At 42.4% G+C, this 44,088-nt stretch carries 43 protein-coding genes, 1 riboswitch and 1 other annotated feature; of the genes, 17 read left to right on the forward strand and 26 right to left on the reverse strand.

Going from position 1 to position 44,088, the window contains the following annotated elements; genetic code table 11:
• Positions 1-87: 87 nt before the first annotated feature.
• The 7 genes from J2S23_RS08445 to J2S23_RS08475 form a co-directional block, all read right to left on the reverse strand.
• Complete coding sequence (locus J2S23_RS08445; protein ID WP_307122283.1) at positions 88-909, reverse strand: replication initiator protein A; 822 nt, start codon at positions 907-909, stop codon at positions 88-90.
• Positions 906-1,079, reverse strand: a complete 174-nt coding sequence (locus tag J2S23_RS08450; protein WP_307122284.1) for a hypothetical protein — start codon at positions 1,077-1,079, stop codon at positions 906-908. The genes J2S23_RS08445 and J2S23_RS08450 overlap by 4 nt, the downstream gene beginning before the upstream one ends.
• A gap of 259 nt (positions 1,080-1,338) precedes the next feature.
• Complete coding sequence (gene rplL, locus J2S23_RS08455) at positions 1,339-1,707, reverse strand: 50S ribosomal protein L7/L12 (RefSeq protein WP_307122285.1); 369 nt, start codon at positions 1,705-1,707, stop codon at positions 1,339-1,341.
• A 63-nt stretch (positions 1,708-1,770) separates the two neighbouring features.
• Positions 1,771-2,271, reverse strand: a complete 501-nt coding sequence (gene rplJ / locus J2S23_RS08460; RefSeq protein WP_307122286.1) for a 50S ribosomal protein L10 — start codon at positions 2,269-2,271, stop codon at positions 1,771-1,773.
• Positions 2,272-2,306: 35 nt separating this feature from the next.
• Positions 2,307-2,442: a sequence feature (ribosomal protein L10 leader region), on the reverse strand.
• A gap of 423 nt (positions 2,443-2,865) precedes the next feature.
• Entirely contained in the window at positions 2,866-4,212 is a 1,347-nt protein-coding gene (gene asnS, locus J2S23_RS08465) for an asparagine--tRNA ligase (RefSeq protein ID WP_307122287.1), read from the reverse strand.
• A 172-nt stretch (positions 4,213-4,384) separates the two neighbouring features.
• A complete protein-coding gene (locus tag J2S23_RS08470; RefSeq protein ID WP_307122288.1) occupies positions 4,385-5,563 on the reverse strand; it encodes a pyridoxal phosphate-dependent aminotransferase in 1,179 nt (392 codons plus the stop codon).
• On the reverse strand, positions 5,560-6,030 hold the full coding sequence (locus J2S23_RS08475) for a cell wall elongation regulator TseB-like domain-containing protein (RefSeq protein ID WP_307122289.1): 471 nt from the start codon (positions 6,028-6,030) through the stop codon (positions 5,560-5,562). Before J2S23_RS08475 ends, J2S23_RS08470 begins: the two co-directional genes overlap by 4 nt.
• Positions 6,031-6,181: 151 nt before the next feature.
• Here J2S23_RS08475 and J2S23_RS08480 point away from each other — a divergent pair, with 151 nt between their 5' ends.
• Together J2S23_RS08480 and J2S23_RS08485 are read left to right on the forward strand one after the other, a co-directional pair.
• Positions 6,182-6,634, forward strand: coding sequence for a MarR family winged helix-turn-helix transcriptional regulator (locus J2S23_RS08480; RefSeq protein ID WP_307122290.1), 453 nt, complete (start codon positions 6,182-6,184; stop codon positions 6,632-6,634).
• 77 nt (positions 6,635-6,711) lie between these two features.
• On the forward strand, positions 6,712-7,257 hold the full coding sequence (locus J2S23_RS08485; protein ID WP_307122291.1) for an NAD(P)H-dependent oxidoreductase: 546 nt from the start codon (positions 6,712-6,714) through the stop codon (positions 7,255-7,257).
• 71 nt (positions 7,258-7,328) lie between these two features.
• Here the strand turns inward: J2S23_RS08485 and yaaA are convergent, their stop codons facing one another.
• The gene (gene yaaA / locus J2S23_RS08490; protein ID WP_307122292.1) at positions 7,329-8,054 is read right to left on the reverse strand and encodes a peroxide stress protein YaaA; all 726 of its coding nucleotides are present in this window, start codon (positions 8,052-8,054) and stop codon (positions 7,329-7,331) included.
• A 12-nt stretch (positions 8,055-8,066) separates the two neighbouring features.
• Positions 8,067-9,902: a heavy metal translocating P-type ATPase gene (locus tag J2S23_RS08495; protein ID WP_307122293.1), complete on the reverse strand. Its 1,836-nt coding sequence runs from the start codon at positions 9,900-9,902 to the stop codon at positions 8,067-8,069.
• 63 nt (positions 9,903-9,965) lie between these two features.
• Positions 9,966-10,072: riboswitch (NiCo riboswitch) on the reverse strand.
• Positions 10,073-10,336: 264 nt separating this feature from the next.
• On the opposite strand from J2S23_RS08495, the gene J2S23_RS08500 reads away from it, so the two are divergent.
• From J2S23_RS08500 to J2S23_RS08535, 8 genes are all read left to right on the forward strand, one after another.
• Positions 10,337-10,795 carry a hypothetical protein gene (locus tag J2S23_RS08500; protein WP_307122294.1) on the forward strand — a complete coding sequence of 153 codons (459 nt, stop codon included), beginning with the start codon at positions 10,337-10,339 and terminating at the stop codon, positions 10,793-10,795.
• 15 nt (positions 10,796-10,810) lie between these two features.
• A complete protein-coding gene (locus tag J2S23_RS08505; protein WP_307122295.1) occupies positions 10,811-11,683 on the forward strand; it encodes an ABC transporter ATP-binding protein in 873 nt (290 codons plus the stop codon).
• Positions 11,684-11,696: 13 nt separating this feature from the next.
• Positions 11,697-12,404 carry a hypothetical protein gene (locus J2S23_RS08510; RefSeq protein ID WP_307122296.1) on the forward strand — a complete coding sequence of 236 codons (708 nt, stop codon included), beginning with the start codon at positions 11,697-11,699 and terminating at the stop codon, positions 12,402-12,404.
• Positions 12,405-12,419: 15 nt separating this feature from the next.
• Complete coding sequence (locus tag J2S23_RS08515; RefSeq protein ID WP_307122297.1) at positions 12,420-12,992, forward strand: hypothetical protein; 573 nt, start codon at positions 12,420-12,422, stop codon at positions 12,990-12,992.
• A gap of 18 nt (positions 12,993-13,010) precedes the next feature.
• A complete protein-coding gene (locus tag J2S23_RS08520) occupies positions 13,011-13,604 on the forward strand; it encodes a hypothetical protein (RefSeq protein ID WP_307122298.1) in 594 nt (197 codons plus the stop codon).
• Positions 13,605-13,709: 105 nt separating this feature from the next.
• Positions 13,710-14,342: a DUF2975 domain-containing protein gene (locus tag J2S23_RS08525; protein ID WP_307122299.1), complete on the forward strand. Its 633-nt coding sequence runs from the start codon at positions 13,710-13,712 to the stop codon at positions 14,340-14,342.
• Between the two features lie 12 nt (positions 14,343-14,354).
• Positions 14,355-14,561 (forward strand): helix-turn-helix domain-containing protein, encoded by a 207-nt coding sequence (locus J2S23_RS08530; RefSeq protein ID WP_307122300.1) that lies wholly within the window; start codon positions 14,355-14,357, stop codon positions 14,559-14,561.
• Between the two features lie 121 nt (positions 14,562-14,682).
• Positions 14,683-15,951 carry an aminotransferase-like domain-containing protein gene (locus tag J2S23_RS08535; protein ID WP_307122301.1) on the forward strand — a complete coding sequence of 423 codons (1,269 nt, stop codon included), beginning with the start codon at positions 14,683-14,685 and terminating at the stop codon, positions 15,949-15,951.
• Positions 15,952-15,976: 25 nt separating this feature from the next.
• Here J2S23_RS08535 and J2S23_RS08540 read toward each other — a convergent pair whose 3' ends face one another.
• From J2S23_RS08540 to pcrA, 6 genes are all read right to left on the reverse strand, one after another.
• Positions 15,977-17,728, reverse strand: coding sequence for an ABC transporter ATP-binding protein (locus J2S23_RS08540; protein WP_370868707.1), 1,752 nt, complete (start codon positions 17,726-17,728; stop codon positions 15,977-15,979).
• Complete coding sequence (locus J2S23_RS08545) at positions 17,718-19,469, reverse strand: ABC transporter ATP-binding protein (RefSeq protein ID WP_307122302.1); 1,752 nt, start codon at positions 19,467-19,469, stop codon at positions 17,718-17,720. Before J2S23_RS08545 ends, J2S23_RS08540 begins: the two co-directional genes overlap by 11 nt.
• Positions 19,470-19,665: 196 nt before the next feature.
• Positions 19,666-20,946, reverse strand: a complete 1,281-nt coding sequence (locus tag J2S23_RS08550; protein ID WP_307122303.1) for an O-acetylhomoserine aminocarboxypropyltransferase/cysteine synthase family protein — start codon at positions 20,944-20,946, stop codon at positions 19,666-19,668.
• A 527-nt stretch (positions 20,947-21,473) separates the two neighbouring features.
• Complete coding sequence (locus tag J2S23_RS08555) at positions 21,474-21,746, reverse strand: hypothetical protein (RefSeq protein WP_307122304.1); 273 nt, start codon at positions 21,744-21,746, stop codon at positions 21,474-21,476.
• Between the two features lie 4 nt (positions 21,747-21,750).
• A complete protein-coding gene (locus tag J2S23_RS08560; RefSeq protein ID WP_307122305.1) occupies positions 21,751-22,041 on the reverse strand; it encodes a DUF2089 family protein in 291 nt (96 codons plus the stop codon).
• 331 nt (positions 22,042-22,372) lie between these two features.
• Positions 22,373-24,646 carry a DNA helicase PcrA gene (gene pcrA / locus J2S23_RS08565; RefSeq protein WP_307122306.1) on the reverse strand — a complete coding sequence of 758 codons (2,274 nt, stop codon included), beginning with the start codon at positions 24,644-24,646 and terminating at the stop codon, positions 22,373-22,375.
• A 232-nt stretch (positions 24,647-24,878) separates the two neighbouring features.
• On the opposite strand from pcrA, the gene J2S23_RS08570 reads away from it, so the two are divergent.
• Positions 24,879-26,069 carry a cation diffusion facilitator family transporter gene (locus J2S23_RS08570; protein ID WP_307122307.1) on the forward strand — a complete coding sequence of 397 codons (1,191 nt, stop codon included), beginning with the start codon at positions 24,879-24,881 and terminating at the stop codon, positions 26,067-26,069.
• 48 nt (positions 26,070-26,117) lie between these two features.
• Here the strand turns inward: J2S23_RS08570 and spxB are convergent, their stop codons facing one another.
• From spxB to J2S23_RS08615, 9 genes are all read right to left on the reverse strand, one after another.
• A complete protein-coding gene (spxB, locus tag J2S23_RS08575) occupies positions 26,118-27,899 on the reverse strand; it encodes a pyruvate oxidase (RefSeq protein ID WP_307122308.1) in 1,782 nt (593 codons plus the stop codon).
• A 287-nt stretch (positions 27,900-28,186) separates the two neighbouring features.
• Positions 28,187-29,143, reverse strand: coding sequence for an ABC transporter permease (locus tag J2S23_RS08580; protein WP_307122309.1), 957 nt, complete (start codon positions 29,141-29,143; stop codon positions 28,187-28,189).
• 1 nt (position 29,144) lies between these two features.
• Entirely contained in the window at positions 29,145-30,212 is a 1,068-nt protein-coding gene (locus J2S23_RS08585; protein ID WP_307122310.1) for an ABC transporter permease, read from the reverse strand.
• On the reverse strand, positions 30,205-31,740 hold the full coding sequence (locus J2S23_RS08590) for an ABC transporter ATP-binding protein (protein ID WP_307122311.1): 1,536 nt from the start codon (positions 31,738-31,740) through the stop codon (positions 30,205-30,207). The genes J2S23_RS08585 and J2S23_RS08590 overlap by 8 nt, the downstream gene beginning before the upstream one ends.
• Before the next feature lie 133 nt (positions 31,741-31,873).
• Complete coding sequence (locus J2S23_RS08595; protein ID WP_307122312.1) at positions 31,874-32,944, reverse strand: BMP family lipoprotein; 1,071 nt, start codon at positions 32,942-32,944, stop codon at positions 31,874-31,876.
• Positions 32,945-33,156: 212 nt separating this feature from the next.
• On the reverse strand, positions 33,157-33,546 hold the full coding sequence (locus tag J2S23_RS08600; RefSeq protein ID WP_307122313.1) for a cytidine deaminase: 390 nt from the start codon (positions 33,544-33,546) through the stop codon (positions 33,157-33,159).
• Complete coding sequence (gene deoC / locus J2S23_RS08605) at positions 33,533-34,195, reverse strand: deoxyribose-phosphate aldolase (protein WP_307122314.1); 663 nt, start codon at positions 34,193-34,195, stop codon at positions 33,533-33,535. The genes J2S23_RS08600 and deoC overlap by 14 nt, the downstream gene beginning before the upstream one ends.
• An 11-nt stretch (positions 34,196-34,206) precedes the next feature.
• Complete coding sequence (locus tag J2S23_RS08610; protein WP_307122315.1) at positions 34,207-35,484, reverse strand: pyrimidine-nucleoside phosphorylase; 1,278 nt, start codon at positions 35,482-35,484, stop codon at positions 34,207-34,209.
• Positions 35,471-36,070 carry a class I SAM-dependent methyltransferase gene (locus J2S23_RS08615; protein ID WP_307122316.1) on the reverse strand — a complete coding sequence of 200 codons (600 nt, stop codon included), beginning with the start codon at positions 36,068-36,070 and terminating at the stop codon, positions 35,471-35,473. The genes J2S23_RS08610 and J2S23_RS08615 overlap by 14 nt, the downstream gene beginning before the upstream one ends.
• A 196-nt stretch (positions 36,071-36,266) precedes the next feature.
• Here J2S23_RS08615 and coaA point away from each other — a divergent pair, with 196 nt between their 5' ends.
• The 3 genes from coaA (at position 36,267) to J2S23_RS08630 (ending at position 38,061) form a co-directional block, all read left to right on the forward strand.
• Positions 36,267-37,187, forward strand: a complete 921-nt coding sequence (gene coaA, locus J2S23_RS08620; RefSeq protein ID WP_307122317.1) for a type I pantothenate kinase — start codon at positions 36,267-36,269, stop codon at positions 37,185-37,187.
• Between the two features lie 53 nt (positions 37,188-37,240).
• The gene (gene rpsT, locus J2S23_RS08625) at positions 37,241-37,489 is read left to right on the forward strand and encodes a 30S ribosomal protein S20 (RefSeq protein WP_307122318.1); all 249 of its coding nucleotides are present in this window, start codon (positions 37,241-37,243) and stop codon (positions 37,487-37,489) included.
• 62 nt (positions 37,490-37,551) lie between these two features.
• Positions 37,552-38,061: a DNA topology modulation protein gene (locus tag J2S23_RS08630; RefSeq protein WP_307122319.1), complete on the forward strand. Its 510-nt coding sequence runs from the start codon at positions 37,552-37,554 to the stop codon at positions 38,059-38,061.
• A gap of 195 nt (positions 38,062-38,256) precedes the next feature.
• Here J2S23_RS08630 and J2S23_RS08635 read toward each other — a convergent pair whose 3' ends face one another.
• Both J2S23_RS08635 and J2S23_RS08640 read right to left on the reverse strand, forming a co-directional pair.
• Positions 38,257-39,546: a sensor histidine kinase gene (locus J2S23_RS08635; protein ID WP_307122320.1), complete on the reverse strand. Its 1,290-nt coding sequence runs from the start codon at positions 39,544-39,546 to the stop codon at positions 38,257-38,259.
• Between the two features lie 79 nt (positions 39,547-39,625).
• Entirely contained in the window at positions 39,626-40,300 is a 675-nt protein-coding gene (locus J2S23_RS08640; RefSeq protein ID WP_307122321.1) for a response regulator transcription factor, read from the reverse strand.
• Positions 40,301-40,494: 194 nt separating this feature from the next.
• Between J2S23_RS08640 and J2S23_RS08645 the strand changes: the two genes are divergently transcribed.
• The 3 genes from J2S23_RS08645 to manA all read left to right on the forward strand — a co-directional run bounded on the left by J2S23_RS08645 (position 40,495) and on the right by manA (position 43,919).
• A complete protein-coding gene (locus tag J2S23_RS08645; RefSeq protein ID WP_307122322.1) occupies positions 40,495-41,361 on the forward strand; it encodes a helix-turn-helix domain-containing protein in 867 nt (288 codons plus the stop codon).
• Between the two features lie 110 nt (positions 41,362-41,471).
• A complete protein-coding gene (locus J2S23_RS08650) occupies positions 41,472-42,605 on the forward strand; it encodes an ABC transporter ATP-binding protein (RefSeq protein ID WP_307122323.1) in 1,134 nt (377 codons plus the stop codon).
• A 369-nt stretch (positions 42,606-42,974) separates the two neighbouring features.
• A complete protein-coding gene (gene manA, locus J2S23_RS08655) occupies positions 42,975-43,919 on the forward strand; it encodes a mannose-6-phosphate isomerase, class I (protein ID WP_307122324.1) in 945 nt (314 codons plus the stop codon).
• The last annotated feature ends 169 nt before the right edge of the window (positions 43,920-44,088 follow it).

Raw genomic sequence — 44,088 nt, forward strand, 5'->3', positions numbered from 1 at the left:
CCATTTCTGGGGCAGTTATAAGTTCAAAAATAAACCAAATCATTCCTAATCCCCAAATACTTAATAATATCCACCAAAACATCTTACTCACCCCCCTTTTAGGTCTTTTAAGCGTTGGACCTTAGTCCATTCGGATAAGACGCCATTAAAGACATATTCCGCTATCGTTTCTGTTCTGTCCGCAAACCTCATATTCTCTAAAGCGTACTGATACCGATGATCAAAATAAATCATGGCATAATCACTAGCAGCCTGTGATAGACCAACTTGTCTCAACTGATCATGTACCAAGCCCCAAATGTAATCTCTGTCGTATCTTGTGACTCTGTCTACTTTACGTTGAAAATTGTCATTGTCACATTTCATACTTGTTAGACTTTCTTTCTCCTCCTCGTTCTCAATGACTGACTCACTCTCTTTAGTTTCACTCATATCAGTCTCACTAACTTCAGTCTCACTAGTGGCTGAATTTAAGACTGGCCCCGGCTGATTTTGATACCCCCCTGGTATTTTTTGAACACTACCCCCGTCTGAATTTAAGACTGGGGTAGCTTCATGTTCCAACTCCCCTAAGTAAATCTTATTAGCCATTCGTCCTTTTTCACTGGAAGACTGTTGGACTTCATCAATCAAGCCATACTCTCGTAAGGTTTTCTTAATCGTCAGTAACTTTGACTTGGAACAGCCAAGTAGTGCCATGAGCTTGGAGTTGGAATAGACCAAATAGATAGCCCCATCTTCATCAATCCAACCTTTACTCAGAGATAATTCCAAGCGATCTTTGAGAACAGCATAAGCTACTTTAACTTCAAGTTTCATGTCCTTATATCGATCACTCTCAAACAAAAGTTTTGGGAGCTTATAGTAACGCTCTGACGTTTGATAGTGATTTGCGGTAATACGTTTCATGATTGTCCCTCCAACACTAATAAACCGACATTTCCTAACTCATCAAATTGAATTAGCCCTGACTCTTCCATTTCAGTAATTAACTGAGTTGCTTTCTCAATATTTATTCCCATGATAGCAATGAGATGACACATCACGATTTGACGTGATGACTGTTCTTCCTTCTGCATGTTTTTCCTCCTGAAAATAAAAAAAGCGAGAACACTTATTGAAATGTTCTCGCTCACATAAAAATATATTTCTACAAATACAAATGTTGAAGAATAGCAATTCTGCACAGTATATTTATATAAAAATAAAAATCCTGCCAAAGATTTTTTGGCAGGATTTTTGGCAGGAAACCAAATCAAATTATCAGTTTCTTTAAATCGCTATAAGCTCTAAAAGACTGGTAAATCGGGCTTCCGCTCTCAAATTGCTATGTGCTTCTTATTTAAGAGTTACGCTAGCGCCAGCTTCTTCAAGCTTAGCTTTAAGTTCTTCAGCTTCTGCAGCTGCAACGCCTTCTTTGATAACGCCTGGTGCGCCATCAACAAGTTCTTTAGCTTCTTTAAGTCCAAGACCTGTGATTTCACGAACAACTTTGATAACGCCAACTTTTTTGTCGCCAGCAGAAGTCAATTCAATATCGAATGAGTCTTTAGCTTCAGCAGCACCAGCATCGCCAGCTGCAGCAACTGCTACAGGAGCAGCCGCAGTTACACCAAATTCTTCTTCGATAGCTTTTACAAGCTCGCTCAATTCAAGGATTGAAGCTTCTTTAATGTCAGCAATAATGTTTTCAATGTTCAATGCCATTGTTATTTCCTCCAAATGTTTTATATAAAATAATAGTTGTGTAGCCTTAGGCTACTAACAGCATTAAGCTGCGTTTTCTTTGCTGTCTGCGACAGCTTTGACAGCGAGTGCCACGTTGCGGACAGGCGCTTGAAGTACAGAAAGGAGCATTGAAAGCAATCCTTCGCGGTTTGGCAATGTAGCAAGGGCTTTAACGTCTTCAACTGAAGCGACTGCGCCTTCGATTGCACCACCTTTAATTTCAAGTGCGTCAGCAGTTTTTGCAAAATCAAAGATGATTTTAGCTGGTGCAACAACGTCTTCGTTTGAGAAAGCTACGGCTGTAGGACCTACGAAAATATCGTTAATTCCTTCCAAACCAGCTTTTTCAGCTGCACGGCGCAAGATACCATTTTTGATAACTTTGTACTCGATCCCTTCGTTACGCAAGTTACGACGAAGAACAGTATCTTGTTCAACAGTCAAACCACGGGCGTCAACGACTACGATAGATGCTGCTGCTTTCATTTTTTCTGCAACAATATCAACGAGTTCTGCTTTTTTAGCAATACTTGCTTGGCTCATTAGTTTACCTCCGTTTTTATTTTGGCTGGGTGTTTTTTTCAAAAAGAAAAACGCGCCCAGACCTAGACACGAAAGTACAAATGTTAAAATTCTTAGTTAACGATTTGTGCCTCGGCAGGATGTTTATGGATTGAATCCCCCTGCTGTCTTAGGTCAGTTTTTTCAAACTTCTTATATTCTACCATACTTTTAGAATAAAACAAGTATTTTGCACGTTTTTTTAGATTTTTTTCATCTTGGAGACATGTGTGAGTACTTTTAATCACCATTAGAAAAAGCGCTTAGGACAAAAGTGTGTCTCAGCTTCTCTTTTTGAAAGGAGTAACACATTGACGCAGTGGTTGGGAGTAATGCCAGTTTTAATGTTAGCCCTGCACAGGTTATTAGGTGCTTTAGCACCAATGAGCCACTGCTGGTTGAAAGCCATAATCCCTAGCTACGCAATCGTTAGAGGCCATCCTAATCAACTGTGCGGAGGCGGGAGTGAGAAGGTCTGGAGTTAGACCTTCTCAGCCTGAACCTAAAAACTGAAATAGTGAGGGGAAGTCAATTTCTTTGAAATCATGACTTCTGTCCCACTCTCAAAATCCATTATTACGGTTTGATTCTGTGGAGCATCCGTGGGAATGGAATGGCTTCACGAATATGCTTAGTTCCTGCTACAAAAGTTACCATCCGCTCTAAACCGAGTCCAAAACCGCAGTGTGGGACTGAACCGTATTTACGAAGGTCAAGGTAGAACTCGTAATCCTCAGGATTTAAGCCTTCTTCTTCGATTTTGGCTAAGAGCTTGTCGTAGTCGGTTTCACGCTCAGACCCACCAATAATTTCACCATAGCCTTCTGGTGCCAAGAGGTCCGCACAGAGCACGCGCTCTGGGTTTCCTGGAACTGGTTTCATGTAAAATGCTTTAAAGCTAGCAGGGTAATTAACGACAAAGGTTGGAACACCGAAGTAATTCGAAATCCAAGTCTCATGTGGTGATCCAAAGTCATCGCCATGGGTGATTGGCTCGTAGTCTGCATCCTTGTCGTTAGCATGTTCTTGCAAGAGTGTAATGGCATCATCATAGGCAACGCGCTTGAACGGTTCTGCCACATAACGTTTCAAAGCATCGACATCGCGTTCTAAGGTTTCCAGTGCTTGAGGGACACGGTCAAGGACTCCTTGGATTAAAGCTTTAACATAGGCTTCTTGCAAATCAAGAGATTGGTCATGCGTCAAGAATGGGTACTCAGCATCCATCATCCAGAATTCTGTCAAGTGACGACGAGTTTTCGATTTTTCCGCACGGAAAACGGGGCCAAAGTCATACACACGGCCAAGCGCCATTGCTCCTGCCTCAAGGTATAACTGCCCTGATTGGCTAAGGAAAGCTGGAGTTCCAAAATAATCTGTTTCAAAAAGCTCGGTCGTATTTTCAGCAGCATTTCCTGACAAAATTGGGCTATCGAACTTGATAAAGCCGTTTTTGTCGAAGAACTCTGTTGAAGCCATCAAAATGGCATTACGGATTTGCATAATGGCCATTTGACGACGCGACCTTAGCCAGAGGTGACGATGGTCCATGAGAAAGTCTGTCCCATGCTCTTTTGGCGTAATCGGATAATCTACAGATTCCCCAATCACTTCTATATCAGTCACATCAAGCTCATATCCAAATTTAGACCGCTCATCTTCTTTCACAATACCTGTCACGTAAACAGATGTTTCTTGGCTAAGGCGTTTGATGGTATCAAACTTAGCAGTTCCTTCATCTTCACCAAATTTCTCTAAAAAGTTTGGTTTAAAAGCTACGGCTTGGAAAAAAGCAGTTCCATCTCGAAGTTGTAGAAAGGCAATTTTTCCTTTTCCTGATTTATTAGCAACCCATGCACCAATGATCACTTCTTGGCCAACATATTGCGGAATATCTTTAATGGTTATTAGTTCTGTAGACATTTCTCTCTGTAGTTCTCTTTCTCTATGGTTTAATCGTGTCGTCCAAGGAATTCTATCAGTCACCTGACAGCCATAATTGGACCTAACGAAGCAAATCCGAGTGGAAACGTCCTAGACCAAAGAATTTGGCCAAACGTCTTAGAACACTCGGTGCTCGTTTATTGTGAGTTTATTAAGCTTCCATGTAGGCCTTAATGCGACGGACGGCCTCTTTTAAGGTTTCTAAATCAGTAGCATAGCTCAGACGCAGATTATTGGGCGCACCAAATCCATCACCTGTGACGACAGCTACACCTGTTTCTTCTAGAATAGCATCCGTAAAATCAGTGACATTGGCATAGCCCTTCATCTTCATCGCCTCAGAGACATCTGGGAAGAAATAGAAGGCTCCTTGAGGCTTAAGACAGCTAAAGCCAGGGATTTCAGTTAAAAGAGGGTAAATCGTATTGAGTCGCTCTTCAAAGGCTTGACGCATTTCTTCGACCGAATCTTGTGGGCCTTCCAACGCTTCAATAGCCGCGTATTGAGCTGCTGCTGTTAGATTGGAAGTCGTTTGACTGATCATTTTTGCCATGCTAGAGATGATTTCTGAATCCCCTGTTGCGTAACCAACTCGCCATCCAGTCATCGAGTAAGATTTAGAAACACCATTAACGACAATCGTCTGCTTGCGAATTTCTTCTGACAAGGATGAAATAGGCGTAAATTGGTTTCCATTGTAAACTAGTCGACCATAAATATCATCCGCTAGAATCAAGATATCATGTTCCACAGCCCAATCACCGATGGCCTGTAACTCATCACGATCGTATATCATTCCCGTAGGGTTTGATGGCGAATTCAACAGAAGCACTTTTGTTTTATCCGTTCTGGCTGCTTCAAGTTGGTCTACTGTTGCTTTAAAAGCGTTTGTTTCTGTAGCCTCCACGAAAACAGGCACACCTTCAGCGAGTTTAACTTGATCAGCATAACTCACCCAATATGGCGTCGGTATAATCACTTCATCCTCAGGATCCAGTACTGCCATAAAGAAGGCATAGAGAATGAACTTAGCCCCTGTCCCAGCGACAATTTGATTCGGTGCTAGAGAATAGCCATAAAAGGTTTCAAAGTGCCTGCTGATTGCCTGTTTTAAAGCAGGTAAACCGCTGGCTACTGTATAAAAACTTGCTGTCCCGTCTTGGATAGAGGTAATTGCAGCATTCTGAATGTGAACAGGTGTTATGAAATCAGGTTCACCAACTGTTAAACTAAGAATATCACGTCCTTCTGCTTTTAATGCTTTCGCTTTAGCAGCAGCCTTTAAGGTGATGCTTTCTTCCATCTCTCTGATGCGCTTTGACAGTTTCATATATCCTCCTCGGAGAGTTGCTCTCCTGTTTTAAAATCAAAATAAAAGAATTGCCCATCGGAAAAAACTTCCCAAACAGGCTGATTAGCAATAATTCCTAAAGTCACCCGCTTAATTTGCTGAGCTCCTAGTTTCTGAACAGTTTCTTTCACTTCGTTAGCTGAAACACCTTCCTCAGCTGAAAAAGTAAGAATTTGTCCACCGTCTTGGGGGATGAGAACATGTATTTCTTGATTCTCTGTCCACCCAGACAAGCTATAGTAGCTTTCATCAAAATGAAACAGAGAGTAAGAGTCAACCGTCTCTAAGCCAGTGTACTGGTTCGCGATTTTGATGGCTTCTTCCTTGTCCTTACGGTAGGGCCTTATGATGACAAAAAGACTGATTGCTGATGTTACAAAGAGGGTTAATAGTAGCATCAGCCCTCCAATCATCAATTGCTTTTTAACAGTAAATGGCTTCAACACTGAATTCACCCCAAAATCTTTCTCCCCATTATACCAGAAATAGGAAGAATTTTCTAATATTTTAGAAAAAAAGGTTTCATTTGTGAAAGTTATTTTACTGGAATAGGCAAAATGGCTTGTTTGTTCATCTAAAACTTGCTACAATATAGGCATGAAAAAGAATGACATCGATACTATTATAGAAGCTAATCGCTCTGCACTAAACAGCGTGATTGCACTCAGACGAACTGTCCATACTATTACACTCCTCGAATCCCCCTTAATCAAACAGCATGGGATTACACTGACCCAATTTGGGGTGCTTGAAATCCTCTATAACAAAGGAGATCTTCGGATTCAGGATTTGATTGATAAAATGTTAACCACATCAGGGAATATGACGGTTGTCATTAAAAATATGATTCGTGATGGATTGATTACAAGACAACCGAATCCCCTTGATAAGCGCGCTTGCCTGATTAGTCTGACAGATAAGGGAAGAGCTTTTATCGAAACCATTTTACCAGATCATTACCAAAATGTTGGTCGCATTTTTAGTGTCTTGACCGATGAAGAACAAGACCTTTTAGTTAGCTTACTCAAAAAATTTAAAAACCTGAGCTAAATTATTGCTAATTAGTGATAAATAAGGTATACTACTTTCATGCTTAAAAAAGCGAATGATTTCAAAGGAGTTTTATCATGAAAAAAGTATTGTTTATCGTCGGATCGCTTCGCAAAGGATCTTTTAACCACCAACTCGCTGAGCTTGCGGAAAAAGCACTTGAAGGCAAGGCTGAAGTAAGTTATCTTGAGTATACTGACGTTCCCGTTTTCAACCAAGATTTTGAGACACCAGTTCTACCAGCAGTTGCAGCAGCCCGTGAAGCAGCTCAAGATGTCGATGCCATTTGGATTTTCTCTCCAGTTTACAACTTCTCTATTCCTGGCCCAGTGAAAAACCTGCTTGATTGGTTGAGCCGTGCGGTAGACCTTTCTGACCCAACAGGCCCTTCTGCTATCAATGGGAAACTGGTAACTGTTTCTTCAGTCGCTAACGGTGGTCAAGAAAAAATGTTTGACAGTTACACAGATCTCTTACCATTCATCCGAACAACTGCTGTTGAACCATTTACCGCTACTCGTGTTAACGATTCTGCCTGGGGTGATGGTCAATTGGTTCTTGAAGCCGATAAGTTAGCTGAACTTCAAGCACAGGCTGACGCTTTAGTCGCAGCTATTGGATAAGCTGACCGTGTCTTATTAAAAAAACCTACTTTAAAAGCCTTGAAGCAATTTGCTTCAGGGCTTTTTGATCGCTATTTTTTGACGAAAACAAGTTCTTTTTCCTTGGAGAGGTCTGCCTGATACCTGAACCCTTCGAAGACCAAGCTCTTGATGTCTGAGACAGTAGTCACTTGATTGTCTACCAATGCATTAAGGCACCTGCCACGCGCTTTTTTAGAAATGGTCGAGTGGGTTTTGAGCTGACCGTCCCTTTCTTCCATAAAAATCAGTTTGACCATCTTCTCCTGAGTAGTCTTTGAAAAAACAGTCTCAAACTCATTAGATAATAGGGAAATAAGCAGGTCGTCTTCAGCAACAGCTTGGTCATACTGCTCATGCCAATAGTTTTTCAGGCTTTGCCCATTGACCTTAAAGCCCATCAGAAAATCCAAACGATGAGGCGCAATAGGCTCAAAGACATTAATAACGCCATAGAGGGCTGACGTGATAAAGACATGCTCGTTAAGATAGCGGATTTGGCCATCGCTAAGATTTTCGCGCTTCATCTGTCGGTACATCAGCCCATCAAACAGCTGCCAAGCAGGATAGGATTGCGCCTGGCCTTTAGCTAAACGAGACCAGTGATCGGCTTCCTGTTCAACGGCTTCTGGTTTGATTTTGTAGTGCCTCTGTAAGTCTGTTGAAGACAAGAAAGACAGTGTTTGAACAATGGCCTCTGTCCGCTCATCAAGGGCTTCCATTTGGTAGCCTGGTAGATCTGTATTTAACTCTTTTGCCGTGGGTAATAAAATTTTCATAAGACTAGTATATCATAAATCCGACTGCCATTTCAAAAGACGCAGACCATTTAGGATAACCAGAATGGTCGACCCCTCATGAAAGATAACTCCTAGGGTCAAGTCAAGGATCCCTAAAACATTGAGAACAATTAAGATGATCATGACACCGACTGCAAATCCAACATTTTCAATAATAATGCGTTTCAGTTTACGGCTCATTTGGTAAACGTCATAGAACTTCGCCAAATTATTTTGAACCATGACGAGGTCCGCCGTTTCCATGGCAATGGCCGATCCAGACCCCATTGCGACCCCGAGATGGGCATGTGCCAGAGCCGGAGCGTCATTGATCCCATCTCCTATCATGGCGACGATTTCCGTTTGAACCGTCTCTTGAACCCGCGTTGCCTTATCCGTAGGAAGGCAGTTCGCTTCAAATTGATCGATACCAGCTTGGGCGGCAATTTGCTCAGCAACCCTTTCGTTGTCTCCTGTCAGCATTTCTACACGAATGCCTTCTTTTTGGAAGGCTTGGACAGCTCGAATCGCCTCCGGTCTTAATTGATCTTCAAGGGCTATAAACCCTAGAATTTCCTTCCCATCTGTCAAAAAGCTCGTTGTCAGAAATTGAGCTGCTTGGGTAAAAAAGTAACTGGGATCAGAGAGAGTAGCCACTGCTTTTCTATTTAGCAGCTGGTAAGGTCCCGCCTGTAACCCTTGACCTGGATGTTCTTCAATAGGGGCTGTCATTTTTTGAGGTACTACCCCTTTTTCCAAGAGATACTGGCTAATGGCTTGGGATATGGGGTGTTGGGAATGACTGGTCATCCCTAAAAGCAAGGGTTGGTTTTCTGTTGATATCGAAAGGTTGACAACCTTGAATTTTCCTTCTGTTAGGGTACCCGTCTTATCTGTATACAACACACTGATTTCAGCTAGATTCCCCATAGCCTGACCTCCCTTAACGAGGACACCTAGCTTGGCCGCACGACTGATAGCACTTAAGGTTGCGGGTGTCACAGAGGCCACCAGTGCACAAGGACTTGCGACAGTCAATAGAACCATCCCCCGGTAAAAGGCATCCTGCCAACCCAACTCCTGTATCACCATCAAAGCTATAATAAACAATGGTACGGTAACCAGTACAGCTATAACATACCACCCTTCGAAGTGATCGATCCACCTCGCTAGCTGGGATGGTTGTTCTTGAGCTTCTTGAACTAGACGAACAATATTAGAAAAGACAGTTTGGTCACTCCTTTTTCCTACTTCAACTTGCACCGGCTCGCCAAGATTGACCGTTCCTGCAAAGACCTCCTGACCCGATTGCTTTTCAACAGGTGAAGCCTCTCCGGTCAGAGCCATTTCACTGACTGTCGTTGCTTGCGACACGAAACCATCAATAGGAATCTGAGCCCCTTTACTGACTAAGACAAGATCTCCTAGCTGTAATTGATCGGTAGAAACGGTTTGGATGTGATTACCTTTACCTACCAGTTGTGCTGTTTTAGGGACAGCTTCCATCAAACTGGTAATAGCTGAACTGGACCTGTCAGTCACATAGCGCTCTAACACTTCAGCAGCCGCAAAGATAAAGAGCAAGACGGTTGCTTCCACTTCCTCTCCGATTGATAGAGCCCCAATGGCAGCTAATACCATTAAAAGGTCCACATTCACTTTGCGCTCTTTTAGCGACAAGTGAATGGCTTGCTTTGTTGCAAAATAGCCTAGACATACGACTGCTAAATAATAACTCCAACTACTAAGTTCACTCTCTTTAGCTCCCAAAACAAATCCTACGACCATCAAACACGTTCCTGCCAGAAGAAACTGGGATTGACGGTTATTTCTGATATAGGTCATCATATCATTTCCTCCTTCTCCACTTCTCATCCGTTCAAAAAAAGGACGCACCTGTGGACAGTTTTCTACTGTCTCACAGATACGTCCTCAGATTACTGACGGATTTTCTGCTGCCTTCAGACTCGAAGGCCCGGCTGCATGGCCTAAGCCACCGCTTGTTCATATCTTATTGCTACCTTTATTATACCTAACCAAGAAACCCTTTTCAAGTGTTTTTTGCCATCTTAAAAAAGTTGCACAATTTAATGTTTGTGTAAAAAAATAAAAAATTATCAAAAAACGATAAAAAAGTGTTGCAATTCAAAAATTATGTGATATACTAAATATATCGAAAGACGATAACAAAACATTTAAAAACAGCAATTCGTCATCGATAAAGGAAAAAGCAAGAGCTCAGCTTTTTCCAAAAAAATCTCAAAATAAAAGGAACATCTATCATGAAACTCATTAAATCATTCTTGCACATCACTCTCTCAGTTGCTACCGCTCTTCTGATTATCCAAAGCCTCTTGGCTCTACTGATCGTATTTCTCCCAATGACAGACCTCTCCTCTTTCAACACCCTCGGCATAACCATGAGCGGTCACATCAGCCTTGGAAACCTTGCTGTTCTCCTTATGCACAATGGCCTTTGGATTGTTGGCTTGCACATGCTCAAGCGACAAATCAAGCACTTCCAACTATCTGACCTGATGACAGAAGACTTCTCTAAAACGATCAAACGCTTGGGTGGCCTCATCTTTCTAGCAGAACTCTTCTCCAGTTACCTCACCACAATTCAAGCACCAGTTGGTACCTACATCATTGACATCAAATATAGTGTTTACCTTATCATTGCAGGTTTTGCTTGCGACTACGCCCGCCGCTACATGACAAAAGAAAATTTAACCATTTAAAAGAAGGGAAAACCTATGTCTACTCCATTACTCACAATCGAAACTATCAGCAAACACTACGGTTCACAAAAAGCCTTGGACCAGGTCAGTTTCTCCATTCAAAAGGGCGAAATCTTAGGACTTGTTGGCCAAAACGGCGCTGGAAAAACTACCCTTATCCGTATCCTATCTGGCCTGATTCCCCCGACAAGTGGGACCATCTCCAAGGCAGACAACTACAAAATTGGGGCCATTATCGAATCCCCTGTCCTCTACCCCAATATGTCTGCTAAGGAAAATCTGACCTATGCTGCTCTGCAAATTGGCATTGAACAGCCGAATCAGCGTATTGCAGAAGTCCTTGAATTAGTCGGATTAGCCCATGTTGACGACAAGAAAAAAGTGAAAGATTTTTCCTTGGGGATGCGGCAACGCATGGCTATCGCGCTCGCTATCCTTGATTTTCCGGATTTTCTGATTTTAGATGAACCTGTCAACGGCTTGGACCCTTCCGGTATCAAGGAAATGCGGGAAATCATCCACAATCTTCGTGACAACTACGGCATTACCGTTCTCATTTCCAGTCATATCCTATCGGAATTGGAATTAGTGGTTGATCGTTTTGTCATCCTGCACAAGGGACGTGTCATTCAAGACATCGACAAGTCAGACCTGCACCATCAGGTTGCCAATCAGATTGTCCTAGCAACAACCAACAACGACCAAGCTCAAGTCCTTCTAACGGAATGGGGTCTTGAGATGACACGGTCCGCTGATGCCATCCTCCTTACACCAGATAAGAGCGTTCAAGAAGTGATTAACTATCTTAACCAGCATGCCATCGAAATCACCGCCATCTACCCTTCTGGTAGCAGTTTTGAAGACTATTACTTAAGCCTATTAGATTAGAAAGAAGAAACCCATGTTGAACTACCTCAAAGCCGATGTATACCGTATGCAAAAAGAGCACCTGTCGCTCCTCTCTCTTGGCCTCTTGCTTGTCTTTGCCAGCCTCTTTGCCTACCTCTATCGTGAGGACACTTCGCAAACAGCTGCCCAAAACCTAGTCATGGTTTGGACGACCTTGCTCCCCCTCTTTTTTGTCACACCTGCCAAAATTTTCTTGGGAGAAGATTTGACCAATCGCACCATCAACAATGTCTTGATCAAAAGCCAAAACCGTCTCAAGGTCTTTGCCTACAAATGGGGCATGACCATCGCCCTAGCATGGAGCTATCTCGTAGTCGCTCTTGGAGTGACCAGCCTTGTCCACCATCTTTTGTCTGGTGTCGCTAGCTATTCACTGGTTTTCACTTATCTTTGGTACCAACTGCCACTCTACACGGTCATCATCAGTCTCTGTGCTCTTATATTTGCCTTTTTTGACCGTATCTACCAGTCTTACATGGTGTACATCATTATCGCCTTACTCTTTGATCAACTCTTTAGCCTCATGATGGGCATGATTTTTCAAACAGACAAGCTCACTCCTTACATGATGTTCAATCAGCTAGGACAAGTTGACATTACAGGTCACTACTTAACACCAACTAGCTTGGTCGCCATACTCTTTACCATTTTCTATGCCCTTGCTGGCTACCTCCTCTTTGCCAAACGCGAATTTAAATAGAAAGAAGCAGATACCATGAAAAAACAAATCTTACTAGGACTCTTAGGTCTCCTCATCATTGGATTAGCCGGTCTCGTCTGGAAAGGCGTTAAAAACGACGCTGCTGATACCGACTACGACAATACCTTTACCCTCACTGCTGAACCCATTAAAACCATCTATATTGACGGGCTTGAGCAGCCAGCAACAATCCTTGTCAAAGAAACAGAAGCTAGCCAAACTACTGTCCGTGTCCAAGGACAAATCGCCCAGTCCAACATCACCAACTTGGAAGAACAGTTTGGCATGGACAAAGACGGAGACCTCTTCATTAGCTTTTCCAAAGAGGGTCTCAGTATGACCGTCATGAGAGATAAGCCATCCGTTACCATCGAAATTGCACTTGCAAAAGGTACTTCATTTGAAGATTTTTCCCTCTTTACCTCAAACGGACAACTTGATGTGACTCTTCCTAGTAGCTTTGACGGCCATTTTACGGTTAAAAGCAAAAGTGGCCAAGTCAACCAGCCCAAAAATGGAGAAAATAGCGACCGTGAAGCCAAAATTGAATCCCAGAAAGGAGATGTGACCGTTACCTTAGAAGACTAACGATTTCACACCAAAACCATGAGAAAAACTCTCTTTATCAGCTTTTGTATCGCTATCCTAGGGCTCTTGGGAATTGGAGTCGTCGCTTTTGCCAGTCAAGAAGACACCACCGAATCCATTCATCATACCTGGAGCCTAGAGGCAACGATAATCGATGATATCTATATCGGTGGGCTCAATCAGCCTGTCCATCTCATTATAGAACAGGGAGATCAAACAGAAACAAGTGTTCTGGTATCTGGCAAAGTTCCCAAACGCAGTCTCGAAAGCCTAGCTGATCCTGACTACACGACCGTTAGCCCTAATGAGCTACTTCTTTCTTTTGAACGCTGGAATTCAGGAATTGGAACAAGTCATATTAACATCAATGAAGACAAGCGTGAGGCTGTCACCATCCATGTGATCTTAGACCACAAGAGCCTTTTAAAACAACTCCGACTAGATAATTCAGGCGGTGACATCACTGTTACCGTCTCAAAAGAGTTAGCCCTCACCTACAAACTCGATGCTCATGGTTATGGAACAGTTAGCAAAACAACTTCAGTCCGTGATGCTCCTTCCCTTCTCGAAGTCCATAACTACGGAGGCGACATAACAGTCAAAACCAGATAGACTAGCTTTCTATCTGGCTTTGTGGTACACTATTCTTATCGCTCTAGAATAAAAATTTTATCTTTATCAGTAATTAATACTACTACAAACCAAAGGAGACATACTATGCTATTTCCTGTCCTCATTCTCTTACCCCTAATTCTCATCGCCATGGGCATCTTCATCTGGGGATTCGTAAGTAACAAACAGAAACCTCTGATCAACCGGGAATTTGGCTACCTCCGTTGGGCAATCTACTTGATCAATCTCCTGATTGTTGGACTAGCTGTTGCACTGGTCGTTGGACTGATTTTTTGGCTCTTGATCTGGGGAGGTGCTACAGAATGGATCAAGCATATTTTTGAGAATTTCTCTCTAGAATTCAATAGCGACCCTGCTACCAGCACGCCAATCGGCTTATTGATTGAAGTAATTAACACTATTGCAACGCTCGGCATTCTTATCTGCATGCGGGCCTTTATGAAAAACATCATTGCTGAAGAGATTTTTGTCCCACAAAACGTCCGTTTGGCCAAGTTATCGACCTTTTTCTTGGTGCTTGGCTCCTTGATTCGTCAAGGAAATGATGCTGCCAGTCTTGTCATCCTTAGCTACTATTCCAATGGCGCCAATGAAGTGTCCTTCGAGTACGGCTTTTTCAACATGTACTACCTCCTAACAGCTGTTTTGGTTTGGACCTTGTCCATCATCTTGGAAAAAGCCACTGCCATCGCTGAAGAAAACGAATTTACCATCTAAGGAGGCCAGGAAATGATTATTGTTAATCTCGATGTAGAACTGGCCAAGAAAAAAATGCGGTCTGGTGAGTTAGCAGAGCGTATCGGCATCACACCGGCCAATCTCTCCATTTTAAAGACCGGAAAGGCCAAGGCCATCCGTTTTTCAACCTTAGAAGCCATTTGCAAAGAACTGGGTTGCCAACCAGGTGATATTTTAGAATATGTGCCAGACGAATAAGAGTTCCCAGACCCAACCATAGGGTCTGGGTTTTTGATTCTTTCTCCTGTACCCTTTCCCTTGTCTTTGGGCAATGGCTGCGCTATAATAAGGTTAAACCATCTGTACGGGGGACAGTTTGATGATCAGTAAGTACCAGACCATCGTCAATGACATTACCGAGCAAATCACAGCCGGTCAGCTCAAGGCCAGTGACAAACTGCCGTCTATACGGCAACTCAGTCAAGCCTATCAGTGCAATAAGGACACTGTCCAAAAGGCCTTGGCTGAACTTCGCCACCAGAACCTGATTTACCCCGTTCACAAATCAGGCTACTACGTCCTAGAATCTAAAGTTAAGCACGCCCCTCTACCCTTACCCCCATCTGACATTGCTAATCTGGCCTATGATGATTTCAGGCTTTGCCTCAATGAAAGCTTGGTCGGTCGGGAAAATTATCTTTTCAACTACTACCATAAACAAGAAGGCCTTGAAGACCTGCTTCAAGCTACTCAAAAATTACTGGTCTCTTCTGATGTCTATAGCAAGCAAGACCAGCTGGTCATTACAACAGGGACCCAGCAAGCCCTCTATATTTTGAGCCAGCTGGATTACCCAGACGGCCGCGATACCATTCTACTGGAAGAGCCGACCTACCCTCGGATGATTGAATTGGTCAAACAGTTGGGCCTAGCCTACCAGACAATCCCAAGGACTTGGGAGGGGCTCGATTTTGTAGCACTGGAGGAGCAGTTTCAAGCTGGTCGGATTCGGTACTTTTATACCATCCCGCGCCTACATAACCCTCTAGGAACGGCCTATACCGAAAAAGATAAACAAGAATTAGTTCGCTTAGCAGCCAAGTATAAGGTTTATATTGTCGAAGACGACTACATGGCAGACTTTGACCGAAAACACCAACCACCGCTACACTACTACGATACTAATCAGCAGGTCATCTACCTCAAGTCCTTTTCAAGTGCTATTTTCCCAGCCCTACGACTAGCGACTGTCGTGCTACCAAGTGCTCTTGTCAAACCCTTTTTAGCCTATAAGCAATTAATTGACTTTGATACCAACCTTATCATGCAAAAAGCCCTTTCGCTCTACATTCAAAACGGCATGTTTGCCAAAAACAAACAAGCTTTACAAGCTAGGCTCCAGCACAACGAGGCTTTAAACCAAGCCATCTTAGACAAGGCTAACTGTTCTTTGCCTTATCACCTCCTCAACCAGCAGGTTATCTTTCAAATCAATCCCAAGAACTTGTCCAAACAGCAACTAGCGCAACTCAAGCCCTTTGATCAACTGCATTCGCATTTTGCCGACCGCAATCCCTTGACCTATGTCCGCGTGACTGGGGCAGACCAGCTCAAGCAGTTTCTATCGCTAGACGTAAATACCCTCTGATGCCAAGACATCAGAGGGTATTTGATTAAGCTTTTTCCATCATACCAGCTTGAAGCTGATACATTTTGTGGTAGGTACCACCGAGCGCCAATAACTCCTCGTGAGTCCCTGACTCGATGATTTCTCCCTTATCAAGCACATAGATGCAGTTGGCATCTTGAATGGTTGATAGACGATGGGCAATCGCGATGGTCGTTCGACCTTGACGCATCTTGCGAAGAGACCCTTGGATGATTTCTTCGGTTTCAGAGTCAATGTTGGCTGTCGCTTCATCTAGAATCAAGATTTTAGGTTCCGTTGCCATGGTCCTTGCAAATGCCAAGAGTTGGCGCTGACCAGATGAGTACGAGGTTCCACGCTCTGAGACGGGGTTATCATAACCAGCTGGCAGGGCTGAGATGAAATCATGCGCATCGACAAAACGTGCCGCAACCTCCACCTCTTCGCGACTAATATCCTGGTACATCTGAATATTAGAGGCGATGGTCCCATGATAGAGGAAAGGATCCTGCAGGACCAGACCTGTCTGACGACGCAGGGCATCCTGCGAATAGTCCTTAATATCATGCCCATCAATGGTAATCTGCCCGCGCTCATACTCGTAAAAACGCATAAAGAGATTAATGATAGAGGACTTTCCTGATCCAGTCGATCCGACAAAGGCAATGGTTTCTCCTTGTTTGACCGTAAAGGAAATGTTTTTCAGGACGTCTTTTTTGCCATCGTAAGAGAAGCTGACCTTATCAAAGACAACATCGCCTCGCGTGATCTCAAAATCCTGTCCAGCCTGATGAGGCTCATAGTCATCGCGGTCAATCATCTCAAAGACCCGCTTGGCTGAAATCATCGATGTCTGTAAGGTCGCATAGTTTTGTGTCACCTCAATCAGTGGGTCAAAGAGCTGAGACACATATTGAATAAAGGCATAGATTAATCCTGCTGAGAAAGTCGAAGTTTGCCAATTTAGGCCAAAGTAGGTCAAAATCATGGCATAAGCCAAAATCTTCAGAAGGGACATGGCAGGACGCAGAAAGAAGGAATTGACATTAATCGTGCGGTTGGCATAGAGCATATGCTCCTCATTAATAGCCTCAAACTCATCTGTCAGACGCCCTTCCTGACGGAAGGCCTGGATAATCCGCATGCCCTCAATTGACTCCGACAACTTGACATTGATTTCAGACAGTTTTTGACGGGTCTGTGTGACCAATTCTTCTGAAAAATGGCGGTAAAGAGCTACTGATCCCCAAATGACTGGTAGAAATAGCAAGACAAAGAGGGTCAACTGCCAGGACAGGCTAAACATGGCCACTAAAGTCGCCACAAAAATAAAGCCTGATTTCAAGAAACTTTGGAAGACCGTTGCGAACATATCGGCAACTGCCTGCGTATCATTGGTCAAGCGAGAGACGATGGCTCCTGCTGGTGTCTGATCAAAGTAGGACATGCCTAACTGTTGAATGTTGGAGAAGGCAGCCAGGCGCAGATCACGCACCGTTGCATATGCTACCTTGGCAAAGAGAAATTCACTCAAGTAGGAGCTAACCGCCCGGATAATGACCATTCCAAAGTTAAAGAGCATAATCACCAAGGCAATCCGTGTCACTCCGTCTTCGATATGCTGATCAATGTAGTAACGAATGAGCAAGGTATTTCCTGTCGTCACCACTGTTGTCACTAGGACAAAGAAGAGACCCGATAGCATGCCCCACTTGTACTTAACAGCATAGCGTAAGAGACGGCTGAAAACACCAGGTTCTTTTGTTTTAGTTGTCATCCGTTTCTCCTTTCAAGGTCTGTTCCAATTGCTGAGACTGATAGGTTTCGTAATACCAGCCACGTTGTGCCATCAAGCTCTCATGGTTCCCGCGTTCTTTGATGGTTCCATTGTCCATAACAATAATGACATCCGCATGTACGATAGCTGACAAACGGTGGGCTGTGATGATCGTGGTTTTTCCTGAACGCTCTGCTTTCATATTTTCAAGGATGAAGTGCTCTGTTTTAGCATCGACTGCTGAGAGGGAATCATCCAGAATCAAGATATCAGGGTCCATGACCAGGGCACGGCTCATAGCAAGGCGTTGTTTCTGGCCACCTGAAAGGGAAACCCCACGTTCTCCAATAAGCGTGTTAAAGTCCTCAGGCATGTCCATGATGTCCTCATAGACACCGCAGAGTTGCGTCGCACGCGCTACGGCTTCGTCTGAGAGATTAGGATTCGCAAAACGGACATTTTCCCGAATCGTCGTCGCAAACAGCATTTGATCCTGAGGGACATAGCCAATCAAGCTTCTCAAATCTGAAAGGCGGTAATCACGGATATCGTGACCATTCAGACGGATGCTTCCTTTTTGAACATCGCATTCGCGCAGTAATAACTTCAAGAGGGTCGTTTTCCCAGAACCTGTAACACCAACGATCCCCAGAGTCTGTCCTTTTTCGACAGAGACCTGAACATTTTCAAGGCTCACCATGTCATCGTAGGCAAAATGCTGAATAGCATACTCTAAACGGCCGTTTTCAATCCCATCAAGTGGTGTTTCAGATTCTTGAATATCACTTTCTTGAGACAAGAGAGTATTGATTCGGTCATAAGAGACCGTTCCCCGTTGAATGACGTTGAAAAGAAAACCGATTGCCATCAGTGGCCAAACCAACATATCCAGATAAGTGATAAAGGTAATCAATTCTCCGATTGTTAACGCTTGACGCTGGATCAGGACTGTTCCGACGATCAAGGTTAAGAGGTAAGAAAGCCCAACGAAGATTAAGACCAGAGGACTAAAAAGAGAGTTATAACGTGCAGAGACCACATTTTTATCAAAAACAGTCTGGTTAGTCTCTTCGAAACTCTTAGTCTCGTCTTCTTGATAGCCAAAGGACTTGGTCACCTTGACTCCTGCTACTGACTCTTGCACCTTGTTGTTCAAATCAGAGAAGGCTTCTTGAGCAGCCTTAAACGTCGCATGGTTCTTCCGCCCCAATCGACTCGTTGCCATAGCCATAAAAGGAAGCGGCAATATAGCAATTAATGTTAAGCGCCAATCAATGACAAAAATCATGGTTAAGAGTGTCACCAAGGCGGTAATGGAAGCATCTACCGCAGACATCACACCCCCACCAGCTGTCTGGGTGACCGCGTTAATGTCATTAGTGGCATGGGCCATCAAATCCCCCGTACGGTACTTTTGATAAAAAGACGGCGACATTTTTGTGAAGTGCTCAAACAAACGGTATCTAAGAATTCGTGCCAAATGGTTGGCCGTCCCAAAGATGTATTTCCGCCATATGTACCGCAACAAATACATGGCTACGGCAGAACCTACCAGCAGAAAAATATTCCACCACAATTCGCCATCTGTCAATTCCCGACTATTAATCCTGTCGACAACATTCCCTAAAACCCGCGGTGGAATTAAGTTTAGAACTGCCACCAAGGCCAAGGAAAAAATCCCAATCGCATAGCGCCGTTTTTCGAGTTTGAAAAACCAGCCTAAATTTTTTATTAAGTGCATCCTATCCCCTTTGAACTAATGGTGAGATTTTTCTCACTTCTATATGAATGATAACCAATCTAATATTATACGCCTTTTTACCTTATTTTACAAAGAAAGATTATCAAAAAAAGGATTAAAAAAATGAGAGTTTTCTGATAATTGATCGAAACAGCAAACACCCCAAGACAAGTCTTGGGGTGACACATATCTTCAGTTAAATCGCATCCAGAGCAATGCGCAAGTCTTCAATCAGATCATCGGCGTTTTCAAGACCAACCGACAAGCGGATTTGGTTAGGCGTGATGCCACAGGCTAGCAGATCGGCTTCGCCTAGCTGACCGTGTGTTGTCGTGGCAGGATGCACCACCAAGGATTTGGCATCTGCGACATTGGCCAGATTTGAGAAGATTTCCAAATGATCGATAAGGTCATGGGCTTCTGCTTGCCCTCCCTTCACATGGAAGGTAAAGATAGAGCCTGCTCCTTTCGGGAAGTATTTTTGAGCCAAGTCATAGTAGGCATTGTCTGCCAAACCTGGATAGTTAACCTTTTCCACCTTTGGATGGTCTTTCAAGAAGGCCACGATTTTCTCCGTATTTTCAATATGACGCTCTAAGCGCAGAGACAAGGTTTCAAGCCCTTGCAAGAGGAGAAAGGCATTGAACGGCGAAATGGCTGCACCGGTATCGCGCAACAACTGGGTCCGAACAGCTGTGATAAAAGCAGCTGCCCCAATGTCGCGCGTGTAGCTGAGGTTGTGGTAGGTCGCATCTTCTTCCACAAATTGCGGGAACTTGCCAGATGCTTCCCAGTCAAATTTACCAGAATCGACAATGACCCCACCGATGGTTGTCCCGTGTCCACCGATAAATTTGGTCGCTGAATGAACAGAGATGTCAACACCGTGGTCAAATACATTGATCAAGTAAGGTGTGGCAAAGGTATTGTCCGACACCAATGGGATGTTATGACGATGCGCTATTTCAGCAACCTTTTCAAAGTCAGGCACATTGATGACAGGGTTTCCAAGGCTTTCAATCAAGACCAGTTTGGTATTGTCCTGGATGGCTGCTTCTACCTCATCGAGCTTATCGATGTCAACAAAACTTGTGGTAATCCCGTAGCGAGGCAGGGTTTCTTTGAGCAAATTAAAGGTGCCACCGTAAATCGTTGTCGCAGCGACTACATGGTCACCAGCGTGTGCAAGGGCCAAGACAGTATAGGTGATCGCCGCCATCCCTGACGCTGTCGCCAGAGCACCAACGCCACCTTCCAGTGCTGCCAAGCGTTCCTCAAGAACAGCTACTGTCGGATTGGTAATCCGTGTGTAGATATTGGCAGGTTGGCGAAGGGCAAAAATTTCTTCGGCATCATGGGCACTGTCAAAGACATAGGAAGTTGTCTGGTAGATTGGCACAGCCCGTGATTTGCTGGCAGGATCAACCGGTTGGCCAGCATGCAATTGCAAGGTTTCAAACTTAAAGTCACGTGTCATAAGGAACTCCTTTAAAAGCGTAATAGTATTGTATCTATTGTAATCCTTTTCAACTTCTTTGTCTAATACTTATTCATAAAGTGATGCTTAGTTTTAAACTATAACAGGGAAAGTAAAAAGCCAGACAAGCTGGCTCAGACTGAAGACAAAGTCTTTTAATGAAACTTTCCTTAAGTGATAACGGACGGTAGCGACTTCCTTCGGAATTCCAAACCTAAGTTTTAAGCCTAAGGTCTCAAAACTTCCGAGAGCCTGAAACTATTACGTTTCAGGCTCTTTTATCACAGCGAAAAGTTTTTTTTGCTCGCCACGCTCGCTAAAAATCTATTGATGTAAAATTATTAATCAAGCTTTTGAATATCATCACCCAGAAATCAGGGTTTGTCTACGATCTTAAGCTGGCTCTAAAGATAAAGTCCTTTACATTCGTTTCTCTTGACTCAAATAGTCTTCCAGACTGTTAAAGCAAACCTCAAAATAAGCTTTTTTGTTCTTGAGCAATAGCTTGATGTAAAAATTGTGATGTTTTATAAATCCTTAATTTTTGAACGTAGGAAATCAGAAGTAGATTGTTGTTTCCTTTCTTTTCTCATCTGATAACCTAAAGATTCAAAGATGATGACTAGTAAGATATAGATCAAAGGCAAAGCAATCAAGTGTCCACCCGAAGTCAATCCGACTGGAATGGCGAGAATAATAACAAATAGACGCAATAACCATTTGTTGATAGTTGTGTGGTAAGTAATGTACCACTCTATAAGGGCGAGCATAACAGTCGCTACAATGACAAGTAATTGCATAAGATTACTTCCTTTCTTCTCTGTATGATGTAATCAATTTTTTAGCAACCTCAAAGGAGAGTTCTCCGTCAAGTGCTAATTCTTTGATGAGGTTAACATAAGATTCTTCTGGTTGGTGTTGCTGGCTAACTTTTTCAATCAAGCGATCCAAGCGTAGGCGAATGGTTGGATAGGAAATCTCATAGTAGCTTGCCATTTCCTTTAGGGAACCAGAAGCCAAAATGAAACGACGGATAAATTCTATGTCTTCTGTCTCTAGTTCTGTCAGCCAAACTGGTAATTTCTCTTTTGCCACCCTTATATCACCTTCCTTCTAAAATCATTATATACCTAAATAAAATTAAAGTCAACTTAAACATTGTTAAAACCCGAATAATAATATAAAGAAAAGTCATTTCTAAAATAATAGGTTTTTCTATTTCTAATAAAAAAGTATGAACCAAATATCATTCGGTTCATATTTTTTTATAAGCCCTTCTTCTACGAAAAGATTTATCAAGAACAGTCAAGAAATGTCTCATCATCAGGAAAGGATAATTGACACCTCCAATAATCAGACAAGGCAGCTTTCGGAGATGGCTTCTACTTGATCCTGATTGGCAGTTATTCAGAAATGTCTATATTTCTCACTTCTTCTCAATCGGAGCGACACTGGCCAGGAGTTTTTTGAGGCCAATATCTGGGAAGTTGATCTTCAATTCTTGGGCGCTACCGCTTCCTGAGACTTCAAGGACAACACCATCACCCCATTTCTTGTGATGGGCAGTGTCGCCAATTTCCCAAGCAATCACAGGCTTGGCAGTTGCTGAAGACGATTGGCTACGGCTGGTTTGAGGCGCAGCCTGAGCTTTACGACTTTGCAGGGCTTGCGCCAAACTCATACCTTGTCCGAAGGATGGCGCAGCGCCATTGACATAAGATGCCTTAAAGCTGGTATTGGCTGGACGGGCATAGCCTTGATAGTCCAAAAGGTCGCTCGAAATTTCACTGAGGAAACGGGTCGGGCGGTTGTAATTGGTCCGACCATAAAGGAGGCGGGAATTGGCATTGGTTAGGTAAAGGCGTTGCTCAGCCCGGGTAATCCCAACATAAGCAAGACGTCGTTCTTCCTCCAGCTCATCCTCATCTTCCTTGGCACGGCTGAGTGGAAAGACATCCTCCTCCATCCCAATCACAAAGACAACCGGAAATTCTAGCCCTTTGGCGGCATGGAGGGTCATGAGGGTAATTTCATCACTCTCTGCCTCGCCATCGTCTGTATCAGCAATCAGGGCCAGGTCATTGAGGAATCGGCTGAGACGATCTAGGCCAGATTCTTCCTCAGAGGGTTCAGACTGGTTTTTCTCGTCAAAGTTTTTAGTCACCGAGAGGAATTCCTGGATGTTCTCTAGGCGGTTCTCACTTTCAGGCGTTCGCTGACTGGCAAGAGCTGCGCTATAGCCTGTATTGTCCAATACCTTTTCCACCACTTCTGTAACCGTTAGGCTATCAAGGCTGACGCGGAGGTAGTCAATCAAGTTAGCCAACTCAAAGACAGCGCCCGCTGCCTTGCCTTTAATGGGGGAGAGCAAGATGTTTTGACTGGCATCTAATAGGGAGGAGCCTTCTTGTGCAGCAAAACTCCGCAGTTTTTCAAGGGTTCCAGGTCCTACACCACGCTTCGGCTCATTGATAATACGCTCAAAGCTCAGATTATCCGCAGGGTTAGCAATGATATTCAGATAAGCAATGACGTCCCTGATTTCCTTACGGGAGTAGAACTTGGTGCCGCCGACCATGGTATAGGGAATATTGGACTTAAGCAAGGCTTCTTCGATCGTCCGTGACTGAGCATTAGTCCGGTATAAAACAGCAAAATCCCGGTAGCGGTAGTTATGTTCCTGAATGAGGTCATCGATGGTCCTCGCTACATAGACGGACTCATCCTGCTCATCTGTCGCCCGGTAGTAGACAATCGACTCCCCATCAGGATTCTGCGTCCAAAGCTTCTTCTCCCTGCGGTGACGGTTATTTTGAATCACGTCATTGGCCGCTTGAAGAATTGTCTTGGTTGAGCGGTAGTTTTCCTCAAGGAGGACAACCTTGGCTTCAGGGTAATCTTTTTCAAAGTCCAGGATATTTTGCATATCCGCACCACGCCAGCCATAAATGGACTGGTCGGCATCCCCAACCACACAGATGTTTTTAAAGCGTGATGCCAAGAGTTTGACCAATTGATACTGGGCGTGGTTGGTATCCTGGTACTCGTCCACATGGATGTACTGGTAGCGCTGCTGGTAGTAGGTCAAGACATCAGGGTTTTGATCAAAGAGACGCAAGGTCAACATAATCAAATCATCAAAGTCCACAGCTTCTGATTGACGCAATTCCTTTTGATAGGCACTATAACATTTAGCAACGATCTGGCTGTACATGTCCCCTGCCATCTTCTCATAGGCCACATCATCGATCAGGTCGTTTTTTGCATTGGAAATAGTGCCCAGAATAGCCCGCTCATTCCATTTTTTAGGATCTAGATTCAGGGTTTTTAGAATCCGTTTCATCAGCGTGCGCTGCTCACCAGGATCGACAATGGTAAAGTTGCGATTGTAGCCAATATGATCAGCATCTCTGCGCAAAATACGGACACACATGCTATGGAAGGTCGCAATCAAGCTATCCTGAGTCGCAGGATTAAGCTGGAAGGCCCGTTCACGCATTTCACGCGCCGCCTTATTGGTAAAGGTAATGGCCAAAATATTCCAGGGATTGACCATTTTTTCGTCAATTAAGTAGGCAATCCGGTGGGTTAAAACACGGGTTTTACCAGACCCTGCTCCTGCCATAATCAAGAGGGGACCTTCCGTCGTCTGCACCGCTTCTGCTTGGCGATCGTTCATGCCTTGCAATAAAGGATTCATGATTCTCTCACTTTCTATTACTATCTTTTTGGGTAAAAGGGTGTGTTGTCAGTCAACCCACACCTTTTTATCAACTCGTTCAAGACTATTAACCTATCCATTATAACAAAATTTCAGGCCCCTTGCGCCTTCTAACACTAGGATATCTCAATAAGCTAGATTTGAAAATTCAAGGCCAAATCGCTATAATAGACTATAACCTGAATCCTCAGCATTAGAAAGAAGGTACTTGATGAGCCAACAAGCCAACAATTTAAAAATAGCAGAGCGAGGTGCCCTCATCGGCATAGCAGCCTACATCCTGCTCTCTATCGCCAAACTAACAGCCGGAAACCTCTTCCACTCTTCTGCCCTAACAGCCGATGGTTTCAATAACATGAGTGACATCCTAGCCAACTTGGCGGTTCTCATCGGGCTTCGACTGGCAAGACGACCAGCAGACACGGACCACAAATTTGGCCATTGGAAAATTGAAGATCTGGCCAGTTTAATCACGTCATTTTTAATGTTTGCGGTTGGCTTTGATATTCTCTGGGATACTGTTCAAAAAATCGTTCATCAAGAAACATCCCCTGTTGATCCCATCGGTGCGGTGGTTGGTATTTTTTCAGCCATCGTCATGTTTGGTGTATACTACTACAATAGTCGCCTAGCTGATAGGGTTCATTCGAAAGCTTTAAAGGCTGCAGCTAAAGACAATCTCACAGATGCCCTCATTTCGACCGGTACAGCCATCGCTATTTTAGCATCAAGCTTCAATTTCCCTATAGTCGATAAAATAGCAGCTATTGCCATTACCATCTTAATTTTGAAAACAGCTTATGGGATTTTTATGGAGTCCTATTTTACCCTGTCAGATGGGTTTGATGAGCAATTGTTAGAAAAATATAGCGAGGACATCCTTAAACTTCCAAAAATCAGTGCCGTCAAAGCGATTCGTGGCCGGACCTATGGAAGTAATATCTACTTAGATGTCGTTCTTGAAATGCATCCAGATCTCTCTGTCTACGAAAGTCACGATGTGACTGAACAAGTCGAAAACCTCCTCAAAATTAAGTATCAGGTCTTCGATGTTGATATCCATGTTGAGCCTGCACTTGTTGACGACGATGAAGTCTTTGAGAATATTTTTAACAAGCTCTATCGCATGGAAAACTTGGTGCTAACGCGTCAAGATCATTACCAGGACCTTGTGGCCGATAGTTTCAAGGGAATCAATGCTCAGGGAGAACACCTCACGAAGGAAAAATTCTTAACAAGACTAGCTGCCAGTGAGCACATGACTCACTTTTCTGTAACACCTATCAGCCAAAAGAGCATGCTGGTCCAGTACCATCTCGGCCAGAACCATCACACCTCCCTCTGGCGCCGCCATGAAACCTGGCAATTACTCTTTCACCAAGTGACAAAAATAAGCCATTAAAAATAACCCTCTCGATTGAGAGGGTTATTTGCTATGATATCTTCCGTCTTACTTGTAGTTACGAGAGTCAAGTCCTTCTTCAGCAAGGTATTGGCTAAATGGCACCAATTCTTCTGCTTCGTATTTTTCACGGAAAGCAGCAATCTCTTCAGCAGAGTAAGCTTTTGGATCCAAACGAAGTTCAGGAGCTTCAACTGGAATTGGACGGTGTTGAGTGATGCGCGCATCAATCACGATTGTCTTACCAGCTTTGTTGAGTTCAACCGCTTCTTTAACAACAGCATCGATATCTTCAATACGGTTAACAGTGAAACCAACAGCACCTTGTGCTTCAGCAATCATCTTGTAATCAGGGTTAGTAAAGTCTACACCAAACAAGTGTTTGTTGGTATCTTCATACTTGTTCTTGATGAAGGCATATTCAGCGTTTGAGAAGACAACGTTGATAACTGGCAAGTTGTATTGAACGTTTGTAATCACGTCTGGGTAGCACATACCAAATGCGCCATCACCCATGATGTTCCATACTTGACGGTCTGGGTTGTCTTTTTTCGCAGCGATACCACCAGGAAGGGCAATACCCATTGTCGCAAACAATGGAGACGTACGCCACATGTTCTTAGGTGTCATGTGCAAGTGACGTGTAGAGGTTTGTGTAGAGTTACCAACGTCGATAGAGTAGATAGCGTTGTCGTCAGCGTATTTGTTAATAGCATTGTATACTTGGTACAATTGCAATTCGCCTTCTGTTTTGCCTTCAAGCTTGTTCATGTAATCGCGCCAGTTTTGGTTGTTCTTAACAGTTGCTCTCCACCATGGTGTTGATTCAACAGCATTGACTTTAGCCGTAATCGCTTTTGTTGCTTCAGCTACATCACCAAGGATAGATGCATCAAGGGCGTGACGTTTACCAAGTTTGTAAGGATCGATGTCCACTTGGATGAATTTTTCAACGTTTTTGAAGGTATTGTATACTTCTGAGAATGGGAAGTTACAACCCATGAAGAGAACAGTGTCTGCTTCAAAGATCACTTCGTTGGCTGGTTTCCAACCAACACGGTAAGCTGAACCAGTCAAGCCTTCGTAGTTCCATTCAAATGCTTCAAAGTTTTTACCAGTTGTAATGATTGGTGCTTTGATTTTACGAGACAATTCTGTCACCAATTCACCAGCGCCAACACCACCAAAACCAGAGTAGATTACTGGACGTTTGGCGTTGTTCAAGATTTCAACGGCTTTATCGATTTCAACTTCGTTCAAACCTGGTGCAACGAAAGTACGGTCGTATTGACCTGAACCGTAATATGAATCAGCATCGATTTCTTGGAAACCAAAGTTAACAGGGATTTCAACAACTGCAGGACCTTTTTTAGCGATCGCTGCACGACAAGCATCATCAATCACTTTTGGCAATTGCTCAGCGTATGCCACACGTTTGTTGAAGACAGCAACGCTTTGGTACATTGGGTTTTGGTTCAATTCTTGGAAAGCATCCATGTTCAATTCGTTAACTGGACGTGAACCCAAGATAGCAAGCATTGGAATACCATCCATTGCTGCGTCATAGATACCGTTAATCAAGTGAGTTGCACCTGGTCCACCTGAACCGACACAGACACCAATTGATCCACCGAATTTACGTTGCATAAGGGCTGCTAGAGCACCTGTTTCTTCGTGGCGTACTTGCAAGAAGTTAATATCCTTGTCTTCGGCTAAAGCATCCATCAATGAACTCAATGTTCCTGAAGGAATACCATAAATTGTATCGACGTCCCACGTTTTTAGGACGTTAAGCATTGCTACTGATGCAGAAATTTTGCCTTGACTCATGTAAATGAAGTCCCCCTTTTCAATTTTTTTACGGTTTTTATTTTAACACTGCCAATCGGCAAGTGCCAATAATTTGATTATTTTTTCAGTCTAATCCAAAAAGCAAAATTAAATGGTGAAGACTTGCTTTGATACCTTTATTAATGCACTCCCTGCCATCTTCGACCGTTCAGTTCATCGATATAAACCAGTTAGAATACCCAAAAAGGAAGTGGCACCAGGCCAACTCCCTTTATGTTTTATTTATCTTCCCAAAAGGAAGGCAAGTGACTACAACTACTTCATTATTATTTTGATTTGATGTAGTTAACACCGTCAGCTTTTGGTGCCACTGCTTTACCAAAGAAGGCTGCAAGGGCGACCACAGTAATCACATAAGGTGCAACCTGTAGATAAACCGCAGGAACCTTTGATAGGAATGGAATCTGGGTTCCAATAACCGCTAAACTCTGAGACAAGCCAAAGAAGAGAGAAGCCAGCATGGCCCCGATAGGATTCCACTTCCCAAATATCACTGCTGCCAGGGCGATAAACCCTGACCCAACAATAGTGGATGCTGAGAAGTTAATGTTGACCGATTGAGCACTAACTGCTCCGCCAACCCCACCAAGGAAACCTGCAATCAAAACACCTGCATAACGCATGGCATATACATTAATTCCAAGGGTGTCAGCAGCTTGAGGATGCTCACCAACTGAACGCAAACGTAGCCCAAATTTTGTTTTATAAAGTATAAACCAAGCAACAAAGGCTGTCAAGATGGCAACATAGCCCATCAAACTCGTATTTTTAAAGAAGATTGGACCAATAACAGGGATATCAGCTAAAAGCGGGAAAGAAAATCGACCAAAGGATTGACCAATAGAATCGGTTTGACCTTTACCGTAGATAACCTTAACCAAAAAGACCGACAGGGCTGGGGCCAACAAGTTCAGAACAGTCCCTGAAACGACATGATCCGCTCGGAAAGTAATGGTTGCCACAGCATGTATAATAGCAAATAACAGACCAGCTAAACCACCTACTAAAGTGGCAACTAAGGGTGTTGATTTCCCAAATGCGTCAACAAATTCAATGTTAAAGACAACTCCTGCAAAGGCACCAATCACCATGATTCCTTCCAGTCCAACGTTGACGATACCAGATCTTTCAGAGAAGACCCCTCCCAAACTGGTGAAAATCAAGGGGGCTGAATAGATAAGCATTTGCGAAATAAGCAAGACTAAAATTGATGTGAGATTCATTTTATTTTGCTCCTTTCACTGCTTTGGCATTTCTTGATTTTAGCAATTGTTCAAAAACAAATTTAATCCCAATAAAGAAGATAATGGACGCCGTCACAACGTTAATCAATTCAGGTGGAATCCCTGCTCGAGTCATCCCTGTAGAACCGATAGAAAGCATCCCAAATAAGAAGGCTGCAAAAGGTATCCCTAAAGGTGAATTAGTTGCCAGCAAAGCCACTGACATCCCGTTAAATCCAATGGATAAATTCGCTCCTTGAATATATACGTTTTGGAACGTTCCAAGACCCTCAACCGCTCCTCCTAGTCCAGCAAGTGCACCAGAAATAACCATTGACAAGATAATTGTTTGCTTGGCTGACATCCCAGCATAATCTGATGCTGTCGGATTAAGCCCTACAGAGCGAATTTCAAACCCAAGTGTTGTTTTTGTGAGAAGGAACCAGATAACAACTACAGCAATGATGGCAAAGAAAATACCAATATTCATCCGAGAATTATCTGTTAATGCCCTTAGCCAAGGCGTTTGATAAGAAGCATTGGCAGATACATTAATACTAGAATCCGTGTTTTTCATAATATCTTGTGAGAAGACATTTCGGATTAAGTGGTTACTAACATAGAGCAAAATGTAGTTCATCATAATGGTTACAATAACTTCACTTGTCCCCAAGTATGCTCTGAGAATTCCAGGAATCGCTCCGGCAATCCCACCTGCAATCATAGCAATTAGAACAGTTGCCAGGATAAGAATTGGACGAGGAAGATCTGGATTTTCAAGAGCAAACCAGCCAGCAAAAACCCAACCGAAAAGCGCTTGACCAGGTAAGCCGACATTAAAGAAACCAGCTCTACTCGCAACCGCAAACCCTAGGGCCGTAAAGACCAAGGGAGCCATGGCTCGGAAAATCTCACCGATTGATTTCACATTACCAAAGGCTGTGTAAAAGAGCTCTTCATATCCCCAAATTGGATCATATCCAAAGATTAACATGATGACGGCACCTAGGAGTAAGCCTGAAATGACGGCCAACAAAGGAATCGCCAGATTTTGAAATTTTTTAGGCATGAGCTTCTCCTCCTTCTAAGTACCCACCAGCCATTAACACACCTAGTTCCTGTTTATTGGTGGTTTCTGGTGTCACAATACCATGAATGGACCCATCATGAATAACCGCAATGCGATCAGATACGTCTAAAATTTCATCTAATTCAAAACTTACGACCAAAACAGCCTTTCCTTTGTCACGTTCTGCTATCAATCGTTTCCGGATATACTCAATGGCACCGACATCAAGGCCACGTGTCGGTTGGCTGACAATCAGTAAGTCTGGATCTCTATCAACTTCCCGAGCAATGATGGCTTTTTGCTGGTTACCTCCGGACAATGCCTTAGCAGGAACCGTCTCACTAGCAGCACGAACGTCAAACTCTTCCATCAATTGACGCGCTTTTTCGTTAATTTTATTATAATTAAGAATACCATTTTTAGAAATAGGTTCTTTATAGTAGGTTTGTAAGGAGATATTCTCAGCAATGGTCATGTCAAGAATTAAACCGTCACGATGACGATCTTCTGGCACATGACTCACTTGCATTTCAGTGATTTTACGAGGGCTCTTGCCGACGACATTTTCTCCCTTAATCCAGATTTCCCCAGACTTGACTTTACGAAGGCCTGTAATGGCTTGAATGAGTTCACTCTGTCCGTTACCATCTATCCCTGCAATTCCAACAATTTCACCTGCACGAACATCCAAGGATAAATTCTTAACAGCTGGAATTCCACGGTTTTCATCGACAACGAGATCTTTAATAGAAAGGACGACTTCTTTGGGATCCGCAGGAACTTTCTCTGTTTTAAAAGAAACGGAACGCCCCACCATCCACTCTGCTAAATCACTGTTTGTAGCTCCTGCTACTGGCGCTGTCTGAATCCCTTTCCCACGACGGATAACGGTCACCATATCAGCTACCGCGCGAATTTCATCCAGTTTGTGGGTGATCAATATGATGGATTTTCCTTCTTTGACCAAGGTGCGCATAATCTCAAGCAGTTCTGTAATTTCTGACGGTGTTAACACTGCAGTCGGTTCATCAAAAATGAGCAGGTCAGCCCCACGGTATAGAGTTTTAAGGATTTCAACCCTTTGCTGTGCTCCAACTGAAATATCTGCAACCTTAGCAGTCGGATCAACGGACAAACCGTAACGAGCAGAGAGATCTTTGATTTCCTCGATAGCCTGTTTAATATCTATCAACCCAGCTTTTGTGGTTTCACTCCCTAGGATAATATTTTCCGCCACAGTAAAAGCATCTACCAGCATGAAATGCTGATGGACCATCCCGATGCCCAAGCGAGAAGCCTTTGAAGGAGAATCAATGGTAACCTTTTCTCCATTGATTAAAATATCACCACTAGTTGGTTCCAAAAGACCAGCCAGCATGTTCATAAGGGTAGATTTTCCAGCACCATTTTCACCAAGTAAGGCGTGAATTTCCCCTTTTTTGACATTTAAATTGATATTATCATTTGCCGTAAAGTCTCCAAATTTTTTGGTGATTCCACGCATCTCAATGACATAGTCATTTGCCATAGTCATAATCCTTTCTGATGATCATTTTTGACAGTAAAACCTACTTCGTCAGAAATAGGCTTTACTGAGAAAAACTCTCAGTTCCCAGAAAAGGCGACCGACTAAGGTCGCCTTAAGGGATTGTTTGACCTGATTATTTTTCAGGTGCTTCTGGAACTTTGACTTCTCCATCGATAATAGCTTTTTTAGCAGTAGCTACTGCTTCTGAAGCTTCAGAAGAAAGGTTTGTTTCAGCCAATTCGACACCTTGATCTGCAAGAGAGAAGGTTACGATTTCACCACCAGGGAATTTGCCATCGATTGCTTGATTAGCAATTTCATGAACAGATGTTCCAACTTCTTTGATCGTTGATGCTAAAACAAAGTTAGATTCTTTACCATCTTTAGACGTGTAGTTACCTTCTTCAGATTGGTCACGGTCAACACCGATAACCCATACTTTATCTGCTTCATCAGTTGTTTCGTTAATGGCTTTAGCAGCTGCAAAGACACCGTTACCAGTACCACCTGAAGCGTGGAAGATAATGTCAGCTCCTGCAGCATATTGAGCTGCAGCAATCGTTTGACCTTTCGCCGCATCCACAAATGAACCAGCGTAATCTACAGTGATTTTAATATCTGGATTAACTGATTTAACCCCTTCTACGAAACCAGCCTCAAAGCGGTCAATAACGACACCTTCCATACCACCGATGAAACCAACGTGGTTTGTCTTAGTAGACTTAGCAGCAGCTACACCAGCAAGGTAAGATGCTTCATGGTCCGCAAAACCGATACTTACAACATTGTCCTTGTCTGCAACAACAGAGTCAACAATAGCGAAATGCGTATCAGGATTATTGTCAGCAGCTTCGCCAATGGCTGTTTCCAAGGCAAATCCGATACCAAAGACAAGGTTGTAACCACCTGAAACAGCTGAATCAAGGTTAGTCACATACTCTGATTCACTGTTAGATTGGAAATAAGTGAAACCATTGTCTTTTGACAAACCATGTTCTTCACCCCAAGCTTGCAAACCTTCCCAAGCTGATTGGTTGAAAGAACGGTCATCAACACCACCAACGTCAGTAACGATAGCAGCCTTGATTGCTGGCTCTTCACCAGTATTTGAAGAAGACGTGTTGTTAGCGGTACGGCTACCACACGCTGCAAGTGTAAGGGTTGCAACTGCTGCAAGTCCTAAACCTAAAAATTTCTTGTTCATTGAAATGAACCCTCCTAAAAATTTTTTGCGCAACGGATAAGGTTGCAAAGTTTCAGTCATGATGACTGTCCAGACCTAAATAATCAAAAATTAAATACAAGTTAACTGATACCATGAAACAAGCGATAACCGGATTTTGTCCCTATCACAATCACTCGCAAACGCCATACTCAAAAGCAAGCATAAGGAGGACATCAGATGTATTTTTTTCGTTAATTTAAATCTGTAAACGAATATGGAAGTAACTCCCCGACTGTCATCACGACTGTCGTTTTATTTCTAGACACTAAAGTCACTGGCATGTCTTTTTTAAAAAACTCTGCCATAACTTGTCGACAAGCACCACAAGGTGAGATCGGTTGCTCAGAGGTCCCATAGACCACAAGCTCTGAAAACTCCTTGTGCCCTTCAGAAACAGCCTTGAAGATTGCTGTTCGCTCACCACAATTGGTCAAGCCAAATGATGCATTTTCAATATTGCAGCCGGTGTAGACTTCTCCTGCTTTGGTTACTAATGCCGCACCGATTGGAAAATGGGAATAGGGCACATGTGCATACTGACTGGCTGCAATGGCCTGATCAATCAACTCAGTAGTCGCCATCCGCTTGCAGTCCTTTCATAATCGCTACACCTGATGAAGCCCCGATACGATTGGCGCCAGCTTCGATAAAGGCTTGAGCATCTTCTATAGAGCGGGCCCCACCAGAAGCCTTAACTCCCATATCTGGTCCAACAATTTGACGCATTAAGCCAATATCATGAACGTTAGCCCCACCTGTTGAAAATCCCGTCGATGTTTTAACAAAATCAGCTCCAGCAGTTTTTGCCAATTCGCAGGCTACAATTTTTTCTTTATCTGTGAGCAGGCAGGTTTCAATGATGACCTTAACCAATTTGTCCCCACTGGCATCCACAACAGCTTTAATATCAGATTCTACTAATTCCAAATCGCCAGATTTTAAGGCACCAATATTGATGACCATATCGATTTCATCAGCACCATTAGCAATAGCATCTTCTGTTTCAAAAGCTTTGACGGCAGATGTGTTGGCCCCAAGAGGAAACCCAATTACCGTACAAACTTTGACATCTGTTTCTTTCAGTTCTTCAGCTGCCAAGGCTACCCATGTAGGGTTGATACAAACACTTGCAAAGTCATAAGTCTTTGCTTGATCAATGATGGCTAAAACCTGTTCTTTAGTGGTTTCTGGCTTCAAAATAGTGTGGTCTATATATTTATTTAAATCCATAATCGTTACCCTTAAGATATGATTTCAAGAATCTCAGTTACCTTAACTTCTTCCTTATCTATTTTAACATTTTTTTTGAATTCTGACATTACTTTTTGATCTAAATGTTGGTTTGTATAAATTTTTGCGACAATATCACCGATTTTTACGGCATCCCCAACCTTTTTCTCGAATACGATACCGGTTTCATAGTCTAGAACGTCCGTTTTTACCGCACGACCTGCCCCAAGTTTCATGGCAAAAAGTCCAAACTCAAGAGCTGGTAGCTCAGAAATATAGCCATCCTCTTCAGCCAGAATTTCTACCACTTCTGCTACATCAGGCTCTCTGTAGAGATCCGTTAAGTCACCCCCCTGGGTTTCTACCATGGCCTCAAATTTTGCTAATGCTTTTCCATTACTAAGGTGCTCTTGAATTTCCAAAATAGACTTTTCAACTCCAGCAAGACCCAACATAATTCGAGCAAGTTCGCAGATGAACTGCGTAACGTCTTCACGCCCTTGACCTTTCAAGATATCAAGAGCTTCCAAAATTTCTAAGCGATTGCCAATAGCTCTACCAACCGGTTGGCTCATGTTGGTTAAAACCGCAACTGTTTCTCGACCAACTGCCTTACCTAGATTGACCATGGTCTGGGCTAATTCACGAGCGTCCTCAATATTTTTCATAAAGGCGCCATCTCCAACTGTTACGTCAAGAAGGATGGCATCTGCACCCGCAGCAATTTTCTTACTCATAACAGAGCTCGCAATCAGTGGAATAATATCGACTGTTGCCGTCACATCCCGAAGGGCATAGAGTAGCTTATCCGCTTTGACCAGGTTATTGGACTGGCCAATAACAGCTAGACCGATATCTTGGACCTGCTTGATAAAAGCCTCCTGACTTTGTTCTATTTGGTAGCCCTTTATGGCTTCTAATTTATCCAGAGTCCCACCCGTATGACCGAGACCGCGTCCACTCATTTTTGCAACAGGAACACCGAAGGAAGCTACCAAAGGAACCAAAATCAAGGTGACTTTATCACCCACTCCGCCGGTAGAATGTTTATCGACTTTAATACCTGGTATCGCTGACAAATCAATTTGGTCGCCAGAAGCTACCATGTTCATGGTCAATTCTGAAATCTCTTCGGTTGTCATTCCTTGGAAATAAACCGCCATGGCAAAGGCTGCCATTTGATAATCCGGAACCGAACCGTCCACATAGCCTTCAATTAACCATTTGATTTCATCAGCTGTCAGCGTTTGACCGTCCCGCTTTTTTTGAATTAAATCAACAGCTCTCATCTTTTATACTCTGTAGGATATAATATCCTTTCTCCTTTCTAAGGGTGGTGACATTGCCAAAAACGCCTTCCATTTTTGCCTTGGCACTCGGAGCCCCTTGTTTTTTTTGAATGACAATAGTAAACGTCCCATTCGGATTCAGGTGGTCAATGCTCTCCGTAATGATCCGATGAACGACTTGCTTGCCAGCACGAATTGGCGGATTGGAGATAATATGGTCAAAATGTCCTGACACTTGATCATAGCCATCTGATTGCAAAATAGTAGCGTTAACTCCATTAAGCTCAGCATTTTTTTGAGCCAAGTCGAGAGCTCTCAAATTAACATCAACCATAGTTGGGAAAATCCCTTGACATTTGGCCAAAGCAATCCCTAAAGGTCCATAACCACAGCCAACATCCAATACTGTTTGACCTTTTTGGAAATCTAGTGCGTTTAAAAGAACTTGACTTCCAAAATCAATCATTTTTTTTGAAAAAACGCCTGCATCTGTCCAAAAAACAAAATCCTGATTTAATAAGGTGACTTTTAACTGATGGATATCGTGGGCAGCGTCTGGATTTTCAGCATAATACATTTTACTCATACTATTATTTTACCATAATTAGTTTTGAAGACAGCTAAAGATCTTTCTTAAGATTCTTTAGGAATATTAGTATATCATTTCCGAACATTTTTTGCAAGCGTTTTCTTTTTGTGATTCATCTTTTTAAAACATACTTTTCTTGCCAAAATTCTATCATTTTAAGCTATAATAGAAGGAGTTTGAAGGAGAGAAAACCATGTTAAATGAATTTATCAATTTTGAAATTATCTCTAGAGAGAATTGGCAAAATTTACATCGTAAAACCACCCCACCATTAACCTCTGATGAGCTTGATTCTATCAAATCGCTGAATGACCGCATTAGCCTTCAGGATGTGATTGATATTTACTTACCTTTAACAAGCCTAATTCGTATTTATAAAAAATCAAATGACGATTTATCTTTTTCAAAAAGTCTTTTTTTACAAGAAAAAATTCGTCAATTACCTTTTATTATAGGTGTTTCAGGGTCAGTAGCTGTCGGTAAGTCAACAACAAGCCGTCTTCTTCAAAAACTCCTAGCAGGAACCTTTAAAAATGCTCGTGTTGAAATGGTGACCACAGATGGTTTTCTATATCCTAACGCTGTTTTAGAAGAAAAAGGGATCATGGACCGTAAAGGGTTCCCAGAATCTTACGATATGGAATTATTGCTTAACTTTTTAGACACCATAAATAGCGGTCAAGACTGTGCTATCCCGATTTATTCCCATGAAACCTACGATATTTTAAAAGACCAAGAACAGAAGATTGAAGCCCCTGATTTTTTGATTGTGGAAGGAATTAATGTGTTCCAAAGTCCTCAAAACCATGGTCTCTACATCAGTGATTACTTTGACTTCTCAATTTATGTCGATGCGGACCATGATGCTATTGAAAGCTGGTATATTGAACGCTTCAGTAAACTACTGCAATTGGCTGAAACTGATCCAGATAACTATTATCACCAATTTACACAACTCCCCTACTCAGAAGCAATTCAACTGGCAAGGGATACCTGGAAATCGATCAATCTTCCAAATTTAGAGCAATTCATTCAACCCACCAGAAGCAGGGCTGATCTCATACTACACAAGTCTGCCAACCATAAGATTGATAAAATTTACCTTAAAAAATAAATAATGCTTGTCAAACAGTGTATTTTCAGATATAATGGTATGGTTAGATTAAGATGGAGGTGAACAAATTGGCAAATATTAAATCAGCTATCAAACGCGCTGAATTGAACGTTCAACACAACGCTAAAAACTCAGCACAAAAATCAGCAATGCGTACAGCGATTAAAGCTTTCGAAGCTAACCCTTCTGAAGAACTTTTCCGCGCAGCTAGCTCAGCGATCGATAAAGCAGAAACTAAAGGCTTGATCCATAAAAACAAAGCTAGCCGTGACAAGGCTCGTCTTGCTGCTAAATTAGCTTAATAAGATATTCAACCACTTCTTCTTTCAGAAGTGGTTTTCTTAATCATTCATTGAGGAAACCTATGAAAATCGCTATTATTGGATACTCTGGCGGAGGCAAATCAACACTGGCCTCTAAACTCGCTGACGCTTATAATATTCCAAAACTCCATCTTGATCAGCTTCAGTTTTTACCAGACTGGCAAAGCAGGCTCCAGTCTGAAGTTGCCCAAGATGTGAAAATATTTTTAGACAATCACCCTGAATGGGTTATTGATGGTAACTACAGTTTTGCGCATTACGACAGGCGTATGGCTGAAGCTGACCAGATTATTTTTTTGAATTTCAATCGGATACAGTCCCTATGGCGAGCGGTCAAACGATACCAAACTTTCAAAGGGCGGGTCCGTGACAGTAGCGCCCCGGGCTGCCCTGAACAATTAGATTGGGAATTTATCTATTGGATATTATGGAAAGGACGCTCTAGAAGAGCCAAACAAAGATACCAAGAACTCATCGAAAAGTACCCTAAAAAAGTCATAGTCCTAAAAAATCAAACAGACATTGATTTATTTCTGGAAAAATTAGGTTGAGATTAGCTAATAGTGCTTAAAAACAAGTTGGGACCCTTCTCTTAGTTGCAGATAGGTCTGAGTTCATCAAAATCAGTTGGCGCCACCTCATTTTTTTCAATATGCTAAATGAAGCATTCTCAACTATTAAAAAACCTTCTAAAGTTCGTTAGCAAACTTTAGAAGGTTTTTTGCCAGGCTTAAGATTGGCTGTCATCATAATGGTAATCGTATTTCAAAAATGGTTCCGTTAGGAACGCGGTCATGGACTAAAATTTGCCCTTTTAATTGGTCAACAATTTGTTTTGCTAGAGAAAGGCCAAGTCCAAAACCGCCATTCTGGCGAGTTCTAGCCTTATCCACACGGTAAAATCGGTCAAAGACTTTTTTCTTGTTTTCATCTGATATGCCGACACCGTTGTCTTCCACTGTTATCACCAGTAGCCTTTCCCTCACTTTAGAGGTAATCCTTATCTCACCATCCTCTCCAGTGTATTTCACAGCATTGTCAAATAAAATGGTAATTAGCTGTTTGAGAAGGGCACTATCTGCCTTAATTGTTTTTCTAACCAAATTCTGGGATTTGAATTGCTTCTCATTTTCCTCAGCGATAAGAGAGAAATTTTCAAACATAGATTCAAAAAAACCAGGCTCAACTGTCTCCATGACAACTTTTAATTGGCCATCTCTTCTTGCCAAATTAAGAAGGTTGGTTGTTAACAATCGCATATTCCGAACCTCTTCCAAACTGGAGGCAATCGATTCAGACTCTTCTAATATCGTTGCATCTGGTTTACGAAACAAGGATTCCAACCGGTTTTGTAGAACGGCAAGAGGTGTCCTCAACTCATGACTGGCATTTTCCACAAATGCCTTTTGTTTTTCAAGAGAATCTCTAATGGGTTTTACAGTAATCACAGTTAGCATTAATGCAGCAAAAGTCGAAGCTAACCAAAACCCAATCATCACATAAAGCACAATGCGTCTAGTTGCATCTCCAGTTGACTTTAACTGCGTCACATTGATGAGTGACATGGCATATTTCACGGAGCTATCTTGTAAATAACTGTCATCAAGTTCGACTATGACATATCGGTAAGTATCAATGGTATCAAAACTTGTGGTAATTTCAAGTTCCTGAATGACCCCCAAATTGCTAAAATTTGGATTTATTTTGTCTAAACCTAAAACATGATCAAGTCGTGTAACTGGATTTTTATCTTCATCAAACAAAATAGCTTGGCTACTAGTCCCTATTTTAATGTCTAATTTTTTTATTCTGGGAGCTTCACTAACTTCATTGTCATCACTATTTTCACCCGTGGTCACTTGGTTCTCATCTTCAATGATTTCTTCCACAGCCGTGATTTTTCCTTCTTCGTTGATTAAAGAACGAACTTGAGCAATATAGAGAATATTCCCAGGATTTTCGATTTGATAGTCTAAGGTTTTATCCGTATTCTGATATAAACTATTGGTTATTAACTGAAGGATAATCACTGTCATCGCTAAGAAAATAACTGTAAATACACTAAAATATCTCAAAAAATATTTGAAGATATCTGATTTAAAGATTGATTTTACTTTAGTCCACATTTCGTAATATATACCCTACACTTCTTAAGGTTGATAAATTTTTCACGAATTCAGTGCCCTTTAATTTTTTTCTAATTTTAGAGACATAGACCTCGACAACTGAAACAGTGGTGTCACTGTCAAATCCCCAGATTCGGTCAAAAATTTGATTTTTGGGCAAGATAACATTTTGATTTTGTAAAAAATAAACGAGTAAATCAAACTCTTTTCCTAAAAGCTCTACTTCCTGGCCATTGACCAAGACGACGTTTGTTGCTAAATTGACTGTAACATCTCCATAGGAAAGAGTGTTCTCTGTTAATTTTCCTGACCGTTTGAGTAAGGCTTGAATACGCATTTTGAGTTCCTCAAGGTAAAAAGGCTTGGTCAGATAGTCATCTGCTCCTAGTTCAAAACCATGCCCCTTATCATCCAATGATTCTTTGGCTGTCATAATGAGGACAGGTGTTGTGATTCCTTTTTGACGGAGTTCCTTAAGAACGGTAAAACCATCTTTTTCAGGTAGCATCAAATCCAGCAAAATCAAATCATAAACGCCAGATTCTGCTTCATAAATGCCCTCTTCGCCATCAAAAACCTGCATGACATCTGCAAAATCATCTAAGAAGTCAAAGACCGAATTGGATAGGCTAAGGTCATCTTCTACAAGTAATATTTTTATCATTCGTTTAACCTCGTTTTTCTTATATTATACCACGTCAGTCTATAAATCACTAGGACCCACACATTATCTGACATAAAGGGGTTGTTTTCATTATACACATTCATCTTAAACGAGGCTAAAATCAACTCAATCCTGATAAAATAAAAGGCTTATGATATACTGGAATAAAAAAAGACAAAGCATGGAGATATCCTTTGGAACAATTAGATCTTTTTTTCCCATCTGCTAGCGTAACCAATACACAACTTGAGCAAATAGGTATGGTAAGTATTCCTCGCTCAGATGGCAAATGGCTTAATCTTAAGAGCAACGAATTGACAAGGCGAGAGCAACTCTTATTAGAGCAACTTCTTTCATCAGAAAAAGAGGGTGCTTCGTCTAATCCTTGGTATGCTTACCTCGTTCGAAATCAGGGGCCCCTTCCTAGTCAAGTCAGACTGGTTCAATTTTTGCATGTTCAAATCATCCGACATACTGATCAAAATGATTTTGAAGCGGAATGGTTGGACGTGCTTACACACCTACTTCCAAATCTCGTCACGTCTCTAAAAATCACTCCCGATCGCTATGTCTTTATCCTCAATCAGGATCCCCACTTCTCTGTTGAATCGATAATGGCAGAGATTTTAGCTAGTATGGAATTTGACTTTGGTATGACAATAACGGCTTTTCTTGGTCAAATGTGGCCTGAAAAGATGATGTCCAACTGGGCAGAAGCATATCAGTTAGAGGCCCACCTTTTTAGCCACAATCTTCATAAGGCTAGCTTCTCAGGCTTTAATCAGTTTTCAATCACTTTATTGCGAACAGCTGGAGAAACCTCAGCTGACCTGTACTCTCTTTTGGCCCAGCTTATTATGGGCCAGGACGACATGGAAGAAACCATTAAAGCACTATGGGAAGAGCAAGCTGTTGTCACAAAGGCGGCTCAGAAACTTTACATTCATCGAAACACCCTTCAGTATCGCTTGGATAAATTTCAGGAGCAGACTGGCCTTTCCCTCAAAAACATGGATGACTTGGCTGTTTGCTATGTCGCTTTATTACAGTTCTCATCTTGACATTTTGTGCAGCTTGCACAAAATGTTTTTTTCTTTTTAAGCACCCTGACCAAAGAAAAATAAAACGTTTTCATTTATAATAACTTTATAATGAATAAGGAGGAACCAGCATGGTTCAGTTAAAGTTAAACAATATCTACAAACGCTATGAACGCAGCGACCACTACTCCGTTGAAAATTTCAACCTCGACATTAAGGACAAGGAATTCATCGTATTTGTAGGTCCTTCAGGTTGTGGTAAATCAACAACCCTTCGTATGATCGCTGGTCTAGAAGATATCACTGAAGGTGAATTCTTCATTGATGACAAATTGATGAACGATGTGGCACCTAAAGATCGTGATATCGCCATGGTTTTCCAAAACTATGCCCTTTACCCACACATGACTGTGTACGATAACATGGCCTTTGGTCTTAAACTCCGTAAATATCCAAAAGACGATATTGATCGCCGTGTTAAAGAAGCTGCTGCTATTCTCGGCTTGACTGAACTTTTAGACCGTAAACCTGCAGATATGTCTGGTGGGCAACGGCAGCGTGTTGCCATGGGACGTGCTATCGTTCGTGACGCAAAAGTGTTCTTGATGGATGAGCCTCTCTCTAACTTGGATGCCAAACTGCGTGTTTCCATGCGTGCTGAAATCTCTAAAATTCACCGTCGTATTGGAGCGACTACGATTTACGTAACACATGACCAAACAGAAGCTATGACCCTTGCGGATCGTATCGTTATTATGAGTTCAACCAAAAACCCAGCAGGCAACGGTACTATCGGGCGTGTTGAACAAATTGGTACCCCTCAAGAATTGTACAATGAACCAGCAAACCGTTTCGTTGCAAGCTTTATCGGTTCGCCAGCCATGAACTTCTTCACTGTTAAATTAGAAAATGGCTATATTACTACCGGCCGTAGCCTTCGCGTTAAGGTTCCAGAAGGACGTCGCAAACAATTAGAAGAACAAGGCTATAATGGTAAGGAACTGATTTTTGGTATCCGTCCAGAAGATGTAACAGCATCTCAATTAGAATTGACCGCTTATGCAGATTCAGTGATTCAATCTGAGGTCGTGGTCTCTGAGCTTCTCGGTGCTGAGACTATGCTTTACAGTAAGGTTGACGATATTGAATTCATTTCACGTGTCGATGCTCGTGATTACCACGAACCAGGAGAAATCGTGAAGTTGGCCTTCAATATGAACAAAGCTCACTTCTTCGATATTCAAACAGAAAAAGCAATTCGCTAATACACTAACGATATCTTTAGCCCGTCTAGAGATCAAGAACTTGGGACAATCAGTCTCAGGTTCTTTTATTTATAGATTTTAATAGAATGTGTAGCAGTTGGAATCGTCAAAAGGTTAGAAACTTTTTGAGGCTTGAAATAAAGCTGAAACAGATTTTCTAAACCACATAATGTGGGGATTTAAAGCAAACAACAAGTAGTCCTATCCCTTTACAGATCACTTAGTGAGTGTCATCTCTGATCTACTGATATAGGAAAGCTATAGAACGCTTAGAAAAGCATGATTTTTTGTATATCTCTTTTATTGTTCGTTTCAAAATCCATCAAGTTATGGTATGATGGAACAAATGACTTAGAAAGTTGGTTTCCTATGGCAGCAGAACCTTTATTTTTAACCTCGACCATGCATGAAAAAATTTGGGGAGGTGATCGCTTAACTAAACTGTTTAATTACGATATCCCTAGTAACCACACAGGTGAATATTGGGCTATTTCTGCTCATCCCAATGGGCCATCTGTTATTGCCAATGGCCCTTATAAGGGACAATCACTTGATCAATTGTACCAAAAACAACCTGCCCTTTTCGGGCATCCAGATAGCACCGTATTTCCACTTTTGACCAAAATTTTAGATGCTAATGATTGGCTCAGCGTCCAAGTTCATCCTGATGATGCTTATGGGTTAAAACATGAAGGTGAACTGGGAAAAACAGAATGTTGGTATATCTTGCATGCGGAACAAGGGGCTGAGATTATTTATGGTCATGAGGCTAAAAGCCAAACGGAGCTAGAATCTCTCATCACGACAGGTCAATGGGATAAACTCTTAACACATGTTCCCGTCCAAACAGGTGATTTTTTCTTTGTTCCAAGTGGGACACTTCATGCTATTGGACCTGGAATTGTTATCCTAGAAACCCAACAGTCGAGCGATACAACCTACCGCGTTTATGATTTTGATCGAAAAGACGACCAAGGGAATCTACGTCCCCTTCATATCCAGCAATCCCTTGATGTTTTATCCATTGGACAACCTGAAAACAGCACGCCAAGTGTCGTCACATTGGACAACGTCACCTTGACAACATTGGTCGCCAACCCCTTCTTTACGGTGGAAAAGTGGGACATCTCTGGCATGGTCTCAGTCAAACAAACGGCACCTTACCTTTTAGTATCTGTCATAAATGGTAATGGTCAACTAAAGGTTGGTCAGCAGACTCATCCAATCACTATGGGAGACCATTTTATTCTTCCAAATGATATCAAGGAGTGGGACTTTGATGGGAGCATGACTTTGATCACAAGTCATATCTAAACAGCCTTAAACAGAGGAATCCTTGTAGCCTTGATTGAATGTCCATGAGAAAAGGTAACAAGAAACTTCAAATTAAATCATGACCACCCGTCTAACGGGTGGTTTGAACAGGGGCTATAAGCCCACATCACCAGCCAGCGCCTAAAGACGCTGGCTTTCACTTTGTTCA

It is taken from the genome of Streptococcus moroccensis (genome assembly GCF_030812835.1).
GTDB lineage: Bacteria > Bacillota > Bacilli > Lactobacillales > Streptococcaceae > Streptococcus > Streptococcus moroccensis.

Coding starts and splice junctions, on each gene's coding strand:
- J2S23_RS08635 (WP_307122320.1), bottom strand. CDS start 39,546: ATGACAGTGATTATCCTTCAGTTAATAACCAATAGTTTATATCAGAAT.
- J2S23_RS08650 (WP_307122323.1), top strand. CDS start 41,472: ATGGTTCAGTTAAAGTTAAACAATATCTACAAACGCTATGAACGCAGC.
- rplJ (WP_307122286.1), bottom strand. CDS start 2,271: ATGAGCCAAGCAAGTATTGCTAAAAAAGCAGAACTCGTTGATATTGTT.
- J2S23_RS08450 (WP_307122284.1), bottom strand. CDS start 1,079: ATGCAGAAGGAAGAACAGTCATCACGTCAAATCGTGATGTGTCATCTC.
- J2S23_RS08590 (WP_307122311.1), bottom strand. CDS start 31,740: ATGGCAAATGACTATGTCATTGAGATGCGTGGAATCACCAAAAAATTT.
- asnS (WP_307122287.1), bottom strand. CDS start 4,212: ATGTCTACAGAACTAATAACCATTAAAGATATTCCGCAATATGTTGGC.
- spxB (WP_307122308.1), bottom strand. CDS start 27,899: ATGAGTCAAGGCAAAATTTCTGCATCAGTAGCAATGCTTAACGTCCTA.
- J2S23_RS08480 (WP_307122290.1), top strand. CDS start 6,182: ATGAAAAAGAATGACATCGATACTATTATAGAAGCTAATCGCTCTGCA.
- rpsT (WP_307122318.1), top strand. CDS start 37,241: ATGGAGGTGAACAAATTGGCAAATATTAAATCAGCTATCAAACGCGCT.
- J2S23_RS08555 (WP_307122304.1), bottom strand. CDS start 21,746: ATGCAATTACTTGTCATTGTAGCGACTGTTATGCTCGCCCTTATAGAG.
- J2S23_RS08630 (WP_307122319.1), top strand. CDS start 37,552: ATGAAAATCGCTATTATTGGATACTCTGGCGGAGGCAAATCAACACTG.
- J2S23_RS08505 (WP_307122295.1), top strand. CDS start 10,811: ATGTCTACTCCATTACTCACAATCGAAACTATCAGCAAACACTACGGT.
- J2S23_RS08640 (WP_307122321.1), bottom strand. CDS start 40,300: ATGATAAAAATATTACTTGTAGAAGATGACCTTAGCCTATCCAATTCG.
- J2S23_RS08520 (WP_307122298.1), top strand. CDS start 13,011: ATGAGAAAAACTCTCTTTATCAGCTTTTGTATCGCTATCCTAGGGCTC.
- J2S23_RS08495 (WP_307122293.1), bottom strand. CDS start 9,902: ATGATGACCTATATCAGAAATAACCGTCAATCCCAGTTTCTTCTGGCA.
- J2S23_RS08550 (WP_307122303.1), bottom strand. CDS start 20,946: ATGACACGTGACTTTAAGTTTGAAACCTTGCAATTGCATGCTGGCCAA.
- J2S23_RS08500 (WP_307122294.1), top strand. CDS start 10,337: ATGAAACTCATTAAATCATTCTTGCACATCACTCTCTCAGTTGCTACC.
- J2S23_RS08445 (WP_307122283.1), bottom strand. CDS start 909: ATGAAACGTATTACCGCAAATCACTATCAAACGTCAGAGCGTTACTAT.
- J2S23_RS08535 (WP_307122301.1), top strand. CDS start 14,683: ATGATCAGTAAGTACCAGACCATCGTCAATGACATTACCGAGCAAATC.
- J2S23_RS08510 (WP_307122296.1), top strand. CDS start 11,697: ATGTTGAACTACCTCAAAGCCGATGTATACCGTATGCAAAAAGAGCAC.
- J2S23_RS08530 (WP_307122300.1), top strand. CDS start 14,355: ATGATTATTGTTAATCTCGATGTAGAACTGGCCAAGAAAAAAATGCGG.
- J2S23_RS08540 (WP_370868707.1), bottom strand. CDS start 17,728: ATGACAACTAAAACAAAAGAACCTGGTGTTTTCAGCCGTCTCTTACGC.
- J2S23_RS08580 (WP_307122309.1), bottom strand. CDS start 29,143: ATGAATCTCACATCAATTTTAGTCTTGCTTATTTCGCAAATGCTTATC.
- J2S23_RS08600 (WP_307122313.1), bottom strand. CDS start 33,546: ATGGCGACTACTGAGTTGATTGATCAGGCCATTGCAGCCAGTCAGTAT.
- yaaA (WP_307122292.1), bottom strand. CDS start 8,054: ATGAAAATTTTATTACCCACGGCAAAAGAGTTAAATACAGATCTACCA.
- rplL (WP_307122285.1), bottom strand. CDS start 1,707: ATGGCATTGAACATTGAAAACATTATTGCTGACATTAAAGAAGCTTCA.
- deoC (WP_307122314.1), bottom strand. CDS start 34,195: ATGGATTTAAATAAATATATAGACCACACTATTTTGAAGCCAGAAACC.
- J2S23_RS08570 (WP_307122307.1), top strand. CDS start 24,879: ATGAGCCAACAAGCCAACAATTTAAAAATAGCAGAGCGAGGTGCCCTC.
- J2S23_RS08595 (WP_307122312.1), bottom strand. CDS start 32,944: ATGAACAAGAAATTTTTAGGTTTAGGACTTGCAGCAGTTGCAACCCTT.
- J2S23_RS08545 (WP_307122302.1), bottom strand. CDS start 19,469: ATGCACTTAATAAAAAATTTAGGCTGGTTTTTCAAACTCGAAAAACGG.
- J2S23_RS08485 (WP_307122291.1), top strand. CDS start 6,712: ATGAAAAAAGTATTGTTTATCGTCGGATCGCTTCGCAAAGGATCTTTT.
- J2S23_RS08585 (WP_307122310.1), bottom strand. CDS start 30,212: ATGCCTAAAAAATTTCAAAATCTGGCGATTCCTTTGTTGGCCGTCATT.
- J2S23_RS08515 (WP_307122297.1), top strand. CDS start 12,420: ATGAAAAAACAAATCTTACTAGGACTCTTAGGTCTCCTCATCATTGGA.
- pcrA (WP_307122306.1), bottom strand. CDS start 24,646: ATGAATCCTTTATTGCAAGGCATGAACGATCGCCAAGCAGAAGCGGTG.
- manA (WP_307122324.1), top strand. CDS start 42,975: ATGGCAGCAGAACCTTTATTTTTAACCTCGACCATGCATGAAAAAATT.
- J2S23_RS08610 (WP_307122315.1), bottom strand. CDS start 35,484: ATGAGAGCTGTTGATTTAATTCAAAAAAAGCGGGACGGTCAAACGCTG.
- J2S23_RS08525 (WP_307122299.1), top strand. CDS start 13,710: ATGCTATTTCCTGTCCTCATTCTCTTACCCCTAATTCTCATCGCCATG.
- J2S23_RS08470 (WP_307122288.1), bottom strand. CDS start 5,563: ATGAAACTGTCAAAGCGCATCAGAGAGATGGAAGAAAGCATCACCTTA.
- coaA (WP_307122317.1), top strand. CDS start 36,267: ATGTTAAATGAATTTATCAATTTTGAAATTATCTCTAGAGAGAATTGG.
- J2S23_RS08615 (WP_307122316.1), bottom strand. CDS start 36,070: ATGAGTAAAATGTATTATGCTGAAAATCCAGACGCTGCCCACGATATC.